Below are 57,671 nucleotides of genomic sequence, written 5' to 3' on the forward strand. Positions count from 1 at the left end.
AAAAAAGAAAAGTCACTAATCTGATGAACGAATGAAAAATTCAAGATCTGTTAAGCCAAGAAGTCATGAAAATGATCACTCCTGACTATTTAAACCGGGCCGAGCTTTGGCTGTTGATGACGATGTTGGCGTATTTTCTGGTAAATGGCGCGCAGTTGTTTGAGACAGCCGTACTGATTCCCAGGTGGAGTGCCAAACCGCCGGCCTCCCTGTCGGTTTTACAGGGACCCTATGCCCCGGATTTGAAAACGTTCTGGGTTGTTGCCCATTCGTTGCACGAGATGACGTTTCTGGTAGCCATCGGCTTATGCTGGCAGATTTCACCGGTGCGCAACGCCCTGCTTTTCATTTTCGCGGCTCACTTTCTAATCAGACTCTGGACGCTGGGCTATTTCGCCCCGAACATAATGAACTTTCAGCAGGCCAACATCGATGGGGTGTCAACGCAATTGCCCCTTGCTGTCGGTAAATGGCGCCGTCTGAATTACATCCGGGTGACCCTCTTCCTGCTGCTATCAGTTGCCGTTGCCGTGGTCCACTGGAAGCTAAAGACAGGTCAATTCAACACTGGTCGAACTACGTTACCCCATCAAATCATTGAGCCGTGAATAACGGTGATTACGCGTGGTGTCGAGGATCTGGCCACGCAGGGGGCATTCTACAAAACCAGGATGGGCTGGCCGATAACATAACCCTGAAAAGGGACGTGGACGAGCTAGACGAGACGCCCATCGTCGAACATTACGTTGTGTTTGCTGATGAGCAGGCCAACGTGTGGGAAGTCGCTTACATCCCCTCTATTCTCTGGGGTGAGCCGGGCAAGAGCATCACGCCTAAATACATTGATAACCCGTAAGCTTTGTCGGCAAGCCTGATGCCCGGGGGAAAGCGAATGCGGTATCCTCATCGGCGAAATATTGCTATTAAATAATCCTTTTAACCCGTTTGGCCTTGATAAGCAGATGAAAAACGAATTGACTTTTGAGACAACTCTCTTACAAACCGGGAATAACACAGGTATTCGCGTGCCGGATGCAATTATCGAGCAGCTCGGGATGGGCAAACGCCCTCCCCTTGAGGTTACGCTCAATGGCTTTACGTATGCTACGACGGTGGGCGTGATGGGTGGACACTGCCTGATTCCGGTGAGTGCGGCTGTTCGCGCGCAGGCGGGGGTGAAGGGGGGGGACCCCATCACGGTTCAGGTAAGCCCTCGTTCCGGGCCCAGTCCTATCACCCTATCCGCTGACTTCCAACAGACCCTGGAGGCTAACCAGGACGCTAAGGTCTTTTTTGACTCGCTTTCCCCCAGTGGTAAAAAGAAATACGTTTCCCTTCTGGAAAGTGCCAAAACGGATGAAACTCGCCAGAAACGTTTGCAAAAGATCATGGCGGATCTGGTAGCGGGCAGAAAGTAACCCAAGGCTCTCAAGGCTCTTCTTGGCGAGCGGTCGACTAAATCGCCATGGGGTAATGGGTGGACGCAGGCAGTCCTTAAGGGATTCTTGGCGGGGGCGCTAAGCTTGGCTTTTTTACCTGCCGAGCTAAGGCATAAATCGTTCCCGAATCCATTTACCGGACAACATTCGAGCGTTTAGTTCGCCGGAACATCCTCCTATCCGATACCGTACTGGTTTACTTAACCCTTTGCATTGAATTGATCGCTGCCAAACCCGCCCGCTTATTCCGCTAAACGATAGGACGGAGTTCTGTAGACAGGTTTACACCCTACTAACGTGGGATGAGTCTGAACTTATTTAGTGGGAACGAACCTCGTACTTTGCTACGCAGGCGACAACCAACCAAACCAATTAGGCAAATGAGAAAGTTAATTTATCACGTGGGCGTTACGTTAGACCATTTCATCGCTCAGGAAGATGGCTCAGCGGATGGCTTTCTGTATGAGGGTGAACATGTAACGGATTATGTTCAGAGCTTACAGGCTTATGATACCGTGCTGATGGGCAGGAAAACCTATGAATTTGGCTACCAACACGGTCTGCAAGCCGGACAACCGGCTTATCCGCACATGACGCATTATATCTTTTCCAAATCGCTGCACTTTGAGACACCCGCTCATGAGCAAGTGCACATTATTGACCAGCATGAGGTGGATTTTATTCAGCAGCTAAAGGCTGGGCAGGGCACCCCGTTGTACCTCTGCGGGGGCGGCCGTTTCGCCGGATTTTTGTTGGAACAGGAGTTAATCGATGAGCTAAAAGTCAAAGTGTATCCGGTTCTGTTCGGGACAGGCATTCCCCTTTTTCAGAGCAACAAAGCCGTGAAGCTGGCTTTGGGAGCCGCTAAAGTTTACAACACAGGTGTCGTTTTAATGACCTACCGGATTCAGTATTAGCTCCTTCTGGTGGCGGGTCCAGGAGGGATAAACCGAGGGGTGGCAAGCGCACAGGTATAGCCTACAAATTCAACGTATTTGTATACTTAGGATGAACTGCAGATCGAATGGATCTCTTGGTTGCCTGGTAGATTAACGAGTAACTCGTGAAAGCGATGCCATGAGGGCCTTGGTCAGCTCTCTAACCTGGTCGAAGCGTTCCTGTTTCTTGGCTGCAAGTCAGTTTATAGGGGCCCCACGGGGCTTGTGGACAACGGGACATTTGCGAGTTCCATTCCGGCTTCCTTAACCCATCAAATACCGGCCAAGGGTGGCACCTCACGAGTAAATCATTCTTAGTATAGTGCCAACCAAAGTCCATTGTTATTGGCCAATACCTATTTGTCTCGCTTAGGAGCGTTTTGTAAGACGTTGGTTTTTAATAAATGTCCAATGCCATCCGTCGCATAGGCCCCCGTTTTTAAAGGGCATTTTAGCCAATCTAACTCTGAAACCGGATCGGTTTGCTGTTGCAAACTATATCCTACCTTTCTCACTCAACATAATTGAGTGAGAAAGGTAGGATTGCGAATGGTTGAATCAGTTTCGTTACTTCGATGAGTTATTAGCACTTAAGATCGTCCATTGGTAAGTTATTTTGCCGTTTTTTATGCCGTAGGAGGTAAAGGTAATGGCGTCTTCTGGCTTAGTCTGATTACGGTTTTTTGTTGACAGCTTGGCCCATACGTGCCCATACTTATTGCCCGTCGAGTCGGTAATCACTTCATAAATAGGTTGATTTATGTTTACCGACTCGACTATAGGCCAATACTTTTTTATACCTGCTATAACCGTGTCAATAGGCATGTACTTTGCTGTGGTATCGGCTGCCCACTGATTGACGATGACGACAGCGCTGTCGCTATAGCAGGCTCGATAGGTGTCCCAATCCCCTTTCGCATAAGCTCCGGATACCTTTTTGAGTAGGTCGACGTCGGGGCCGGAATTAGTAAAAGACCCCTTTCCCGGAGCAGCTTCGGATGTTGAGGTCGATTGTTGACAGGCAGTGACCCCTGCAATGATCAGCGAGAAGGCAAAAGCAATACACAGCGATTTCATGTGTTTTTTGATTTAGGTTAAAGGATAAAAAAGTAAGCAGTTCTGAGCATTCATAATCGAGTTAACGGCCTTCCTGCTACCGTGCGTTACGGAAACAACTTTCAGCATTCCGTATGTGGCAAGAGAATTCGATCGGGCTGATTAGCCCCTAGCTCTTGATTGGCCTTTTAGGTTGAACTACAGTTTAAGGAAGCCTGTAAGGATAACCCATAAAAGGGGAATTAGACAATGAGTTGATTCAGTAGCCCTTGACTCGTAGAGTATCATGTCCTATTAACTAATCTATAACTGAATATTGGTGAGTGTACTTATACACAACTAATCGTTCCAATATTTATGTAGCAATTATAAGACAGCAGGTATAATAAAACAAGTACATAATTAAATATTATGTTACTATGAACTGTCTGTTTAAGGCAACTATTCAGAAATCTCTTTACGTTTTTTGAGCGAGTGTTTTTTGGGACAACAAATTTTGATAGCTGTCCAACGATATCCGTAACCTACGCGCTCTATTTCACCGTTTCAACGCTTCGGCGATGGCCTTTTCCACCAGCGGCTCCATTACTTTATAACCTGGTAAAGTAGGATGAACGCCGTCAAGCGTATAAGCTGCTTTCAGGCCTTTCCGGTCGTCCACCATAGGCGTATAATAGTCGACATATACAAGCTTATTCTTAGTAGCATAAGCCTTTAACAGCGTATTCAGCTTCACTACTTTCTCCGCGGGTTGTAATCCAGGACGCCAGGGAAAATCGTAAGCCGGAAGCACGGAAGCCAACACAACTTTAATCTGATTCGCCTTGGCAAGTTCGGCCATCGAAACGATGTTTCCCAATACACTCTCCAGTGAAATGGGTCCCGTGTTTTCAGCAATGTCATTGATACCGGCTAAGATGACCACTACTTTGGGGGTCAATGCAATGACATCTTCCCGGAAGCGGACGAGCATTTGCGGTGTTGTCTGACCGCTGATGCCCCGGTTGATATAGGGTTTTCCGTTAAAAAAACTACTGTCGGTTCTTAACCAGCCCTCCGTAATGGAATTCCCCATAAAAACGACTCGCTGTTCACCTGGCTTAAGGGGAGCAACCAGCGCATTGTCGCCGGCGTACCGTTTTCGGTTGGCCCAGTCCATCCGTTGTGCTTCCTCCTGATCCTGAAGATATTTTTTGTACATCCCGTAGGTGACGCCTTTCAAGAGGCCGGTAGGCTGCTCAGGCCACAGTAATCCGTTTGCCCCTAGCCATTCACCAAACTGATCGATCCAGCTATCCGACGGTTTATCCTGCTTTTTCATGCCAAATCCATGACCACCCGATTGGTAAATGTGAAGCGAAGCCAACTGCTTAGCCGTGATCCACTTGGTATAAATGTCAAGGCTGGTTGGCGTTAACTTTAACTCGTCGTCAGAAGCGACAGCGATAAAAGCGGGCATTTGATGGCTGGGAGCCTTACTTCCTACAATATTCTTGTCCCAGGCATAGATGGGAGCGATGAAATCAGGTCGACTTTCGGCATTGGCATTGTAAGCAACTGACATAGTAACTCCTCCACCCGCCGAGAATCCCATAAAGCCGATCCGATTCGGATTTATGTCATACATAGCCGCGTTTTTTCGGACATAGGCAACGGCCGACAAGCCATCGTTCATCGCTAACGGTATAATCGGCGAAACAAGCGAGTCGAATTTCGATGGGGAGGACGCTACCGTTGCCAAAGCCTTAATGGGGTCGATTGTATGGGCCACCCGATACTTTAACACGAAAGCAGTCACTCCTTTTTTACTTAACCATTGAGCCACTTCATTGCCTTCCGAGTTGATCGATAAAAAAGCCAGCGCCCCACCTGGTGCAATGATAACGGCAGTACCTGTATTGATGCCTTGGGCGGGAAACACCGTGAGTGTGGGCTCAACCACATTATAAGCAATTTTAGTGTTGACGATTTGGCTATCATCGGCTTGTTCAGTCCAATTCCAGGTTTCTGAACCGGGGGCCTGTTTATCGTATAGTCGGATTACTTTAGTTTGTCCGAAAGAAAAGTTAATTGTAAGAAGGAGTAACCAAACGATACGAAAGTTCATCAGTGTGAGAAGGGTTTTTAGAGGTAAAATTTTTAATAAGACAATTCATCTGGACTCAATCTGTCTAAGCAGGTATTTACTGAGTTTGACAAAACGACATCTTGCCTTAACCTTTGAGCCCTGAAATAGGTCGTGAGCAAACCGGATTTTAGGTGAAGGAATGGCATTAAACCGTCTCACAACGCCAAAAAGAACTGTTACCCGCAGGCAAACACAAACAGGATTTAAAGCGGCGTTAGCTGACAACTTGCTGAAGGCTTGACATCTAGTTGGGCACGTTCTGCCTAACAACAGAAGGCTTGTCTACCTGGAGCGGACAACGTGCACGGAGCCGCTTATACGTCAAAGAGCAACGCTGAACGAATCGCCAGTCTTCTTTTGTATAACTCGCTTTGTAGGCTCATTTTAGACCGGCCTCTTATAGGTCTGCTTATGTATAGCTGCTTCATTCTTTGCTTGCTAAGCCAATCGGCTATAAAGTTAAGAGACTAAGTATACGGCTATAAACAGTAACGTGAGCAGGTAGACCGCAATTCTAAAAAATTACGGTGATAAGACCAAGTATATCTGTGAGTATACTGTTTCTTTAAACGACCATTACTGAAGCAGATCCATGATAAGCATCGCGTCTCACTTAAGAGCGTTTTTAGAGACATACTTTGCCATTTAAAGTTGATCGAATCCCGCCCTTTAGATAACATAAGGGATCACTTTGTTATTATTCACTCCGAACGGTTGAGACAGTGCTCTGTTTCTTTCGTTGGTAGTAGCGCCGCGCTTTCTGATTGGTGCCGCAGGTTTGCATGTCGCACCATTTCCGACGATGGTTCTTTGTTTCATCCAGGAAAAACCACCCGCAGGCTCCGCATTGTTTAATCAGCTGTTGGTCTTGGGTCGTCAGCAGCTCATAAGCCGACAAACTGAAAACCCAAACCGCTTGCATCAGCTCCTTGGCAGGCCGTTCCCAGCTCAATTCCAGATTGGCACCCTGGGTAAAAAATCCTCGCTCACTGAGCGCTTCCTGAATATACTCATTGAATGAGATGATTACCTGTGCTCTAACCTGCTGCAACTGACCCCGGGCCAGGGCGGCAAATACAGTCAACATGACCTGCCTGATCTCACGGGCTTTCTGCAAAACACGCTCAGCCTGTTGTGGATTTTGTTCGACTAATTCCTTTAAGGCGGCTAGCGTACGGGTATCCAGCAGTGATAAGCGGTGGATGAGGGTAAGCAAATCGGTATAGCGATGAAGCCGTTCGACCGGCAACTCATCGTTGAGAGCCGTATTCACAAAATCCAAACAGGCCGCCCCACCGATCAGGTCCATTTCGGCAATCGTACTCACCTTTCCCATGAGCTAAACGCGAATAAATGGTATAACCGCTAAAACAAGTTTAGAAGGTTATAGTTTCTATATCAAAATTCATACCGGTAAAACTTGTTTTAAAGGTTATAGTATGAACAAAGCAAGCACTCCTCGTTTTTGGCTGGTTTTGGCTTTTATCGCCATCTATTTCGTCTGGGGAACCACCTATCTGGCCAATCTATTTGCCCTTAAAGCCATTCCGCCCTTTATCATATCCGCCCTACGCTATTTAATTGCGAGCCTATTACTGGCTGTTTTGGCCTCTAGCAAAAACCAGCGCTTTCCTCAGGGGAAGGAAATCCGGGATTTGTCCATCAGTGGTGTCTTGATGCTGGTCGGTGGCTCTGGTCTGGTTGTCGTCGCTGAGCAGTATATTACCTCAGGATCTGCCGCTGTGATCGTAGCGACCGAGCCGCTTTGGTTTGTTCTCCTGGACTATCCCCGCTGGAAGCTCTATTTTAGGGACAAAAAGATTATCGCTGGTTTGCTGATTGGCTTTGTGGGCATCGTCCTGTTCGCCAAATTTTCGCCAACGAGTACCGCTCAGGAAGGCCAATCGACGGATCAGCTTTTAGGGACAGCACTCGTTTTGGCAGGCGCGGTCTTGTGGGTGATTGGCACCTTATTTGCTTCGCGGCGAATCAAACCCGGGAGCTATAGCCTTTGGCATACTACGATTCAGTTAGTAGCGGCCGGCCTTTTTTCTGCGTTCATTGCCTTGGTCGACGGCGAGTGGACCGGATTTGACTGGCAAGCGGTGGGGCCGCAGGCCTGGGGTGGGCTTGCCTTTCTGATCCTCTTCGGTTCGCTGATTGCTTACCTGGCCTTTGCCTGGCTGGTCACCGTCCAGCCGCCCGCCATCGTCAGTACCCATACATACATAAATCCACTGATTGCGGTGCTGATTGGCTGGCTGGTGGCTGGTGAGCAGGTTGCTGGTCTTCAGCTTGTGGCACTCCTGGTCGTGCTAACAGGAGTGGTCCTAACCCAACTCAGCAAAACGCGTGTTGAGGGTTGACACGTGAGAGTGATAAGGTATCGAGTAGTCATTCTTATTCGTCTCACTGGGGAGCAATTTACGAGACGGTTTTTTTTACATCTGTCCAACACCTAACCTAGCATACGATCAGCCCATGACAAGCTCGGATAGTCAGGGTTTAATGTTGGACCAGTGCTGATAAAATGTTCCAATCGCTTAACTAACCCTGATCAATTTCATTGAATCGTTTCGTTTACCCGCTGCTAGGTAAGCGACTGTTTATAATCTGATTAACAATAAATTCGGCATCGTCCTTGATGCCCAGAATAATGGCCGATTGCCGTTTTCTTAACCAGGGGAGCCCGATGAAATAAAGGCCCTCCACGGTGCCAACTCCATTTCGATGCCTAGGGGAGTGCTCCTCATTGAGCACCGATAAGGGCAGGTAGGAAAAGTCAGCCTTAAACCCGGTCGTCCAAATGATGGAACTGATCGCCTCCGCCACTACATTCAGTTTCGTTAAATCAGATGCGCAGGCGGCTTCTTCATCCGGCAAATCATCCAGATCACTCTCGGCCAACGGGGCCAACACCTGATGGGTTTGAATGTACTCATCGATAAGTTCTTTCACATGCCGGGAAAATTCGTCCGCGTATCTGACGTTAGCGGACGCATTGGGCTGAAAAAAGATGGTATCGGCTTCAGCTCGTACCGCCCGGCCCAGTATGAGGGCGCCACTTCGGGCCAGCGACTGTAAGCTCGTGGTTTTCCCCCCTTGCCCGGCCCCTGACACCTGCGGATTTTTAACTTTAAACAGAGATGGGTCAGTGACCGCCTCCGTCAGCGTATCATAAAACCCAATCTTCACTAGCCAATCAAAAATATCTTTGCCCCGGTAGTGTCTTGGAATCCGGCCAACCCGGGCTGTCGAGAGAAAAACGTTTCTCCCCGAACCCAGCAGATCCTGGGCGATCTGGGTTCCGGATTGGCCACTGCCGACCACCAATACCTTACCAGCCGGGAGTTGATGGGCATTTTTGTATTGACTGGCATGTAATTGCACCACCGACTTATCCAGGTGATTGGCAAAGTCGGGGATCCAACTCTTATTTTGCCCCCCCGACGCGATCACTAGCCGTCGGCTGAGATAGGCTGTCTCTTGGCCCTGCTCTGAGACGGTAACCCGAAAAACGGCTCGCTCCTGATCAATATGTACGGCCACTACCGGACAGTATTCTTTGACCGGCAGATTTTCCAGGTGGGCGTAAGTTTCCAACGCCAGAGCAAATTCAGTTGCTCCGGAAAAGGCAGTAGGGTCATCAAAATAGGGGGCCTGGTGGGGCAGCAGATTTAATTGGTTGGCCGAGTTCATCTTAAAGGAGTTCCACCGCTGTGAACGCCAGGTTTCCCCGATTTGCCCCCGTTCGAAGACCAGATGGGTCAAAACGTGTTTGGCTAAATAATAGCTGACACAAATCCCGGCATGCCCCGCGCCTACCACAATGACGTCCAATACCGGCTTATTCATAGGCAAATCGAGTCAAGGCAAACAGGGCTGGCTACCAAACTGTTAGCTCTGTGAAGCAAGTAACTAAGATCATACTTTCTTTTGGGTTAAAAAAGTGACCCTCCAACTAAACGCCCTAATTATTGATACGCCAATCTCTCATCGTCTCAGGTGGGAGCTTTTTGAGACGAATTGCTCAAGTGGCTACTTTGAATTACACCCTAACCAAGGTAGCAAGCATCTTATAAGCCAAAAGAGGCAGCCTCGGACATACCATCGCCCACCTACGTTTTCATCGCCTTGCCGATCAGAATAACCATATGTCGACTACTCTGTCAGGCTGTTTCAGTAGGCTGCAGTTCAATCACAGCCAACCATACATATACTGTACCCATTTGTGGGTGATTTTTGCCGCATAGTTGGGCATAGTTTCCTCAATCTTGCGGACCTTAAACAGGTTCTCTAGTGAAAATATCTTTGTATATCAATTAGTTAGCTGCCATCTAGCCCTGCGGCACGTTGTTGGCTTACTATAATAGTAGGCAAAGCTGTTAGGGGCTAGAAATCTATTCCTGAAGTAGCCTTACCAATCCTTCACTCATCATTTATTACTATATAGACATTATGGAACTCTTAATCACACTGTTAGTTGGTGCCGTGGCTGGTTGGCTGGCCGACCTGGTCTTTAAGCGCTTTTCGCTCTCGTTGTTGGTCGAGATCATTTTGGGTATCGTGGGGGCCTTCGTTGGGGGCTGGCTTTTTGGTACTGCCTTGGGGGCCGATACTGGTATTCTAGGTCGTATTCTAACGGCCTTTGTGGGGGCCTGTATTGTGTTGGGAATTGCCGCCTTGATCAAGGGATCGAGGCGCACGGTTTAAGATAAGTAAGCAAGTAAAATCGTAGTGAGGGTCGCCCAAGAAATGGGCGACCCTCACTGTTATATAACTGCTGAGCAAATCCTACCAGTCTATGAAGGGTATTTTGTCTTAAAGAGGAGCCTTTACTGAGATGGTGTGTTTTCCGTATAGTTATTATTGAACTGCACAAAAATTAGCCAATCCGCTCAAAAAAATCTTCTCGGTAGCGTTCTCCAACTGGGGAATTCAGTTGTGGCAATCCCTGTACGTCTCGCCGGCTCCCAACTCAGTAGAGGAACGGAATCAGACGCCAAGTATGCTCACTATAAGCTGAGTAGCCAGGAAGTACTTGCCGTAAGAACTGTTCTTCCCGGCTTATTTTCACCGCATAGGTTCCACACAAGAGCAGTAAGCCCGTCAAGCTTGACAGGCTGGGTTGATACAGGGTCGTCCCGAACGCGGCCCAGAGGAAACCCGTATACATCGGATTGCGAACGTAACGATAGGGACCACTCGTCACTAAAGTCTGGTTTTCAACTTGCTGAATGGCACCACTCCAGTTATCAGCCAGCACTTGGCGGGCCCAGGCCCCCAACAGCATGCCCATCAGCATCAAACCCATTCCTACTTGGTGAACCCAGTGAGGCATAACGGAAAAAGGTTTAGTGAACGCCATTGGTAGTGGATTAAGCAACAGGATGAAGGACAGCACAACGAGTGCTACATGGATTAGCCGATACCAACTCGTTTTCGATTGCGGCTGCACCGGAACTCGACGGCGTGTTGTATACCCCCATATGGCCCAGCCAATCCAAAAAATGCCCCATGTAATTAGAGCAAAGTAAGTAGTGAACATAGTGACAGATTCATTGCGTACAGCTTATGTAACTGAGGTAGCTGTCAATTTGTATTATAAGCCAACTCCATTAATTCCGTCCGTTGGCGTGAAGCGGTAGGCTATACTAAAAAGCCCAAATTATAGATACGACCTCGTCTCATGGAGGAGCAATTGGGAGACAGTGATTTTTTACTATCTGTCCAACGCCATCAATAGCATACGCCAACAGTTCAGTCTGTATGCTATATAGCATTTACGGTGTAAGCGTTTTATTGTAGATCATAATCATTCTTAACTTTACGGGCTATGCAAAAAAGCGATATTCTGTTCGTAATCTTTTTCATCGCTTTGATCGACGGCAAGGCACAGGTTGTAGGCACCGATAAGTTGATTGTCGACAGGAAGTTAAGCTGGCAGGATTTTACCGGTCCCGTCGATCCAGAGTCAAAATACGCAGCTAAGACCCACTGGCGGGTTAATTATAAGTACACGGTAATTCTCGTTCGTGGTGATACGGTTCAACTTGATTTACAGGTTGCTACGTTATTAAAAAGCAATTCATGGGCAGTGCCATCTAAACAAACCGATGAACTGCTGGAACATGAACAAGGGCATTTCAATATTGCTCAGCTATGCGCTTTACGATTTAAAAAAGCAGTTAAGAATATGATTCTTTTTAAGCACAATTATGCACAAACCATAGATTCCCTGTTCAATGGTGCTATAGCTGAAGCCAATCAGCAAGATATACAGTACGATGAGGAAACGAATCATCATTTAAATAAAAGGCAACAAAAAAAATGGAATACTAAAATCAACGAAATGCTCTTAAATCCGTGAGGGCATCCGTCCACTTTCGGTTGACAATGTACAGTGAATAGACGCACTGGCTACAGATAGTCATTGACAGTTCTTAAAAATAAGTCCTCGCTTGAAATACCAGATTCCTGGACACCTTCCTTCGTCTCATTTGGGAGCGAATTGTGAGACAGTTATCTGTAATAACTGTCCAACCGCACCGCCGGGCGGCCCCGCAGAATGCCGGAACACGCCCTACCGGTCATCCGTCCCATACGCCCTTAATAGGGCTGAGGCAAATAGACACTGAAGGTGGAGCCCTGACCCGGTTGACTGCTTGCCACGATGGCACTCCCATGATGAACCGCTACCTGTTGACAAATCGCCAACCCAATCCCGGTGCCCTCGTATTGACTGCTACCATTCAAGCGGTGGAAGACCTGGAAAATCTGGTCCTTGTACTTCTCCTCAAAACCAATGCCGTTATCTGATACATCAATGCGGTAGTAGCTCTGGGCGGCTCCTGACAGCTCCACACTAGCCGGTAGATCCGAGGCAGGGATTTCTTGAGTGCTAAGCCTGATTCGGGGAGGCGTATTGGGTTGATGAAATTTTAAGGCATTACCCAATAGGTTTTGAAACAGCTGCCCTAACTGCCGGGCATCGCCCATCACGACCGGCAGTGGATCCAGCTGGATGTCAGCTTGCCTTTCTTCAATCATCAGGTCCAGATCGGTGAGTACCTGATTCACGACATCCAGCACCGATACGGGCTCTAAAGTGGTTCGTTGAGCAGAGAGACGGGACAGATTCAGCAAATCTTTGATCAGCACCGTCAGGCGCCCAGCGGCGGATTGCATGCGCTCCAGATAACTAACGCCCTCCCCCAACTGAACAGCATACTCATTTTTCAGTAAATCCCCGAAGGCCCGTATTTTGCGCAGCGGTTCCTGTAAATCATGGCTGGCTACATAGGCAAAAGCCTGTAAGCTTTCATTGGATTGCCGCAATCGTTGGTTAGCCTTGGCCAGCTCCTGATTAGCGGTTTCTAACTCGGCAGTACGCTCCTGAACCTGCTGGTCCAGGTTAGCCGAAAGCAGTCGGTAGGCTTCCTTACTTTCGATCAGGGCCTGTTCAGCCTGCCGTTGCTGGGTGACATTGGTATGAACCCCCACCCATTCCCGGATCGATCCGTCCGGTGCCAAAAGGGGGATTGCCCGAATGGAAAACAGCCCCCAGCTGCCGTCTGCCAGGCGTAGCCGGTGTTCAAAGGCAAACATGCGACGCTCAGCGACGGCTTTCTCCCAGGCATCAATGGTGGGTTGAGCATCATTTGGATGGACGGCTTTTGCCCACCCATACCCCCGGTACTCGTCTTCTCTTTGCCCGGTGAGCGTGGCCCAGCCTGGCTGAGGGCCAATCATTTGCCCGGTAGCATCATTGGTCCATAATATGCCCTGAACGGCCCTGATGGCCGCCTGGAACCGCTCTTCACTGTCCTTTAACGCCTGTGGCGATTGAGGATCACTTGCCATGTTCTAAAAATAGTCGTTTAGGCTCGCGACGGGAGTCGACTGACCATTAGGATAATCTATGGGCAAATAAATGACATATTTTCATTGTATGCCACTAACTAAGGTGGCCAACTACTAAAGATAACCGTCTTAAAAAACACTCTATTGGGCGAGAGCAGATTCATTTCACCTAAGAGGGTTTGAAGAGACGGGCTTACCTGCGTATTTAGTCAAAGAACAAAACTTCAGGCTGAATACTGTTGCTGGAAACGCTGGCCGGTGCACACCCTCAATTGATTACTTTTTAAACCATTCCTTAATCGTTTTAGGATGCGTTGTCTGGTAGCTATAAACTAGGCCCAATAGCCCATTGAGAACAAGGCCAATGAGCCAGCCGGCTAGCCGACCATGAGCATGAGTAGCAAATGTTCCCATAAAGATAGTCCACCCCCAAACAAGGACCATACTGAGGGTCAGCAGTAATTTAGTGAGTTTGGCCATCGACTTGGGGGAGGTTACTTCGACCGTTTTTAAAGGATATATTTCTAGCCTTCAAGGTGCCTGATAGAAGAAGACAGAATCAAATCTATATTACTGGTCTGGTTTATATTTCTACGAGCGGACGCCCAAATTCCGCGAGCTAAAAAAGGTTATAACAACCACGCCCCGCTGTAAACGTATTTATAGGCCCTTCTTATCAGGTGGGAGCCAATAGTGAGCCACCTAAGCTTATTAACCCCTGGCCGTCGCTCCCCCTCCCGTTTACCGAATGATGGTTGAATTTTGATAGATTAATACCCAAGACTCAGTAGTATATAAAAAATACTACTATATTTGGGCATGAATACCACGTCTCATCAGCTACTCAAGGGCAGCCTCAGTGCCATTATTCTTAAACTGCTGGCCGACACCGAGTGGATGTACGGCTATGAAATTTGCCAAAAAGTCAAGCAAATCACCGACGGCCAGCTCAAGATTACCGAAGGGGCCCTTTATCCCGCTTTGTACAAACTGGAAGCCGACGGTATGCTGATCACCAAATCTCAAATCGTGGAGGGCCGTACCCGTAAATACTATGCCATTGCCCAGGATCAACAAGGCAACGCTGTAGATCGTTTGGCACAAATTGACCAGTTTCTCCATCAATTACAACGCATACTTACTCCCGGTGATCTCCATCAGCTTCCTACTCCCTAATCAACTTTACCGCTATGACTCAGGCTCAACAGGCTCGCATCACTACCTTTCTGACACACCACTGTGAATTGATTGAAACCGTCTTTATCGACGAGATGAGGGACCATTTTGTGGCCTCCGTAGCAGCCCGGATGGCCGATTCGCTTTCGTTTGAGGAGGCACTTCAGCACACGATTGATGACTTTGGCGGGCCAACCAACATCCGGAAGATGGAATGGACCTATCGGAAGGTGTATTCGAAACGTCTGTTGCGGAACTGGTGGACCCTGGTAAAAAGCCAATTCGCTGCCCACAAACGAGTTCGGACGATACTGGTAGTGGGCTTTGTTACATTTGCAAGCTTATATTTTGGCTTGAATAATGATTTTATGGGTGTACTCGGTGAAACGATGCTATGGAACTCAGTTCAATGGACAAGTAGTATATGGGCTCTCATGCTGAGCTGGTTTTTGCTCCAAGGAGTGGCTCCCCGGTTGAAGAAAGTGGGAGTCGTACGCTTCCCCGCCTTGTTGATCCGGTTTCTGACGTATTTGGTGTGGGCTGTGTCAGTATGGCTTTATATAAGCCTTGGTGGTTTGGAGCTGTCTTGGCTGGTAAAAGGCTTAGGTTATACCGCTCTGTGGTCAGCGTCGGCACTATTTTATCTAAGTCTGGTGGATTTCTCCAAGCAAACAGACCCCAACTCATGGTACCAAACCAGGTAAGTACGAGATCCCCATTCTAATCACTGCCTTACTAATCGCCCGGATTAATGAACAGAAACATGAATACTTCTTCGTCTAAGACGGAAGCCTATTCATGAACGTTTCCTCGTCTCGCATAGGAGCGTTTTCGGAGATTGATTTAAATTATCACTTAAGGAGACGGAAGTTCAAAGAAAGATTAGGCGTGCCATAGCTAACTAATCAGCCAAGCCAAGAATCTAAGGGCTCACGTCTAACCACGTACAGGAGGATGAATCACACAACGTTTGGCCCAATCTGTCCGGTGTTTGGCTTAGATGAACGCTGAACTTCATTTACTTTTACAGCCTGATTCAGCTAGCATATGTCCCCGGCTCCCTCTACTCAACAAGTCATTTTTGTTGTACCCCCACAGGTCCACATACTGGATCTGACGGGACCCGTGCAGGTATTTTACGAAGCTGTCGAATACGGAGCACCCTTTCAGTTACGCTATTGCTCCTTTCAAAATCAGCTTATCAGTTCAGCGGGCCTGCTTATGGGGCCAGTACAGCATTTTACCCAGCTGCAATTGCAGCCAGGTGATTTACTTTTTATCCCAGGCATGGAAATGGAGTACATCCGGTCAACGGCCCTTAAAGCCGAGCACGGCTTCCTGACCTGGCTCCGCGAGCAACACCATCAGGGCGTCATCCTATGCTCGGTTTGCACGGGTGCCTTTTTAGTCGCTCAGGCCGGCCTGCTGGATGGCCGAAAATGTACCACCCACTGGAAGCGTATCGAGGAGCTGCAAACGACCTATCCACGAGTGGCCACCCAGCCCGATCGGTTATTTGTCCAAGATAGCGGGATATATACAAGCGCTGGCGTAACGGCGGGTATCGACATGGCACTGGCGATTCTGGAAGAGCGGCAGGGACCCTTATTCGTCTCGAAGATAGCCCGCGAATTGGTCGTCTACTTACGGCGTGGCCCGCTTCATTCGCAGAAAAGCGTTTACCTCGAGTATCGTAACCACATGAATGGGGCTGTCCACCAAGTGCAGGACTGGCTGATTGCTCATCTAAAAACCAGGACCAAATTAGAAGACTTAGCTGAAGTGGTTGGCATGAGTACCCGCAACCTGACCCGAATGTTTCGAAAGGAAACAGGCATTTCCATCCTTGACTACACCACACTAGTACGACTGGAGCGGGCGCGTACCCTACGGCAAAATCCAGGCATGACCATGGAGGCGATTGCCCAGCAGTGTGGCTTTCAGGATGCCCGTCAGTTGCGTCGAATCTGGCAGAAGGACGACGTCAAGAACAATACACAATCGCTTTCCTAAACTCACTCTACCGACCCATGAAACCCGAACTGATTAAGCAGAAAGTTTGCCCTAACGATCGTAGAAACCTGGGCTTTGGCCGTTGGTGTTGTGTTTGTTTGGTGGTCATAGGTGCGCTTCTTCCAATTGAAGCGGCTTTTTCCTGCACCATATTTGTCCTGACGAATGCGAAGCGGACCTTGTTTTTTAATAACGAAGATTACTCAAATCCAGCCACTCGCATCTGGTTTCAACCCGCCACCAGGAACTATTATGGCTGTGCCTATCTGGGTTTCAATGACGGCTGGGCACAGGGTGGCGTCAATCAGTACGGATTGGCTTTTGACTGGGTGGCTGGCGCAAAGGAAGCGTATACGCCAGCATCAACCTTGAAAAGTCTTCAGGGTAACGCGGCCGAGCGAATGCTTGAGTCCTGCAAAACAATAAACGACGCCATTCTCTTTTACCGCCGTTACGCAGAACCCGGCTTTGCTTCCGCCAGCATGTTGATTGCTGATAAGACGGGGGCTTCGGTAATTATTAGCGCCCAACAGGGACAACTTCATTTTAACCAGTCTCATCAATCCAGAGGCTTTGGATATGGTAACGAGTCGCTCAAAAAAATGCTTACCCCAGCGCTCAGTCCATCGATCCAAAACGGTTTACCCATTCTAAAAGCCTGTCGGCAGGACGGGATCTATGCCACTAAATATTCCAGTGTTTATGACTTAACCAAGGGCGATATCTCGCTGGTCTCGCTGACTGATCAGGGAGAAAGCGTAACCTTGAATTTACCCTCAGAGCTAAAAAAAGGCGGCCATTATTATGATATTCCGGCGATCGGGCATCAGCGCTCACAGCCGCTGATGCCCCTGGCGGCGGGCATGAATCGATATTTGTGGGAAGGCTACGAACCTTTCCCGGCGGATGAGCCCGTCACGACCAACTTAGTGCAGGAGGTGATTCGGAAAACTCAGGCGGCTACGCTTCGCCCGGACGATTTTACGCCGGAGTTCTGGAAAGTACTGGCTCCGATTCAGCAGGCTATACAGTCCGAGTTACAAAGGTTGGGTACTTTGTTATCCGTGAGACTTCTGGAACGAAAGCAGTCATCGCGCTTATATCTGATGGATTACCAGAACGCCACGGTCCTTCAGCGCTTTGAGCTTGATTCACTGAACCGTATTGCTATGATTAAGTCGGAAGCGGTGGAACTGAAGGTGAGCGTCGTACGGGAGAAATAGGGAAGTCTGATTCGAAAAAACTTTAGTTGATTTACGGGGTATGTTTCAGCTATCTAAGAGAGACTTTATAGCAGGCTCCAGAAAGTTACTTCCCTACCCTTAAGCCAAAATCATAGCGCTTGTCAACTACCCGTTTAATGAGACCAAGCTGGCCACAGTGATACATGGTGTGCTTGATATTCCAATCGATGGCCTCCCGTTTTGTGGTAGCGATGGGATGAGGCGTAGCGGTGGGTTCCAGCAAATTGTCCAGTTCTGAATCTTCCAGAGTCGCCAGAATAGCCAACGACTTTTGTTGCATGAATTGTAAATCAGCCAGCAATTTAACTGACTCTACTTTACCTACTGACAGGGAAGGGCTTGATACGGTAAACCACTCACTATAGTCTCGGATGGGAAGCTGCTGGAGGATATCCATCTGGTGCCCCCGAATGACCATAATCGAATGGAAATACTGACTGATAATCAAATGCCCAAGCTGCCAATCAATGCTGGATTCTACGACGGGGGGAATGATACGCCACTTGTCCAGCGGTACGGGATCAACCAGCTTATTCGTCCATTGATACGCATTGGCGGTTTGATTGATTAATAGCTCTGTCTCAGTCATTACAATTAATTCATTTTGGTAGAAGTGAATCCCTGATAAGCATCATTGGCGCTAAAGGTAGTATACCGATACTAAAAAGTGAGTTAGTGCCGGCCAAATGACCTGCCCGCTCAACCTATCCAATTTGCCGTCAGGGTAATCTTGCGATGTTACCATGGAGGGATTGGTGATTTAGACTCTTACGTTTTTGGGAGCCTTAGTCAAACAGATTTTTAGACAATAAACGGGGTAGAATTTTTGATGAATACTTTTTAAACCCCTATTTGCTTCATGAAAGCCTCTTTGTAATACTCACCAATGGGGATAGGCGTTGACTTGATATAGACCCTATTACCTTCGATGTAATCTATTTTCGAGGCATTGATCAGAAAAGAGCGATGGATGCGCACTAATCCGGCGCTGGTGAGCTTAAGGGCTAAAACACTAAGGGGGATAGTAACCTGCCATATCCCCGTCTCGGACACAATCTTTACCTGCTTACCGATCGCTTCGGCATAGAGAAATCCGGACTTTACCATCCGAAATAGTTTGCCGTCGGATTTTAAAAATAGATACTCGTCCGAATTGGTAACGTAGCTCGTTGCAGGTTTATCGTTATGATTCCCCGCAGCCATACTCAGCGCAGTAATAGCTTTGTCCACCGCGACTATGAAGCGAGGCAACGGAATCGGCTTTAACAGGTAATCGCAAGCCGCTAAATCAAACGCATCCACCGCAAACTCCCGGTAAGCCGTCATAAAAATTACCTGTGGTTTCTGGGGTAGAGTTCGCAGAAAAGATAAGCCATTGAGTTCGGGCATGTTAATATCCAGGAATAGCAGGTCAACTGGCGTTTCGGTCAGCATCGACTTGGCTTCAAAGGCGTTTTCGCATTGGCCAATAATACGAAGTGCTGGTATATGGGCGCAGAAGGCAGCAATAATTCCTCTTGCTATGGGTTCATCATCGACGATGAGGCAAGTAAGCGTGTTCATGTCAGCTGGTTAGAATTCTCAATCGGACCATGAAATAATCATTATCCTTTTCGATCGTCAAGTCATGTTTCCTGGGGTAGAGGAGCGCCAATCGTTTCTGGACATTTTGAAGCCCCATACCGCCTGACTTATCCGCCTCATCGTTTTTGGATGCGGGGCTATATGAGTTTTTAACCAACAGATTTAGGGCGCTGCCGCTGCTTGTTAATTGAATGTCAATTCTGATTGGCTGGCCGGTCGCATGCTTGGAATGCTTAAACGCATTTTCGATAAAAGGTACAAATAGCATTGGGGCTACTAGCAATTCGGTGTTAATCGTGTCGACCGAAACCAGCAACTGTAGCTTTTCGCCAATTCGAATAGACTCAAAATCAATGTAATTCAGTAGGTAGTCGACCTCTTGCCCCAAAGGCACGAGTTGCTTATTGGACATGTACACCGAATAGCTAAGGAGCGTCGAGAGTTTCACCAAGTAGTCCGGCACTTGCTGATCACCCTGGATGGCCAGTCCATATATATTATTGAGCGTGTTAAATAAAAAATGGGGGCTTAACTGGGAAATTAACAGGTTAAGTTCGCTCTCTTTATGGAGCCGTAGCAAATTTGCTTCGGTTAGTTGCTGCTTGATGACGGCTCTGGCTATTTTGGCTCCAGCTCCCAACGCCATAAATAGGGCCGTAAACAACGGGATGGTCACGAAGAAATTCTCCGATTGGTAGTGGGAAAGATAGATCCAACTGGCAATACCAGCTGCCGAGAAAATGACAAAAAGTGTGGCACTGACAACTACGACAGCGAGTAGCGCCTGCTTAACCAGCCAAATCCTCACTAGCTCCCTGCCCGCATAAACACTAGCCAGAATGAAGCAATAGATAAACACTCCTTTTGGCAGTAAGTCGCTATAGTACCGGCTTGACAAAACAATCAGGCTAAGAACAACCAGCAATGCGAAGGTAAAGAAGACATGGACGTTAGCCCGCTTTTCGAACTGCTGTATAATCCAAGTTTCTGATCGGTTCACCCTCAAAATTGTCTACATCTTTCCGAAAATAAAAGTGGGTCCAATCGTATACGCAGTGGGATGGATGTTTAGGTGTCCAAAATACGTTTCTGTACCTAATTAAAAGGCGTCTGTGCCTAAAATTTTGAGGCACAAGACCTTCCGCTCAACTTTGATGGTATGAAAAAGCTCCTCCTACTGGTTCTAACCTTGTTCTTTAGACAGGTATGGGCCCAGCCAGTCAAACCGATCAACTCCATTAAGGAACTGGTCGATTCAATTACCACGATTGTCCAGCAAAAGAAGATCCCCGGGCTATTACTCGGGATCACCACCCGAGACTCGGTTCTATTTTCCGGGGGACTCGGTTATGCTGATTTGGCAGCTGGTCGCCCGGTCAGCAATCGGACGTTGTTCCGAATGGGTTCTATTACCAAAAGCATTGTGTCGCTGGCCATTCTGAAATTGGCCGAAGAAGGGAAAATCAACCTAAACGATGAGTTGAGAAAGATCGCCCCTGAAGTGCCTTTCGTTAATCCGTGGGAACAGACCAATCCGGTCAGGGTGATCAATTTACTGGAACATACCACTGGATTTGATGATTTTAAATTCAACCATATGTACGCGCTCGAACGCAAGGATTACGGGGCAAAGGAGATGATGCTGCTTCAGAAAGAGTCCATGCGGTGTCGCTGGAAACCGTCAGAACGGTTCAGCTACAACAATGTAAATTATGCGATTCTGGGTTATTTGATTTCAAAAATCACCGGGACCCGCTATGATCAATACCTGATCAGGAATGTGATGCAACCTCTCGGTATGACGCATTCGAATTTTAACTTATATAGTAAATACCCCTTGAGAGAGGCCAAGGAATACAGTCCGTCCGATGGAAAGCTACAGGCTGTACCCTCTGTTAGTTTTTTGATCGGTCCCGCCGGGGCTTTGTGGTCTGATGCCGAGGATATGGTCAAGCTGGTTCAGTTCTTTCTGGGTGACGGCCAGCCCGTCATACGACCGTCCAGCCTAAAAAAAATGGAGACGCCACAAAGTTCATTAGCTGCTCGGGCCGGCGTCCTGACGGGTTATAGTGCAGGCAATGAAGACTTTGACGGATTCAGGGGACACCGCGGGATATTGGGAACATATAGGTCGAGTTACCGATACAATAGGAAATTAGGTATCGGTTTTGTCGTTTGTTCCAGTGGCAACGGGTTGGCAACGGTCGAAAATTTGATCACCGATTATCTAGTGCAAACGAAGTCGCCCATCAAAGCGAAAACGACCCGGATGGATACCAAAGCAATGACGCCCTACCTGGGGTACTATCAGATAGAGAACCCACGATTCGAACTCTTGGGATTTCTAGACCGCCTGCTATTAGTTAACGTGGAGGAAGCGAAGGATACACTCTGGTTTAGCATCTTCGGAAAGAAAATTCGAGCCCTTCCAACGGGCTCCCTCACCTTCACCAACCGCTCATCAAACGCGTCAAACATTGTTTTTTTGCAAAGTTACGGCAAGAAAATCTTGGTCGTGAACGACTATTATTGCGAAAAGGTATCAGGCGTCTGGGCACTAACCAGCCGTTTCATTCTCTTCCTTTCATGTTTGGTAGCTGTGTTTGGGATCATTCCTGCGATCATCTCCTTGGTCCAGCGTATCCGAAGAAAATATACCGGTCAACTATGGCTACTCATGAGCTTACCCACTATCGCAGTCATCTGTTTATTGGCAGCCATCCTGAACTTTGAGGCCATTTATACTGATTCATATCGTTTGTATACACTTGCTACTGTGAACATGACTTCGGTCATTATATTTGCGGGCACCCTGCTTTTTGGTCTGCTATCTGCTGGCAATCTAATTTATCTGGTCATGCGTTTTAAAGCTATCCAAACCCGTTTGATGGGCTTGTATTTACTGATTACGGCGGCTTCGCTGCTGATTATTACCGCGTTTCTTCTGACCAATGGCTGGATAGGGTTGAGAACATGGGCCATGTAACCTAGAGTACTGCCACTCGACTGGCAACGGCGATGGCTTACCAGGATGGATAGGAATAGGGGATCATCGGCGGATTCTCCTATCCAGCTCAATGTATGGCCACCTGGCATGGTATCAATCTAGCTGGCGAGTACGATTTCTCTGATGAAACGATGCCCCCGGTGGTTTTTGACTGGAAAGCGTTACTTAATTTTCCGCTAACACGCCCTGGCTTTAGCGAACGAATCCCCAAGTGACGGTTTTTACGGTCGGCCGCGCGGCATGAAACGGCAAAACTACCCTATAACACGTTTCGACCAAACAGTTCACTGAACGGGCTGACGCCCGATGAAATGGGAAAGGGCAGTAAAGAGAGAACAAATGACCGTCCGATCCTCAATCTGTAGGCGGCCCGGAAATTGGGGGACCTCACTCAAATTCACATCGTATAAAAACAGTTAGGAGACACTTCTTCATTGCAAGTAATACCGCATTATTCTAAAGTAAACGAACGTCGATGGCCGAATGCTGTAGTGCAGTCACATGGATTCTTGTGGGAAGTTGGCTGCTATTGAAGTATCAATAAACGCCCGAAATAGATACTCAAACTGCTCTTAGTCTCACAGGGGAGCGTTTTAAGATAATATGTAATCCAAGAATACAAACCATGCCACTCTTGTAACCCATCAAACCAAACAAAAAGTATGGACCTGCTCGGGACCATATTAATAGTGTACGCTTACCCGAACCAAACAATCTTTAGGCTGCTATAAACTAAACTATTTCGCTTGACGATCCATAATCGAACGCGAGGTTTTGCGCCTTCATTCTACCGCCTTGTTGAACGTTGGATGACTGACCCGCTCCCCCTTGGCAACCCCAGACACCGATACGGGTAGAGTTGCCGAAGACGATTTGATAATCGTTTTTACCTCCGCCATATTCACCACTGGCAAGAACTTGGAGAACAGCAAGAATAGGGTGAAAAACAGACCAAACGAGAAGATAAAGTCGCTAATGTCAAATAAGGTGGGGTGAAACATGACCCAACTGGAGGGTAAATAGTCCCGGTGCAGGGAGGTAACCATAATCACAAACCGCTCGAACCACATCCCAATATTGACCACCACTGATAAAACAAACGTCCAGACCACACTCCGACGAACGGAGCGGAACCAGAACAGCTGGGGGGTAATCACGTTACACGTCATCATCGCCCAGTACGCCCACCAATAAGGACCTGTGGCCCGGTTGATGAACACATAGCTTTCAAACTCGACCCCTGAATACCAGGCAATGAAAAACTCGGTTAAGTAAGCTACCCCAACAATCGAGCCGGTCAGGGTAATCACTTTGTTCATTGACTCAATGTGCTCTAAGGTAATGTAGTCTTCCAGTTTATAGACCACCCGGATGATTAATACCAAATTCTGCACCATGGCAAAGCCCGAGAAAATCGCTCCTGCTACGAAGTAAGGCGGGAAGATGGTCGTATGCCAGCCTGGAATCACCGAGGTTGCAAAATCCATGCTGACAATCGTATGCACCGATAACACCAGGGGCGTGGAAAGACCCGCCAGAATTAGACTCATATACTCATACCGGGCCCACGTCTTAGCCGACCCATTCCAGCCTAAAGAGAAGGCCCCATAGATGTAGCGGGAGACCTTGCTGCGGGCCCGGTCCCGAATCGTGGCCAGATCGGGTAAAAGACCCATGTACCAGAAGACCAGCGAGACGGTAAAGTAGGTACTGATGGCGAAGACGTCCCAGACCAGGGCCGATTTGAAGTTGACCCATAGTGAGCCAAAGGTATTGGGCAGAGGTAGTGCCCAGTAGGCCAACCAGGGCCGACCCATGTGCATCAGGATAAACATAGCGGCACACATAACGGCGAAAATCGTCATCGCTTCGGCGGCCCGGTTGACGGCCGTCCGCCATTTTTGGCGGAACAATAGCAAGATAGCGGAAATCAGCGTACCGGCGTGGCCGATACCGACCCACCAGACAAAGTTGGTGATATCCCAGGCCCAGCCCACGGTTTTGTTCAAGCCCCATACCCCCAGGCCTTCCCACCAGGTCCAAAACACACAGGCGGTCCCGTAGAGCAGCACGATCAGGGCGACTGTAAAGGCGATCTTCCACTCCCGGGTGGGGCGTCCTTCCACCTGTTTGCTGATATCTTCGGTCACATCGGCATAGGTCTTGCCCCCGGTGACGAGAGGTGGTCTTACGGATGAAATTACATGGGACATAGGTTATTTTGACGCTTTTGACCGATCTACCTGAAAAGCCACTGATACGCAGGTAGATCAGCTGAGGTTAATGAATTAACTTATGAATAAGAATAGGGTATACTATGCCCCTTTAGGGTTGATTGATCAGGCTGGATAACCCCTAGCACCTACCTGCATTAGGCAGCTAACTAGCCAGATCGAGCGTTTCTAAAAATTGTAAGATTCGCTGTTTTTGCTCATTGGTCAGCGCGTAAAAGCCCAGTACATGAGCGGCCAAGATGGAATCGGCCACCAAAAATAGGATCAACTGAGCCGGTGAACAGTCCTTAGGATCGGGCAGTACGTTTTCCTGATACCACTGGCTGAACATCGCCCGATAATGCTCTTGATTCAGCGCTGCTTGCATCATTACTTTTAGCGATCGCTTTTGTTGGGGGCTCGGATTTTCGTTGATGACTGTTCTTAAAAACGCTAGTACGGGGGTGCTGCTAATAGCCAGTTGTTGTTGAAAAGCTTGGTTAAACTGTTGCAAGCGGTCACTAAACAAGGAGTCTATTAACATTTGTTTTTTGGGAAAATGGTGTACCAGTCCCCCCTTGGTAAGACGGGCTTTTTTGGCCACAGCCTCTAAGCTCATATTGTCGATACCTTTCTGACTGGCAATCTCCAGGGCCGCATCCAGAATGAGTTGCCGGTTTTGGAGGGGCTCTTTTTTGCGTTTATAGTTATTTATAGTTTTCACGACGTGAAGATACCATACGGTCGGTTTCTTTACAAATTCTGAGCAGTTAATTTTTAATTGCTCAGAACGCCCCATTTTTAGTGACCATTTCCAAACTTCAGCCAGTTACGTCAATACTGTCTAGGCTTAGTCTCAAACTGCCATCTCGCAAATCAACGTATCATTTTCAACCAAAGCATGAGTTAGTGATACATCGTAGACCGCAAAGTGACGGATGAGTATTTAAACTGTAATAACTCGCGTCTGAGCGCTGATCTTACTTACATTGTCCGGATGTGCAGGAAGTATTTAGATCACCTTCCGTAAGGCCCCAGGAACGCTTAGGCGATCATCAATTAGTGCGGTTATATCTTATTTACCGACTGATCTGATTTTCTTATAGCTTCCACTTATGATGTAACACTTGTTTCCTACTGATAGTACGGATTCCATCCCTCATAAAAGCCACCAACTTTGATTGTTTAGTAAGGGTGCTTGCGGTAATACATTCGATAACATGAAGGTAGTTTGGTTTCCAAAGTTGGTGTTATTTCTATCGCTGCCAGGGCACATATGTCCCCGACCAAGTTTATTACTTACAGTTTTTCTGAGGTTAGGTTGTTATAACGGAATGGAATATTGAGAATGTTTACTCAAATATCTACCTTTCAATCGATCAGGAGGCAATAATAAAAGGGCTATGACTGCTTGAAGAGATTTAAGAGATTGATGTAACAAATTGGCAACTATTCTGATAACGCCCTAATCCTAAAGTCTAAGTGTATTCCAGCTACAACTGCTACAAATCAATTAGTTACCTTGATTGATGTGGACAAAAAACTAGTGTGTGTCCACGTAATTATCAATCAAGTATTTTGGCTTATCAGCAGGGTAAGCCAATAAGCCTGTCGATAAGCCACTTATAGGATTTACGATTGAGTTGAAAATTTGACTGATTGTTTATATATAATCTCATAAGTTTCTATAAGTCAGATACTTAGACTGTTGATGTGGACAAAAAACTAGTGGCGGCTGTACCGTCATATTGTGTGACCTTGTTTTTTTCCATTTCCTTCTTTGTTTTATCTAACTTTTGGACCAATTTTAGCTTTACAGCTTTCTAAAACCGTACCTTCAAATAACTTGTGAATCAATATATATTTTATTCTTTGATATTTACAGGTGTTTATAACTCCTTTATTATCAATCAGTTGAAGGGTGTTTTTGTGACTTCATGTGGACACAAAACTCGTTATTTGTGGACAGAAAACTCGTGAACTGTGGACAGAAGTTATTCACATTTGACCTGTAAAGTGGACATATTATTCGTAAAGTATTTTTATGCGTGGACAAAATACTAGTTCTTTGTGGACGTGACCACATTTGTATATATTTGTGGATAACCTAAGCAGGACCGCTATGAAGAAACAGATGCCTAGTAATCAACTTTCGTTACTTAAGCTCGACGCTAAAACAGAGATTCTGTTTCAGGCTAATGCGCTCACTAACGCGTATTACGATATGAGCGCGTTGCAAAAGAACATTCTGTATATGGTTCAGTCGCAAATTAAAAAGGATGATCCAGATGACCAACGGTATGTTGTACGAGTTAAGGAAATTATGACAATTACCGATACCGTTAACCCATATAAAAGTTTACAGCTGGCTACAGAGGGTATGATGCAGAAGATTATGAATATCCCAGTAGGGGGTAAGCTACTCCAGGTTGCACCCTTTTCATCGGTACTTTATGACTATGGAAAAGGAACCATGAGCTTTAAGATAGATCCCGATTTGCGTCCTTTTCTGTTCAATCTGGAGAAAGGACGGTTCACCACGTTTGGTAAGGAGCCTGCCATGAATCTACCGGGTAAATACTCTAAACGTATCTATGAAATGCTCTCGTCCTGGAAAAAGGCGGGGATTATGAAAATCAGCATTTTGGAATTGAAAACCCGGCTTCGACTTTATGATCCGGTGACCGAAATCGAGCAGTATGAAGACTGGCGCGATTTCAACAAACGAGTGTTGGTACCGGCTGTTAAGGACATTAATCAGGAGTCCGATCTATTTGTTGAATTTTTTCCGCAACGAGAGGGTAAACGAATTGCCCAGTTACGTTGGCTCATCAAAGTAAAAACTACAGTTCCTATTGAGATAAGTCCGACAGTGTCGGAACTACATGAGAAATTATTGACTCATTTTAAACTGCGGACTGATCAAATTGAGTACATACTGAGTAATTATGAGCCTGAGCTAATTAATAGAAAGCTCTACGAGATCCAGGTTCAGAATGCCAGTAAGAAGATTTCAAATATAGGGGGCTATACCGCAAAAGTGTTTGGCGTATTATGAATAGGGGATTTGTTGCCAAAAATTTTGGACATCCTTTTGCCAGGTTGCAATGCAAAACTAGTCGACCAAGTGCGTGGCTATGGCCTAAAGGCTATTTTTCATGATAGCACCGGTAAAATCAGTCAATAAACTAAGGGATGAGTTGGTAAACGTAGCATTAGTCAGATCGGCATAGGCAAATGAAGCATCTTTGAGCTGGGCTCCCCTAAAATCAGCACCTACTAGTGAACTTTGCGAAAAGTTTGCCCGGTTAAACTGAGCGCCGGCAGCCAGCAGGCTATCCAAATTTTGTCCCTGAAAGTCAGCATCTGATAGATCGATGTTGTTATCAATGGCCTGCTGAACAGCCATGGTCAGGGAATTCTCGGCTATATGTACTTCAGCGATTAGGTCGCCATCACAGGTTTGAAGGTAAAAGGTGTGCATTGATTCTTACGGTTTACTGCAGATTATAGTTGAACGTCCAATTCACTTACACGCTAAGCCTTTCTCGCTGGAGATAGTACTGACTGTCGGGTAGGGAGAGCCCTTGCTTTGTTCGCGTTAGTCCAACGTAGAGCATATTGATTTCTTCCAGGATACTCCCCGGATTTACCGGCTGACGATTGGGTTGTCCGCCCGCTTCGGCCTTTTGCTGCTGATTCAATAGGTCGATATAATCAGCTAATTTACTCTGATCAATGAAATCGTCGCATAAAGTGACCTGGTCATATTCCAGGCCTTTGCTGCGGTGCACCGTTGAAAAGATCAAATCCGCGTGCGGCCGAAAATGCTGGGCCAGGTGGGCCGTCCGGATCTGTTCAATGAAATGGGGTAAGTCATCGCCATACGTGAGCACGAGTTCCAGGGCCGTTTTCATCTGGCCATCACCCGTTTGATCGATGTAATCACCCAGCTCTTCCAGGGAACCCATGGAGCGTAGGAGTGGATTTTTTATTTCACGCTGCCGGTCTTGCTGTAATAAGACCATATCCAACAATCCCGCTCCGTTATCCATAAAGGTATATGTATCGAAGTTACCTTCGAAATAAACGCTTCCGATCACTTCCTGAATGCATAAGAGGTCAATAGCTGCGCTGACCAGCTGCAGATTGGTTCGCCCGATCAAGGCCTGTAGGCAGGTGGGTTCTGCTAAAATTGTCGCATCGTCGACGCTCATGCCCTCAATGGCCTGAGGGGTATAGGTTTCACCCAGAAAGGGATGAATAGGCTCTTTCAAGGATAAAGCGCGCCGGGCCTGGCAAGCAATACCGGGAGGAAATCGGAAGCTCTGCGTTAAACCATAGGCGTCAAAATCTACCTGATTCAGGCTGTTGACAGCGTGGCGGAACCCGTAAATTTGTTGATGGCTATCCCCTACAATGACCCGGCGCGCGTGCTGCTGCCGGCTGAAGACATCCAGCATCGTTGGAGAGGCATCCTGCCCTTCATCGAAAAGAATATAGTCGTAGCGCAACTGAGGCGCTAACAACTGAAATTTCTTCAAGTAATAATCATGGGTTACTTTCAGGCTTCGCTCGTCCATTTGATTCCAGAGCCAGATGGCACCGGCTTGGATAACCGCCCCAAAATAATCAGCGAACCGGCGGGATATCAGGGGATCGTAGCGGAGGAGGTGATTGTAGTTGAGGTCCTCGATCCGGGCAACGGGTTCATTACAGTACCACGCTAGCAGCCGTAAGCTGTGAGCGGCTACAGCTGTCCAGGGTGCTTTGCGACGTGTTGGGGGCATGCAACGGACAACGAGCGATTCGGTTTGCATTCGATTGGCCAGATCAAAAGCCGAATAGCTGCCACTGGCCAGCAATTCGCTGTTTTGTTTGATAACTCGCCCATAGGCTAGGGAATGCGCCGTGTGGATGGTAATGCCCCGTACGCCTTTTCGCGCGAAAGCTTGTTGAGCCTGCTCGCGCACGGTTCGGTTGAAGGCTAGATAAAGGCCGCGGCTACCCGTTTTTTGACGCCTGGCATACTCAATCAATGTGGTTGTCTTTCCCGATCCAGCCACGGCGTTTATCTTCATATCGGTTTGACAGTCGACAATCGCTTTCTGTTCCTGCGTTAGGGCATACCCATTTGCCTGAGACTTCAGCGCTAACCGAGGGGTAGGGGGGCGGTTAACCGACCCGAAGCTTACGCCAGCAAAACGGTCGAGTAGGGACCAGTTCCAAGTATCCATGTTCTTATCGTTTTAAAAGTATCCGGGTCACGGCAGACCGGGTCACCGCACCGGCGGAACGGCCAGACCGGGTCGCATCAGGCCGGTCGTTTGATTATTTTTCGTAATTGACTCCTTAGCGCTTGACATTTTGAAAAAGAATATACATTCACGCCAATTTTCAAATCGTATTACTGGGTTTAAACACCCTTAGCTTTATTTACCTATGCTCAACGTCCTAATTACTAAAGTCAAACCCCATATCTCTCCTCTGCTGGTGTTACTGCTGATCGGTCAATTTACAGCCTGCAAAAAGGGAGGGGTTTCCCCAGACGGCGATCCTGACGCGCTGACGCTGAAAGCCCAGCAAACAGAATTGCTCAATGATGCCAGTTTGCCCGTCGCGGTATCGGGTACTTACCAGGCAGTCGTCATCCGCTGGGAGCGATTCAACAATTCGGACTACAAGAATGAAGGATTCTTGACCTACGATACTCCAGCCATCGAAAGCAAATATTACCTGCAGGTAGATCCTACCATCGGCAAAGATTCCATTCAGCTTACGTTTTGGGGGAACGGGTACGGCGGTGAGATTCCTAAGCGAAATTTGGGTCGTTTTAAAGTTACCCAGGTTTTTAACCGTACCAAGTCGGGAGATGAGGTCACCGGGTATACCCTGGATAGCTGGCAGTTTGGCAGTGCCCTCGATTTGAATCAGATTCATGTTGCCCGCATGGGATATGCCACTAAAACCGAGTTGAGTTACGGCATGACCTTGTGCCGGATACTGGATAAGTCCAGGGCCGACTATGGTCAGATCGCGGTGAATATTACGGGGCAATCGGACCCCACGTCGAATCCCCGTAACCTCAACCCGTGGGGCCATTTTACCTTCACGCGCCGATCGCCGGGGACGCTGTTGAACCGCTAAATGAGTCGCGCTGGTCATTCTATGATCGTTGTATCTGATAGTAAAATACGCATAAAGCAGGGACTTTTTGAAAGGTTTCTGCTTTTTTTTTGGTCGCATAAAGAAATGCTTTAACTTTCTTTTCCCTGTTATAAAATATTAATGAATTGGTGAGGTTAACGTAATTGTGGGTCAGCAGCAAGTTTGGGATAAAAGCGCCATCAAAACACAATAAAAGCCTGATTCTAAATGAATTACCAGCTTCATATACTTATAGCGTCTTGTATTATTCTAAATCTTCCCTGCTGGGTCTGAGCTTTGCTCTTCGGATGACGGACGAACGTACACGTGATGCAAGTACATATCGGTGCGAATAGGAAAGCCCTCCAGGTAGCGATGAATTACTTTGTTTTGATACGGATCAGGCTGGACGATGGATTCCAGATCGATGAAAACGATATTGTAGCGAATCTGCGCTACGGCCTGGGTCCGGCCTTTACTACGATCTTTTTCGTACTGATTTTTTAGTAAATGAACCGTTTCGTTAGCCATTCGGTAGCCATCCGTTGGGTCCTCTACTAAATACTTATAGTTCAACGTGTTGTAAATATAATCTTTATGATAGTTTGACAGGGCTATGTCATAGCGATCCGGATGCTGGGCAATTTGTTTCCACTCATTAAGTTCATCCTGCACGACTCTGTGCTGATCGGTGGGTACATCGAACAACGTTTGTGTATCGAGTTTGTCCAGATCCTGCTGCAATTTCTGAATCACCTCCTGAATCGTGTCGAGTTTGGTTTGACGGGTAATTTTTTCGGCTTTTTTGAGAAAATACCGATGTGTTCGAAAGAAGGTGAGCCGACAGGCAGGTTTTCGCAGATTGATTAATTTAATGGTCCGGCAATCAAACTCTTCCCAAGGGTAAAAAAGGGGTGCATGTTCACGGCTTATGTAGCGAAGCTCGCAATCATCGGGTTCTGGCCCCTCAAGATTCCAGCCTTCGGGCCGCAGGCGTGGTACTTGCTGAATGCATTTTAGCAGTTCAGCACTCATATACAAATAATGATCGCTTTCATAGACTTTTCGTTTTGGTCTCCGCTTTGGCTTTTGTTCCTCATTTTCCATGATTGCTTGATACCCACCTGGTTTTAGTATGTTGCGCAATATTACACTTGAAGGTAAATATTACAATTGATTGCTAATCATTTTCTGACAATTTTATCTAATTTCCTCCAACCAGTTGAGTCATAGCCTTACCTATCCACCGATCTTTTAGTTTTTTTTCTAAGCCACCTGTCTTTTTATAATTTAAACTTACTTTTTACTACTTTTTACTGATTGAATAGATAATACGGCTAAAAAAACTTCTTGCTAACTAATTGATTTTGAATAACATATGATAACTAAATTTATAGTTCAGTGACTAATTCGCTAAGATTTACCGCCTTTGTAAGACAGATCCGCTAACCTCAAGCGACAGTTTCGCTAGCGTCAAACGACAGATTCGCTAATCTGTCGCGACAAATTCGCTCATTTCACGCGACAGATTCGCTAGAAACTGAACGAATACTATGACAAATCCGCTAAGCAAATTCCGGTTTATCCACATGTTTGCTTGACTGTTAGAGCCCTAGTTTACCGCGATAAAACCACACATGCTGATTCCGAACGCATGGGGCACATCAACCAACTCCAAGAAATGCAGCCGAAAAAAAAATTATACTAGCTTTGCAACTATAGATCTTTGAAATATTTATTGGTGACAAATGTTTCAGTTTGTCATTTGCGAACCGAAAAAAAATTATATTTGACCATATATTTAGGGGTAACAGAAATATTTTCTTGTTCGTATGTCATCAACATCAGATATCACATCCCAGCCCTTGCCGCTGAAACAGATCCTGTCTAAATCCCAGAAGCGTCCCGTTAAGCAAAAACGAAGCAATCCCCCGGTGGTGGTTTCCTCAGCGGTTCAGCTGAATCTGTTCGAATTTTTCGAGCAGGGGTATACGCCAAATAACACCAAAGCGAATTACTCAGTCGAGTTAAATCAGGCCTTTCGTCAGCAGATGTTTCGGGAACCCATGCGCTTACTCCAGGCGCTGCCCAAGCTCAATGTGCTGGAACGACGGTTATACTGGCTTGTACTGGGGGCGCTAAAAAATTATCAATATCTCCAGCAGGCAACCCCCCAGAGTGAACCCCTACTTGAACAACGATTGTCTTTTCAGTTTCACCGATCCCGCCTGCGGCCTTGTAAGGATGAAACCGCAACGGTGAATATTAGCGTAACCGATGTAAAAAAGACGCTGGGTTCTTTGTCTGAGAAACGAATCAAATGGGTCAATCCCAAAGGCGATCAGGTGTCGGTTCACATCTTTGATACGCAGTACCTGATGGGTGAAGGGATGATGGTTTTGGAATTGAATCCGAAACTGACGGAGGCCTTTTTGAAGCTGGGTAATGATTTTGCTCAGTTTAATCTCCAGAAAGCACTCTTACTTAAAAAAGAGTATTCGCAGCTTTTGTATAGCTACTTCTCCCGACATCAGTGGCGCGGAAAGTGGACGATCGCCATTGAGGATTTCCGGAAATTAATGGACGTACCCAATCAAAACGACAGAAAAAGTGACTACAAAGGGAGTTACGATCGATTTGCGAACATTAAACGACGGATGATTGAACCGGCCATAGCTGAAATACTACCGCTGGGAGATATGAAGATAACCTACCAAGTACAATCAGTCAATCGCCAGGTAACGCACATTCAGTTCACCATCTGCTCAACAGCGGCTAAGCAGGTCAATGATAAAGATCCGGCGGCAAAAGCCCGGTTGGAAAAGCTTCTTGGCGTCATTGATATGATGAGTTATGCGGATAAACTGAGCTTCACAGCCAAGACACTCCACGAATATTACCCTAAGCTCCAGCCGTGGCAAAAAGATCGTATCCTGGCGGAGCGGAAATTACTGGACTTATTCCTGAGGGCAGACGCGTACGTAGAAGCAGGTTACGTGCAACAGGAAAAGCATGAGGCTTACGTTGCAACCAGTGTATTTAACCGTTCGGCCAACGGAAGCACCTCCTCGACCAGGCATATGGCCCTGTAGGTTTTGTCAATGGGTGTCCCACAGCCTACACGCTATTTCGTCTAAACCTCCTGCGCTCCCCCTTTTCAAAACATTACCTAGTCACGGCTATGGACATAACACCCACCCAGCGCGGCATTATGCTTCTGGTTTTTACTGGCCTGATCGGTTGGCTCATCTATTACTGGTGGATGTTAGCCGGTGGCCGGCAGCCGTCAAAACGGCAGCCTACTTCCTATAATTTGGATAACCAATCTAACAGCCGCTTAAACCAGGCACTGCTTTCCCTGCAAGAGTTTCAGCAGCAACCTATTCTGGAATTGGCCCGGTTAAATTTTCTGCGTCAACTGGATGCAACGGTTTTACACGACCTGATTCTGCTGGCCCTCTCGGCGGTAAATTACGTCGTTCGCATGGATGAACCGGCTCTGCGCTACGAGCTGCCTCCCCTGAAGGAGACTGAACCTAACCGTGATTTTGTGATACTCGACAACACGGAGGCGCTGAGCAAACCGTCCTATAAAGGGCGGTTAAGCCGACCCATGAAAGAGGTCATGATGAATCTTGAACCATGTATTGAGTCGGGTAATGTATTTACAGCAGACGGCCGACCGGTGCTGGTATCCATTCAAACAGAGGGGAATACCTATTCCCGGTATGGATTTAGTCGGCTAAATAAAGCGTGTGAGCTGGAAAACCTGATGGGACTTTTAATCTACCTGGGTACCTCACCCTTGACATCCGCACCCGTGTCACCAGTTGTCATTTTGACAGGAGGTGAACTGTTAGCCATCCTTGATGGACTTGAGCCGTAGAGTAACTACCACTAAAACAAATAAACAACATGGTCGCTCAGCACAAAATAACTGTCAGCGTAGATGACCGAAAAAAAACGCGTTCCCTGCCCGCAGGGCGGTCAGCCGATTACACCTGGACATGGCTAATTGCTGGATTCATTTTTCTGGCATTCCTATGGCATTGGTTTAGACCAATGATTGATGCGGCCTGGCTAATGGTTGACAAATGGCGGGTATTCCTCCATTACCATTGATCAAAATGTCTTAGTTAAACAGCAAAACTATGAAAGCCGAGACAATTAAACTTCCCATTGACCTGTACCGTCAGTACTTAACGTTGACGGATGAACAGCTGAACCAGGCTGTCCTTGTTATTGAAACGTGTCGTCAGCGTGGAATTTTCTCTTCCCTAACGCGGCCAGTTGACTCCTTTAAGCCTGGATTATTTGATTCTGCCTATTCCCGCTCTTGGCACGATCAGTTCAGTGAACATTCTGCTCGTCACACCTATTTTGTCGAATCTAATATTCGCTATTTCACGGCCTTGCTGTTAACCAATCTCATGGATAACTGGGGCCTGCACCCTGATGAAATTAATGAGGAATTCTATCATCTCCTTTTAGAAACAAAACCCGTATTCGACGCTCAATATAAGAAGCAAATTAATGGCTTGAGGGCCCCTATCTTCGAGGCAGAAATGGATTTGGCGCTGCTCCGCTTTGTTGACTCTACCATTTGCTGTCAGTTAATACCCCGTAAAAAAATGTCGGCAGATGAAGAAGTTGAATGCTTCAATGAGGGGAATGCCGAACTGGAGCCTACCCTGAGTATATCGGATTATATTGCCGAAGAAACACTAGAATCGCTGCTAGTATCTAGTAGTCAGGTTACGGCCAACAAATTTCTAAAAAAAATCAGCCCGAATTTACTTGGCTCATACGATCCACTGGATTTCAGTGCTCCCCTGTCGCCTCCTGAAGAAGATACGGCCATCAAACAGGGCAGCTTAGCCAATCTTAACCGATTAAACACGGAGGAGTTAATAAATCGATTAGCTGAATCTGACATCGATTTATTAAGTAGTATACCCTGGCATTCCATTCAGGCTTGCCCCAACTGTTTTAGTCGAGCGTTAGCTGAACGGAAAAAAGAAACGGATGAAGGCACTCATTACTGCTCAGCGTGTCGCAAACGCGTGAGGCCAGCTTATGTGCCTTTTTATACTGAAAACTACACGGCCGATCCCCATATTGCCGTTACCAAACACCGACGTCACCTTACTAAGCTAATAACGGATAAAATAGCCGGTCTTAAACGACTGGAATCATTAAAAGTATCTGGCTGGAAAAGGCGCTGCTATTTTATTAGTTTAGATCATATTGACGAAAAAGCATATAAGGACCTTGCATTATTGTACGAAGCGTTTTACGACGATTATACCGCTGACACACCAGATGCCAAACTGCAAATTCAGCTCTGCTCTAACGGAGGTAACGTCTTTCAGGCCAAACGAATTAGTGCGCTTATCAATGCTAATCAACACATAACGCATGTTCAAGGCAATGTGCTGAACAGTGCGGCTTTCGATATTTTCTTTACGGTAACCTGCAGCCGTGAGTTAACTCCGTACGCACAGGGAATGTATCACTTGGCCCGATCGGCGCACTTCGTGTTGGAAAATGGGTTAGTTCCAAGCTGGCAACAAACAATCAACGGGGAAGAGTCGCTGGCGTTATGTGAACAGGTTGGCATGACTGAAGGGGAAGTTGGTCGCATAAAATCAGGTGAGGACGTTTACTTTACCTATGCACGGTTGAACGATTTTCTCGAACAGTCAACTGCTCACAAACCAATTTCAAGAGATATTTCAAACGCTCATTCATACGCGGCTGACATAACAGCTATTGCTAAGCGGTTCACAGGTAGTAATTAAGATTAATGGTCTTATACACTTTAAGGCTTATTATAACTCGCCTCCCACCCATAAGTGCTAGGTTTATTAGTCAAAATGGGGAAGAGTCCGCTGGTCCGGAGGAGTATCAGGCTACTGTAAACAGTAATCAAGTCTACTTATTTTATCTACTATGAAACCTTTTGATGGTACTCTCATTTTCACTCGGCTGGCTCCGCTGCTCAACTTGATTATCCCGGACATTCCGCTCCGGCCGTTCTTTTCCCGCCTGATTATTGCTTTTCTGACCACTCAAACGATTGGAGCATTAGTCACACTGGGGCAGTCAATGCTGGGCAGTCCCAGTGATGACACCTGGCAATATTACCTGTTTCTGGCGCTGGAAATGATCCAATACGGTTGTTGGTTCTGGAATGTCTGGTACGGAATTCGGCTACTATTTACCTGGGTTATACCACTCGATGCCAAAGGTATCCTGACGGCGGACTCTGTTGGGTTAGCCATATCGCTTGGTTTTCTATTGTTTATGGTTAATGCGGTTTCTTCACTGCAAGATCAAACGTACTCCTTCACGATCCGATTAGTATTAATCGCTGCCTTCACGATTAGCATCGCCCTGCCAATGATTTGGAAAAAAGCTACCTAGTAAACTAGTGCTCTTTAGAACAATAAATGGGATACTGATGTGTCAGTATCCCATTTATTGTTCTAAAGAGCACTAGTTGATTTTTGGTTAGTCCATACTAGCAGTAAGCGTAGCTGTGGTAAATAAGCTTTTTTTGTGCGTACGACCTAACAATGGTTTTTCAATTAGGAACCAGGATAACGTGGCTGTACTGATTAGTAGCACTGAGTAAAATATAATTTCGGTGAATCCATTAACTGAACGAATGTGCAGGATGTCAGCCGTTCTCAACCAGGCCTGGCGACCATAGCTTTGCTGCGGGGCATGAATAGTAAAGATTAGATTATGGTATAGATACAACCCGTAGCTGATCCGGCCAATGTATTGACAAACGGGATTCAACAGAAGCAGCCGACCCAGCACGCCAAGGGGTTGATGACAATAGCCAACCAAATATCCCCCGTAAAGCGATACCGTAAAGCGTAAGCCAGCGGCCATACCTGGCGAATAGAATAATCCCCGACCGGTAAGCTGCCAGAGCAGGCCAGCCAAAATAACCGACGGCCAGGCGATGAATAAACTGTTTAACAGGATCGATGAGCTGAAAAATGATTGGCACTGTTCAGGTCTGTATAACCAGTACCAGGCAACGAGTAAGCCTATGCCATACCCATCCAAACAGCCTGGTAGTAGGCAGTAGCTGGCTGGCCACCAAATCGCTGCGGGAAAAAGAAGGTAACTGCTGCTCCGGAAAAATAAACTGATGATGATCAGGATCAATCCAAGCTTGGGCAGCTGCTGGCTGGGCGTCAGCCATATCAAGAAGGGCATTAGAATGTATAACTGTTCCTCAACCGACAAAGACCACAGGTGATCCAGATGAGGAACCGGATGAGTAACCAGAAAAAAATTGGCGGTATAGGTAAAGAAAGGTATACCCTGATGCCGGATCACGGAATCACCCGCCACCAGTAAGACTGACAAAGCAAGAAAATAAATTGGGAAAATACGCCAGGCTCGGCGCCTTAGAAAGGGGGTCAAAAACCGTCGAAAAGAAAACCGTTCATCACCTCTATCAACCCGCTGTTTTTCAATTAATAAAATACGACTGATTAAAAAGCCGCTTAAGACAAAGAATAGCGAAACCCCTGCGTTTCCTACCATACCGTAATCGTGCATTCCGTCAACCCAATGATCAAGTATCACAAGACCAACGGCCCAGGCCCTCAAACCTGTCAAAGCAGGAAAGTATCGTATCGTGGTTGTTGGCATAACATTGAGTATTTTTATAGACTGTAAATTATTCTATAACCTTGCATATGGGTAGTAATATTAGTTTTTTTTCGGTCAACATTGGTGAATATTTTAAACTATTATCAAAAGTAAACTACTTGGGAAAGTGTAAATGCCAAAATCCACAATCAAGAAAAACGCCTGATTCCTTATCAATTAGCTGAACTGGGCTAATAGTTTACCTTCAAGGTGGGTCACTGGCGCGAGTACTTTACCATAAGATCCTCAGACTTATACATTGCCATACGTAACTTAATAGCAAAATTACTTGATCGCTTAAACGGTAGTCGAAACACAAATGGGGGCAAAATCATGAAAGCACGACTAATAAAGGTGGTAAAGCCCCCCGGTTAATATTAAAAATAGCTTTATGCTTACCTCAGCTTGTATAGCCTCACGACCGTAGTTATACGTTAAGCGGCATAAAGGTTGGCCACAATCAGTTGACAGATGTTAAGATAGTTCATGAAAACAACCGCAGGCATAATCAGATTTCACTTTACCAGTGTAGGCGACCGGGCTTCTTACTTCACTATGTTGCGTACATATCGTCAGCAGCTCCTGTATTATCACGGTTCTGTATTTCCTGACTTTAATACGGATGGCAGTTTGCTTCTAACCAAAAAAGCCCGTTTCCGCTATGAGAACGAGTATTTTCTCAAACATGCTGAACGCCTTCCAGTAGACCCAATTTTATTATACAATGCCTTCATGCCCTGTCTGAGCTGGCAACATCTTGTGGATACCCGCATAACCCATGATGGAACAAATTGGGAATTAACTCTTCAATTGAATGATGCATGTCGCTCCTTCGGTCATGATACAAACACCGGTGAGTTTGACGAATGGGTTAGCCACCTGGAACTTATCATTCATAGACCGCTGGTGGCCAGTGGCGTTTACTACTAATATAACTACCAACGACTTGTTAATTAAACCAGTACGAAGCGCTCTGGCTATTAACATGCTTACGATTAAGTAGATAGGACATTAAAAACCATCAATAATACGACCTGCCAGGCAATTTGAATAACTAAACGTTACCGAAAATGAAAGACGACACAGTTAGTTTGCAATTTTTTATCGGAGGGTATCATGGGGTAAATACCGAAATACACATTGCTCAGAACAAAGGGTTGTATTACCGATCTTCATTCCCTTTCCAGTCCACAAGGTTTAAGGAACTGGCGGAACCTGTTAATGTAGATAGCTCCGCGCTACTTGAGCTGGTAAAGCCCTGTTTGATTTGGCAGAGTAATTATGAAAGCCCACTCATGGACGGTATTCAATGGAGTTTATCAATCCTCATCCAAACAACGAGGCTAAAATGCATTGGTTCAAACGCATACCCTGAGGATTTCAACAACTTTGTGCTCGGCCTGGAACAAGTGATTGGAAAACCTATTCGTTAAGGGTTGATTCTTCAATTAATATCTTGTCCGAAAACTAGCCGGAGGTTTTTGTGGACGATTTCTGAGATGACTCGTCCTGAAATCATCCGATTGTGCAAGCACCATTGAATGCCCATGACAACTTGAGATGGGCAGCTTGTGCCATCCATTTGCCTATCTTGTCAGAACTTCAGCCATAAGCTCATCAATATAAATGGTACTAAGCAGTCCTTCCTGAAATCTGGGCTGGAATGTAGAATGCCTCCCCAAGAGGTACTTGTTGAATTCACTGGTGATCTCCCCACGAGAATCCCGTATAGAAAAATCTTTAGACCCTGCTACATTCCCTGAAGTCTTTGCATACCTGTAATCAGTTATCAAGATGGAAAAGCAAACCGTTTCATTACCCATTGTTAATCCGAAAGCCGCTGGCATTGATATCGGCTCCCGTGAGCATTGGGTAGCCGTTGACCAAAACAAAGAAAACGTACGCTCTTTTGGCGTTTACACTCAGGATCATCAGCAAATCATCGATCATCTGCGGAAGCATGGCATTACTTCCGTGGCCATGGAGAGTACAGGCTCTTATTGGCAAACACTTTTTAATACTTTACAGAGAGCAGGCTTCGCCGTGCTATTAGTAGGCGGTAGCCAGACTAAAAATGTACAGGGGCGCAAAACCGATGTCATTGATTGTCTGTGGATTCAGAAGCTCCACTCATTGGGCTTGTTATCGGGTAGTTTTTTGTTGAGTGATACGCTGCAAGAACTTCGCACCTACTATTATCATCGCCAGCATCTGATCGAACAGTTGGCGACCTATACCCACAAAATGCAGAAAGCGCTTCGGTTGATGAACCTGCGCTTAGACGTAGCCATTCGGGACATCACCAGTAAGTCAGGCCTGGCCATTATTAACGCCATTTTAGGCGGTCAGCGGGACCCTCATGAGTTGGCCTTGTTAGTAGATATCCGGATGAAACGATCCAAGGAGGAGATCGCTCAATCGCTGCACGGGAATTGGCGGCAGGAATATCTTTTCGAGTTGAAAGCAAGCCTGAGCTTTTACTGTCAATACCAGCAGGCTTTACTCGACTGTGACCAAGTGATTGAACAGGCGCTGCGACGGAGTATACCGGCCGAGTTAGTCCTCCAACCGGTCCCAAAAACTCCCGAAACAGCGAAGAAGAAGAGCAGCAAGAATGCGCCTGCCTTCGCCATCTCGGAACTGGCCTATCACTATTTTAAAACTGACCTGTTTGCCATATCGGGTGTGAGTCATAACACGGTGCTTTGCCTGTTAACGACCTTGGGCAAGGATATTGATAAATTTGCCTCAGCCAAAAGCTTTGCCAGTTGGCTCCGGTTGGTGCCCAACAATAAAATTAGTGGTGGGCGCATCATCAGTCATCGAACGCCCTCAGGTAAGTCCTATATCGCTTCTGCCTTGCGTCAAGCTGCGAACTCGATTGGCAATCAAAAAGATCATGAGCTAAGTCCTTTTTTCAAACGCATTGCCTACAAGAAAGGGCGCGTGGCCGCCATCACAGCCACCGCTCGCAAGCTGGCGGTGATTATCTGGAGCATGCTAACTAAAGAAGAATCGTATAAGAAAGCTCAAGTTAAAGCCACCGGTCAAAAGACCAGAGAAGCGGGTTTGCGCCAAGTGCAACGGCGTTTAGCAGCCCTAGACTTAAGTCAGGATGAGTTAAGGAGCTTGTTTGCAAAAGCCTCTTTGTCAACAGGATAGCTACTAGTTGTATAGAAAAGTATTGACCGTTTGGTGGTTATCCATCTTTTTATTGACCAGTAATTTAACCCCTATTTTTATCATCCGCCATAGTGACCACCTGCTTTTGGGGATAATAATTTTTCCATCTCCGCTTGAGCTTTTTTTCCCCGTTGTACGCCTGGTCCGGGACCAGCATATCACAGCTCATGTGGGGCCGTTTGTAGTTATAAAGAAAGACGGACTGCTCTAAAACCAGCTCAGCATGGACTAACGAGTACACCGCTCGATGAGCCAGATACTCATTCTTTAATATGCCATTGACTCGCTCGGCAATAGGGTTCTCCAGCGGGTCACCCGTCTCCGTCATACTAATCTGAACATGATAGGTATCTAACAACCCAATATAAATAGCGCTGCAGTACTGAAGGCCCCGATCAGAATGATGAATCAAGGCTTTAGCCGTTCGCTTCTTTATTTTCTTAAGAGCCATTTCTAGAGCTGCTTTGCAATGAACAGCACCCAGAGTTGGGGCTACATTGTAGCCCATGATTCGTTTGGAATAGGCATCAGTTACCAGCGAAATATAAAAGCATCCACCCTGAGTAAACCAATACGTGATGTCCGATACCCACACCTGGTTAGGTCTTTCTACGACTAAATCCTTGATCAGGTTTGGATATTTACGAAACGGATGGCCTGAAAAGGTAGTCTTTATTTTTCGTCGACGCCTTCGGATCAGCATCTTATGCCTGGCCAATAGCTCGAAAAAAGCATCCCGACCCAGTTTTATTCCCCTTTCCAAGAATTCATCCTGCAACAAATAGTAGAGTTTTCGCCCACCAATCCTGGGATGTTGGCGACGAATGGGCCTAACCAGACGCAACACATTTAAGTCGTCGTCTACCTGCTCATTCTGGCGTTGCCAGTATTGGTAGTAACCCTGCCGGGTAAACCCAAGCACATCCTCTAGCCGCCGAATCGAAATGTTGGGATGATTCGTCAGCATGAACCGGATGGCTTGGTAACGGACCGGGCCACGGCGGCTTTTTTTCGATATCCACCCCTAACTCATGCTTGGCTATTCGCACTAAAGTGGAATAGTAAAGTGCCTTGAAATTAGCCTCCTCTAATTGCTCTTCTAAGGCTAAGACCTTAGCGCGTAATTTATCTTCCTGGGATTTTGTCTTTGACTTCGGGAGGCTGGTTGGTTTTGGTGGAGGGGGCGGCTGCTCGAAATCAATTGGGGCCGTATGCTTGTTGGCCTCGGCTTCCTCTTCAATTTTCCTTATCCAGTGCATGACCGTCTTACGATTAACTTTTAGACGTTCCGCAGCTTGGTCGATGTTCAGTTGACCGAGCAGAATTTGGGCGACAATCTGGCGCATGACACCTTCTGGTTGTTTCATGCGTAGTTTAACAAGCCTGTCCATAAATTGGCTATTTATGGTCAATGTTTTCCAGGACAAGTCACAATATTTAATAACAATATAAGTAGCTAACTTTCAAAACAATAAGCTTGAAATTGATAAATTAAATGACCGTTTAGCTGGACGATTTTTGAGTAGGAGCAGAGTATCGTTTGGCTAGATCCGTTTTTAATAACTGCCAACTATGACCCGTAGCGTAGGTAGCCTTAATCTTGATGCCTTTTAACAAATCTCTTCTTCTTAACCTGCTTATAGCGGGATATAACTATAGGAGAAGAGCCGTTTAGCTGCGCTACTCCCTCCAATGTACCCGGAATTTTCTCCAAACGAGATTGAAATATCCAGTATTCTTGGATCACTAACTTATTTCTAAAATAGGACAGTGGCCAACAGTCTTCTCTGAAAGGGCCTCAACAGTCTTTCATCCCGCATTTTAACGATTACTCTTCCAGACATCATCTTCGGCACAGGGTTTGGCGCATCTCTATCGAAAAAGAGAAACTACCAGGGTGGGTTCAAGGCAATCTCGTAGTTAAGCTTTTGAAACTAATCATCACAATCACTATCTGTTTAAGATACATGGAAACTATACCATTGATTCCTGCGAATAGCCTCATTACGGCTACCCCGGAAGAAGGTCGCCAGTTAGCTATCAAAATGGCCCGGTTGATCATTAAAACGACTCAACCTGATGCTCAGATTCGGGAAAACCTGCGGGCTGTTTACGCCAATGATGCAATGATGTTACTAGCGGTTGGGCAAACCGTAGCTATTGAGTTTTCTACCATAGCGGCCGCTAATGAGTACTGGCGTGTCACCCGTTAAAGAGAGGCCTATTAATGGCGAACTCCCAATCGAAATTCAATTTTATTTTTAATTGGCAAAAACAATGGAAAAGCGCTTAAAAATTGGCCACATCGACCCTGAGTTCTATAAAATGCTTTCGGCTATAGATACGCACATCGCGAGTTCTGGCCCAACGGTATCCCAACTGGATCTGCTCAAAATCCGGGCTTCACAAGTTAATGGGTGCGCCTATTGTATTCAATCGCATACCAAAGACGCCCGGGCTCATGGCGAAACTGAAAAGCGCATCTACGCGCTGGATGCCTGGGAGGAAAGCCCTTATTTTTCGGATGAAGAGCGGGCGTTGCTGGCGCTAACGGAAGAAGTGACGATGATCCACGAAAAACGGGTATCGGACAGGACTTATCAGCAGGCCATTGCTCTGTTTGGTGAAACACTAACGGCGCAACTCATCATGGCGATCATCAGCATAAACGCCTGGAATCGGATTGGTATAGCTACCCGTATGACGCCTGCCTGATTGAAGTAAATAAGATGAATAATAAACGCGTAACACTAGGATGCTTTTCCTACCCAATTATTTCTAGATTTTTATAAGAAGTGATATACGATTGAAACAGCCGCAGGCATCGTTCGGAGCATTCCGGCTGATGCCTGCGGCTGTTTTGGACCAACATAACAGCTGTATTCAGAAGGTATGTGCCCGACTAATCAATGTATTCCTTATAGGTAGGTTTAAAACCCGCCAGATAAGCCACTGGCGTGAGGAGTATGAAAACAAGCTTTTGACACACAAAGGGCCAACGGGTTAATCTGAATATGTTCGAAAAACAATTCGCTGTCAGGACAGTCTGGAGCATTCGGGGAATAGGCTGACGGCTTATCGTTTTGACACCTGCTAATGCGGCAACTGTTTCCAGCAGATGCTCCATATTTAGGGCAGGGCGTACCCGACAGTTTATGGTCGTCGGTTGAGTGGATCGGTTCCAAAGTGCATGTGCCTGATTTGCTTCAATAAACAGTTTCTCCCCTGCTTTTAACTGCCTATACTGGCCATTGAGCAAAACGGTAAGCTCGCCCGATAATACGTCCAGATCCAGCGTCTGTTGAGGCAGGTAATACCGTAGTTGGGGTTGACTCTGTGGCTGAAACGTAGCGATCATACCTAGGAACTGCCCCTTCGTATCTTTAGCTGTGTGCAGAAATGTAATTTCCTGACCTGTTTTTGGATTTCGAATCACTTTGTTCCGGTAGGCCATATCCGTATGTTTTTTAGGGTTGATCGCCATCGAATAACAAGCCACGTGCCAGAACCTGCCCTAATAACCCACCTGAACAGGGCGCTATCCATTGTCTTCTACCAAAGCTCAATCTATTGTTTAGATTCGCCATAACCCCCATATTAAATGAGTTGAGTTCATATTCTTTCAGGAGAATTCACCTCATAGATCCTGCACTTTAGCAGGTGTGAGTTCTTTAAAACAAGTACCGCTTGAAAGCCTCCTCCAGTTGCGTCGTACTTCATTACGGATTTGTCTAACTACTCCAGATTTATTGGATTGAGTAAGCTAACCATAGGCTACAATCAAATTCGTCTGACGGTTAAAAAGACCGTTTCTGGCCTTTAAAAGGGGCATATTGGGTGTAGTTGGTTATTAGCGGCCTTCGGCACAGGGTTTGGTATAGGGTTGCTGAACCATTACTAATCAACTATATGCAACCCATCTCATTTACTCCGAACAAGCTAACTGGCGAACGCCAAAGCATTAAAAGCAACCTTTTCAGAGTGGCACTGTTGCTGATTGGCCTGGTGCCCGACCCTGGAAACCAAGTCGTGGCTCAGGATGGAAACGCCGGTATCAAATCGACTACGAAGGCCACGCCTATTCAGGTCGTTGATATGTTTCACACGGCTTTTGGTAAACATGACGGGCGGGCCGTTCATGCGAAGGGTTTCATTCTGGAAGGTAGTTTTACCCCGGCACCCGAAGCTCGCAATTTGACGAAGGCAGCTCACTTACAGGGTAAGTCTTTTCCTATTCTTGTTCGCTTCTCTGACTTCACCGGAATTCCTGACATTCCCGATACGGTAGGGGCCTCACACCCACGGGGCATGGCGATCAAGTTTCAGATGCCCGAAAATCAATCGACCGATATCATCTTTCATAGTTTCAACGGCTTCCCTGTGTCCACAACGGATCAGTTTAAAGTCATGCTGGAAGCCATTGGGGCCAATCGAGAAGGAAATCCAGCCCCGCTGAACCAGTTTCTGGCGACGCATCCTGTCGCGAAAACTTTTTTGACGACGCAAAAACCCTTCACCCCAAGCTGGGGAACGCTGGCCTACTTTGGCGTAAATTCATTTAAGTTTACCAACAAGGCTGGCCAATCGCAGTATGTTCGTTATCAGATCATTCCTGAAGCTGGTGAGCAGTTCCTGACGGCTCAGCAGGTTGCCGCTTTAGGCCCAAATTACCTACAGGAAGAAATTAAGGAGCGAGTGACTAAGAAACCGGTTGTGTTTAAGCTGTATGCCCAGATTGCCCAGAAAGGCGATAAGATCGAAGATCCTTCAATTGCCTGGCCCGATAGCCGGAAGCGTGTTCTGCTCGGAACGGTGACAATCACTAAAGTGGCTGCGAATACGGTTGCGGAGGATAAAACGCTGTTTTTCAATCCCAACAACGTACCCGAAGGGATTAATATCGCCGACCCAATGCTGCTGGACCGGGCACGCGCGTATCCTATTTCGGTAGGTGGACGTCAGGGGGCGTTTGAAGTGCATTAACTGTCACCCCGTCAATCATTCTGTTGCCAGACGACTTAGAAAAGTCCGAATTCACAGTAAACTCTTTATGGATATGCGAACCGTATTGATTACCGGAGCAACCTCAGGTATTGGGTTGAGTATTGCCAACAAACTTCATGAAAACGGCTTTACCGTGTTTGGCACCAGTCGTTTTCCGGAACGGCATCAACACAAGGTTGCCTTTATGCTATTACCCTTGGACATAACGTCCGAAGAGTCGATAAAAAACTGTTTAGCTGCCTTATCAGCTAAAACGGTAGTGATCGACGTGTTGATAAATAACGCGGGAAATGACCTGAATGGCAGTGCCGAGGAAACCAGCTCGACATTAGCCCGCAAGCAGTTTGAGGTTAACTTTTGGGGAACGGTCAACATGACAAAAGCCGTCTTGCCTTTGATGAGAGCCCAAAAAAGTGGTCAGATTATCACTATTGGCTCCCTGGCCGGACTGGTTGGAATCCCGTTTCAAAGCTTTTATGTGGCCTCGAAACATGCGCTGGAAGGTTTTTTTAAGTCGTTAAGATTCGAGGTGAAACCGTTCAATATCCGTATTTCAGTGGTTGAACCTGCTTTTTTTAAGACCAACCTGGTACAGGGATTTGAGTACGCTGAACCAACAATTGCCGCCTATACGAAAGACCGGGATAATGCATTATCGGTCTATTCGAGTTCGATAAAAAACGGCCCCTCGCCAGAGCCGGTAGCTGATGTTGTATTAAAAGTACTTCAAACTAACAGGCCACAGTTCAGCTATCCGGTTGGTAGCGATGCTAAAACACTCCCATTTATACAATTTCTGTCGTATCCCTTATATGAATGGGGGGCGGCAAGAAGATTCAACATCTAAACCCCACAAGACGTATGAAAACCTTACTTATCTCCCTCCTCTTGGCCAGTGCCATGCTGGTTACGCTTACCGCCTGTAAAAATGACGATGACCCATCACCGGCACACACATTTGTACTCGTACACGGTGCCTGGCAGGCTCCTTATGCCTGGCAGTATGTCAAGAGCCAACTGGAGCAAAAAGGCCAGAAGGTTGTCGTTGTCGAATTACCGGGCCACGGTACTGACAAAACACCCCCGGCTACGGTAACAATGGATGCCTATCGGGACAAAGTTATTGCAGCCATCAATAATCAATCCGGGAATGTCATATTGGTCGGTCACAGTATGGGTGGGGTGGTGGTGACCGCAACGGCCGAGAAGATCCCGGCCCGAATTGATAAGCTGGTCTACATTGGTGCGTTTCTTCCAGCCAGCGGACAGTCGCTGCTGGCGTTGGCCCTGACAGACAGCACGTCGCTGCTTGGCCCTGCCTTGGTCCCGTCGGCCGACAACCTGACGCTGGGTATCAAGTCGGAGAACCTGGTTCCGATCTTTATTCAGGATGGATCGGACGCGGTAAAAAAACTGGTTGTCGATAACTACCAGCCCGAACCCGCTATTCCCTTCACCAATCCCGTGACACTGACTGCTGCCAATTTTGGAAAAGTAGATAAGTACTACGTGCATACGGCGCTGGATCATGCCGTAGGCCTGCCGCTGCAAAAGCGCATGGTGACAGCGGCAGGTATAAAAAATACATACACCCTCAATAGTAGTCACTGTCCGTTTCTTTCGATGCCTGACCAGGTGACAACTGTACTCATGGACATTGCCAAATAGGCGTCAAAAATGACTGTAGACAATAGCGTATATAGTATACCGTCAGCAGTCGATGGACTACTAAATCTTTCACTAAACACATTTCTACGAACATGGAAGCAAGCAAAAATCGACCAATTCTATTTATTACGGGTGCCTTTGTCGGCAATAACTGTTGGGACGAATGGATCTCGTTCTTCTGCGCAAAAGGATATGCCTGTAGTGCACCGCCCTGGCCCTATAAGGATGCTTCGCCGGCTGAGCTCCGAAGCCGTCAGCCCGACCCGGATATTGCCTCCATCCGGCTGGCTCAGTTGACCGATCATTACGCCGAAATTGCCAATCGCTATACCGAAAAGCCCATCCTGATTGGCCACTCGATTGGCGGCCTGATGGTCCAGCTTTTACTACAACGAGATTTGGGGACCGCAGGCGTAGCCATTCATCCTGTTGCTCCACAAGGTCTCTTAACGTTTGAGCTATCGTTTTACAAATCGACCTGGCACCCTTTGGGCTTGTTTACCGATTCGGACGAAAGCTATTTAATGTCGTTTGAGGATTGGCAGTACATATTTACCAACGGGATGCCTTATGAGGCTCAGCGCGAAGCGTATGACAAATTTGTGGTGCCGGAATCAAAGAAAGTATCGAGGGATGGCCTAACCGAAGCGGCTCATATTGATTTCTCCAAATACCACCCACCGCTATTGATTACCTCCGGGAGCACCGACCACATCATTCCTGCTTCACTGAACCATACCAATTACATGAAGTACAAAGACAGCCGCTCCATTACCGATTACAAAGAATTTGAGGGGCGCAATCACTTTGTATTGGGCCAGCCAACGTGGCGTGAAGATGCCGAATACATCCTGAATTGGCTAGAGAGCACAACTGTTTAGTTCGGCGGGTTTGGTAGTCAGGCTACCAACAAAAGGCCTTTAACAAATAAAATCATGATGTCCTATACAACGTTAAACAAACAATTCATCAACGGCCAGTGGACAGATGGCTGTGCTAAAGAAACGATCGATAACCTCAATCCGTTTACGGAGGAGGTTATCCATTCGTTGCCGTCAGCCGCCACCAGTGATGTAGACACCGCTTTTCAGGTTGCCAAAAACGCGTCGGCTGCCTGGGCGTCCAGTAACCCCCTGTATCGCAGGGATTTGCTGCTCAAAGCCGCCCGGCTTATTTCCGAACGGCAGGATGAGTTCATCGACTGGCTAACCAAAGAAGCGGGAAGTACCTATATCAAAGGTGTTATTGAGGTACAACAGGCGCATGATATTCTGGTAGAAGCGGCCTCGTTTCCCACCCGGATGCACGGCCGGACAATGGCGTCGACCATTGATGGTAAAGAATCGTACGTGTACCGAAAGCCATTGGGTGTGGTAAGCCTGATAAGTCCCTGGAATTTTCCATTATACCTCTCCATGCGCACCATTGCACCTGCGCTGGCGGTTGGCAACACGATGGTCGTAAAGCCCTCGGTGGAGTCGTTGGTGACGGGTGGAACGATCATTGCCAAATTATTAGAAGAAGCGGGGTTCCCGGCCGGGGTGTTCAACGTAGTGGTAGGGAAATCAAATTTGATCGGCGACTATTTCACAGGTCATACGGTGTCTAAATTTGTTTCGTTTACGGGCTCAACGCCGGTAGGGAAAAGTATTGGTCGAATTGCCGGCGAATCGGTTAAGAAGTCGGCACTCGAACTGGGTGGTAACAATGCGTTCATTGTGCTTAACGATGCCGATGTTGGTCAGGCTGTTGTGGGTGCCATCTTTGGGAAGTTTCTGCATCAGGGGCAGGTGTGCATGGCCACGAACCGAATTCTGGTTCATGAATCTATCTACGAAGAGTTCAAGACCAAATTTGTAGCCCATACCCGAACGTTACCTTATGGCGATCCGGCCGACAAACAGACGGTTATCGGACCAGTGATCGACAGAAAAGCGGTCAAGCGCATTCTGGGAATGATTGACGAGTCGGTTAAAATGGGGGCTGTCGTCGAAACAGGAAATCAGGTGGCAGGCAATGTCATACAACCCACGGTACTGTCGAACGTAACGGTTGATATGCCCATTTTCCGGGATGAAATCTTCGGTCCTGCGGTAAGTATAATGCCGTTCAAAACCGATGAAGAAGCCATTGCACTGGCGAATGCCACAGAATATGGCCTAAGTGGTGCTGTACATACGCGGGACATATACCGGGGTATGAAGCTGGCCCGACAAGTCGAAACGGGTATGATCCACATCAACGACCAGTCAGACAATGACGAAGTACATGCGCCTTTTGGTGGCGAAAAGTCATCGGGTACAGGGCGCTTTGGCGGAGACTTCATGCTGGAAGAAATGACCACCGTTCAGTGGGTCAGTGTAGTGCACGAACCCCGGCAGTATCCCTTTTAACATTCACTGGAATGGCTTTATAACTAAATAGCTCATTATACAGAATGAATCCTTCCTCGGTCTATTCTATCAGCTGTAAATTGTAAGCTTATCTGAACACCGTCGCTTTGATCGATTTGAAGGGTGCCCCGTAACTGTTTACTAAGTCCCCTGATCAAGCTCATGCCCAGCGTTCGACTTCGGTTCGGGTTGAGATCGGCAGGTAAGCCAATGCCATTATCCCTGATCGTAAGCCGGTAGGTTTTGCTATCAGGTTTTAGTAACGTAATGGCGATAAAACCGTTCTGTCCTGAGGGGAAAGCGTGTTTTAATGAGTTGGTGACCGCTTCGTTTATAATCAGACCCAGCGGAACGGCCAGCGTTATGTCTAACCCAATAGGGGCTACTTCAATCTGCTTTAGGATAGTATCCTGACGGTCAAAGCTTGTGATCAGGTAGTCTACAATTTCTTCTATATACTCTGAGAGTTCAACGTTGGCGAGGTGATCGGATTGATACAACTTCTGGTGAATCAGGGCCATGGCATGCACCCGGTTCTGGCTTTCCCGGATGGCCGACTGGGCCGAATGGTCGGTCAGATACACGCCCTGAGAGTGAAGCAAGCTGCTGATGATCTGTAGGTTATTCTTAACCCGGTGGTGGATCTCTTTTAACATCCACTCTTTCTCCGCCAAAAGGCGATCCTTTTCGGTGAGTACTTGCTGGAGAGAATCGTTTTTCAGGTTGATTTCCTGCTTTTGAGACTCAAGTAGCTGATGACTACGTTGTTTGAGTCGGTACCGATTGTAGCTAACGCCGAGCAGACTCACTAAAAGAATAGCACCAGCGATAAAGCCGTAACGGGTTGTTTGTGCCCGCTTCAATTCGCTTTGCTGGCGCTGTTCTTTTTCGGTCAATAACTGAATTTGCTGCTCTTTTTTTTGGGTTTCATACTGAATCTCCATTTCGTTGATCTGCCTGCTTTTAACAGCATTGAAAATGGAGTCATTTAACGCTTTGTACTGCTGATACTGAGCAATAGCGGCAACATAACGACCGGCCGCAGAATCCACTTTAAACGCCATTAAATGCACTTCCATGAGGATATTGGCGGGCACCTGACCCTGGGGAGCCGACAATAGTTTCCGGAGAAAGGGACTGGCTTTGGAAAACTGCTTCGTTGCCACATAAAATCGCCCGATGCCCATATTGGCAACCAGGGCTACCCAGGACGCGGTTTTTTTGCTCCACTCAATGCTTTCTAAATAATAGGCTTCTGCCCGTTTGTATTCCTTGAGGGCGGCATAACACTCCCCAAAACTTTCGGCCATTGTCATTTTGTCATCAACGACAAGGGGCAGATTTTTTCGGTCAATAGCTGTCAAAAATTGCAGTGCTTCCTGTGCTTTCCCCTGTTTGAGCAAAGCTCTGGCTAACTTTTTCGCCATAGCTGCATCGACAATCACCTGGCCTTTTTGCCTGCTGATGGCCAGCGACTTTCTATACGTCTCGATACTTTTATCAATCTGCCCTAACTCAAAATAAACATTCCCCAACCTGAAATAAGCCTCATCGAGCTGGCTCTTATTCCCGTTTGCCTCCAGGTTGCTGACCATTTTCAGGGCGTAAAAGAGCGCGGAGTGTAAATCTCCCCGATAAAAACCAATATTCGATAGCGCAAAGAACGTTTTGTAAATGCTTTTGTCGCCGATCTCTTTTTGAATCGTCAGGGTGCGCAGGTACCCCTGTTCGGACTCCTTTAACTTACCCTGTATACCATGCAACTCACCTATGGCCGACCTTATGATAACTTCCTGTTGCCGGTCGCCGACCTGGTTCGTCAGGGCCAGTGCATGCCCATAGGCCGTTAAAATCTCCGTGTAATTCTCTTCTGTCTTTACTAAACCAGCACCCAGTCTGAACCAGGCCTTGCCTTCCTGACCTTTATTGCCAGTCTGCTGATAGACCTTGATCACCTGAGTGAAATAAGCTTTTCCTTGTGCCAGCTCGTTCTTTCTGAAGTAGTAGGTACCTAACAGATATAGACTTTCCTCTTTCCATTTTTGATCGCCAAGCCGATTGCTGAGGGTTAACGCCTGCTCAAAAAGCAGAAGGGTGCTGTCCAGATTGGCTTTGGTCTGAGTGGGCAGACCAAGCGTGTACTTACCTAATTCCAATAACAGTTTTACCTGGGTTGTGTCGCTCCGGTTGCGGTTTAGCTGATGGCGCACACTATCGAGTTGTGGAGCAGACAACTGAGCCTGAGCCGGTAGCGTAAACAGGCACCAGATACTCAGAATAAGAAGCTGCTTCCTCGTTATCATCAACGAATCTAGGATTGAGTGTGAATTATTGGTTGAAAAGAAACGTATGCCCGAAAACGGCTAATCGCTGCCGACCATTTCTTTCACTATTTTTTCTTCCGTAAACGTCAGGCTTATCTGTACACCGTCGCTCTGATTGATTTGTAAACGACCACCTAGTTGCTTACTCAACCCCCGAATCAGACTCATGCCTAACGTCCTGCTGCGGTTTGGGTTGATATCGGCGGGCAGGCCAATACCATTATCGCTAACCGTAAGCTGGTACGTTTGGCTGTCCAGTCTTTTCAGGTCAACACCAACAATACCCGTCTGATTGAATGGAAAGGCATGTTTCAGAGAATTGGTAACCACCTCGTTAATAATCAACCCGAGGGGTACAGCCAGCGTCACATCCAGATCAACGGGAGTCAGAGAAATTTGCTTACGAACGGTATCTTCCCGGTTGAACGATTGGATCAGGTAATCGACGATTTCCGTCACATAACCTACCATGGGAATAGCGGTCAATTGGTCGGACTGATACAACTTCTGATGAATCAGAGCCATCGCATGAACCCGGTTCTGGCTTTCCCGGATGGCCGACTGGGCCGCCTGGTCGGTCAAATATACACCCTGAGAATGGAGCAGGCTGGTGATGATCTGTAGGTTATTCTTCACCCGATGATGAATCTCTTTGAGCATCCATTCTTTCTCGGTCAGCAGTTGTTTCTGGTTGGCGAGGAGCGTTTCCAGCGTCTGGTTCTTCTGGTTAATTTCGTGTTGTTTCGTTTCGAGAAGCTGGTTGCTCTTCTGCTTGATCCGGTACCGGTTATAACTCAAACCCAGCAAACAAAGCAACAGAATCGAACAGATCAGGATCGTATTTCGGATGGTTCGGGCCTGGTCTAATTCGTTGGCCTGTAAGTGGCTTTGTTTCCTGAGCAGGCTAATGTTCTGTTGGTTTTCTTTCGTCTCATACTGGATTTCCAACTGGGCAATCTGCTTCGCCTTGGTTTCACTGAAGAGCGAATCATTCAACGCTTTATGAAGCCGGAAATGATGAATGGCGGACAGATACTTCCCCTGAGCTGAATCGACTTTAAAGAGCATGTAGTGGATGTCTTTCACCGTCGACAAGGCATGTTTCTGGGGAATAAAAGCCAGTGCTTTTTCCAGGAAGAGCCCCGCCTTTTTAATATCCTGCTGCTCCAGATAAAACTGGCCGACTTCTGCCTGAACTTTCTGCGACATCTCCGTATTCTGATGTGACTTTTCGTACCAGTCGATAGCTTCCAGATAGTATCGCTCGGCTAATGCAGACTGAAGCAGGGATTGGTAGCAATTGGCCAGACTTTGGGCGATACAGCCTTTTTGAACTTTGTTGATCGGTGGTATTTCCCGGACAATATTTTTTAGCAGGCTAATGGCTTCCAATGCTTTATGATGGGCTGTCATATCTCGGGCAATAATGCTGGCTACATTATACATGGGCAGGTCGGCCTGTTTTTCCTGCCGCCATTTCTGGAGCGCTTTCTTGTACCAACTGATGGCCTGTTCCTGCTTCCCCAACTCCCAGTAGATCTGGGCCACATCACCATAAAACGTGGCCGCAAGCAAGGTGTCCCGAGTTCGGTTCATGCTCTCCAGACACTGAAACGAATAGCCCAGGGCTTTGCCGTAATTGCCCTTTAATCGGTTGATGTAAGATAGCCAGCTGTAGGTATAATGGAGCTTGGGATAGCCAATAGCTTTATACCGATTTAACACATTGACGAACTCGCTATTGCCCAAATCCAACTTTCCCTGATTGGTATGAAACGCGGCAATTTCACGAAGGATCAAAATTTCGGACTCGTAGTTCCCGAGTGCCCTATAGATTGAAGCCGCCTGCGTATAGCAAGCCACGACAACCGGAAAATTCTTGGTGGTAAACACGGAACAGGCACCAAATCGGGTCAGCGCTTCGGCCTGCCCATTCCTGTCATTTGTTTGGATACAGTCGTTGATAAGTTCATTAAAAAGCAATTTGCCCACCGTTGTATCCCTTAATTCCATGTGGGCAACCACCAGCATTGTCTCGGCCGCGTGTCGTTTGGCAGGCAAATGAAGCCTGGCACTTAAAGCTTTAGCCTGATCCAGATACCCTTTTGCGCTGTCTAAATCCAGTTTAACTTCACCGTACTTTAGCACATGAAACTTTCCTAACGCAATCAGAGCGTTAATGCGGTTGGTATCGTTTGGGTTACTGGCTAGCTGCTTCAGATATTGATTGACCATTTGTCGATTTATGTTCTGTCCCTGGCCCGACAGACTGGTCAACAGTAAGCCAACCGCTAACACATAGCTCCGAAAGCGACTCCGGAAAAAAAACAGAAGTGTAGCTCTATCAGACGAGACAACTTCAGGGAGCCTCATTGACAATTGCCGGCGATTGAACGTAACGACTGGTTTCATGAACAATGACTATATAGAATAGTCTTTTACGTCTTCCTTTGCAATTTCAATCAAATCAGCCAGATTGTTACACATATAATGTGCTGATTATAGTGCGGTTAGCTGCTCTCTATCAACAATTTCCTCCGAGAACTCAAGTCGTACGTCAACCCCTTTACCGTCATGCTGACGGATTTCCAGACGTCCTCCAATCTGCTTACTCAACCCACGCATCAGACTCATACCCAGCGTTCGGCTTTTCTGCGGGTTAAAGTCAGCCGGAAGGCCCGTACCATCGTCGCTTATCACCAGCAGGTAGTGACTATCCTGTGCGGTCAGCTCTACGCAGATGATCCCCCGATTACCAGCCACAAAGGCGTATTTGAGGGAGTTCGTCACCGCTTCATTCAAAATCAGGCCCAGTGGAACCGCTAGCGTAACGTCCAGTTCGAGAGGCATTACGTTGATTCGTTTGCTAATGGTATTCTCACGATCGAAGGACTTAATTAGATAGTCGACGATCTCAGCTACGTAACCAGTCATCGGAATAGCCGCCAGCCGATCCGACTGGTACAGTTTCTGGTGAATCAGGGCCATGGCATGCACCCGGTTCTGGCTTTCCCGAATGGCCGACTGGGCCGCTTCGTCTTTAAGAAAGACTCCCTGAGAATGAAGCAGACTGGTAATGATCTGGAGGTTATTTTTAACTCTATGGTGGATTTCTTTGAGCATCCATTCTTTCTCGGTCAGTAATTGTTGTTGTTCGGATAGCAGGGTCTCCAATGTGTGATTTTTTTGGTTTATCTCACGCTGTTTGATTTCCAGAAGCTGATTGCTTCGCTGTTTGAGCCGATACCGATTATAGCTTAGCGCTAACAGGCAAAGTAAGAGGGCTGACCCGCCCAGAATACCATTCCGAACGATTCGGGCCTGTTTTAGCTCCCCATCCTGCACTATTTTCTGTTTCTTCAGGAGTACTATATTTTGTTTGTTCTTTTGCGTCTCATACTGGACTTCTAACTGATTGAATTGATTGTTTTTCGTTTCGTTGAAGATGGAATCGTTCAGCGATTTGTGCAGCCGAAAATGAGAAATGGCCGATTTGTAATCGCCTGTTGCCGAGTCGATTTTGAACAGTATAAAGTGAATGTCCTTGAGCAGTGAAAGTGAATTCTTCTTTGTCGAATCAACCAATAAAGGCCTCACATAAAAATTGGCCTTTTTAAACTGGTTACGTTCCAGGTAAAACCGGCCAACTTCCATCTGGGCCTTTCGCGACATTTCAAAATCATGATTGGCCTCTATATACCACCGCATGGCCTCCAGGTAGTATTTTTCGGCTAACTTATCATCCTTCAATGCATCGTAGCTATAGGCGAAACTTTGTGCTACCGACCCTTTCTGGATGAAATTTATCGTTGGAATCTGAGTGACCAGATCGTTGATCAGTTTGAGCGCTTCCTTTGGCTTGTGCTGTTCAATTAAATCCCGGACAATAATGTTGGCCGCACTGTACATGCCGTAATTTGGTAACCCTTCCTGCCGCCATTTAACCAGCGTTTTCCGGTACCATTCGTTGCTCTGCCGATACCTGCCCAACTCAAAATACATCTGAGCCAGATTGCCGTAAAAACTGGCTGCCGATACCGTATCGCCTGTCCGGTTCATGCTCTCAATACATTGCAGCGAGTAAAAAAGGCTTTTATTGAAATCACCTTTCAGGCGGCTAATGGTCGATAACCAGTTGTAGGTGTAATGAAGTTTTGGATAGCCGATGGCTTTGTAGCGTTTCAGGATCGTCTGAAACTCCCGCTCAGCCAAATCCAACTGGCCCAGATTCGTATGCAAGCCCGCAATTTCGTGCAGGACCAGCAGTTCCTGTTTCTGGTTATGGAGCGACCGGTAAATGACGATGGCTTGGTCATAATTATCAAAAATCTCGGGATACTTCTTCGTCGTAAATGAAATACAGTAGCCCAGGCGAAAACGGGCGTTGGCTTCGGATGCCCGATCGCCCGTTCGTCGGCAATCAGCGATCAACCGGTCAAATAGCGCATATGCTTGTTGGCTGTTGGCTGCCTCCAGATAATTAGCCACTCGTACCGCGTCTATTTCATGCTGCCACGTCAACTGGTGCAACGAATCGCTTAGGTGCTTGGCTCGGTTCAGGTAGGACAGACTGCTGTCCAGATCCGCAGGCACATTGCCGGGTTTAAAAAGCTG

The 57,671-nt window shown here is 46.9% G+C and carries 52 protein-coding genes and 1 pseudogene (1 of these 53 running past the window's edge); 30 read left to right on the forward strand and 23 right to left on the reverse strand.

Going from position 1 to position 57,671, the window contains the following annotated elements; translation table 11 throughout:
- The first annotated feature begins 65 nt into the window (after positions 1 to 65).
- The 4 genes from ACYVEA_RS28450 (at position 66) to ACYVEA_RS28465 (ending at position 2,356) form a co-directional block, all read left to right on the forward strand.
- Positions 66 to 608 carry a transposase gene (locus ACYVEA_RS28450; protein ID WP_461073673.1) on the forward strand — a complete coding sequence of 181 codons (543 nt, stop codon included), beginning with the start codon at positions 66 to 68 and terminating at the stop codon, positions 606 to 608.
- A complete protein-coding gene (locus tag ACYVEA_RS28455; RefSeq protein WP_461073674.1) occupies positions 605 to 856 on the forward strand; it encodes a hypothetical protein in 252 nt (83 codons plus the stop codon). Before ACYVEA_RS28450 ends, ACYVEA_RS28455 begins: the two co-directional genes overlap by 4 nt.
- Before the next feature lie 106 nt (positions 857 to 962).
- Positions 963 to 1,418, forward strand: coding sequence for a YdeI/OmpD-associated family protein (locus ACYVEA_RS28460; RefSeq protein WP_461073675.1), 456 nt, complete (start codon positions 963 to 965; stop codon positions 1,416 to 1,418).
- A gap of 401 nt (positions 1,419 to 1,819) precedes the next feature.
- Positions 1,820 to 2,356, forward strand: a complete 537-nt coding sequence (locus tag ACYVEA_RS28465; protein WP_461073676.1) for a dihydrofolate reductase family protein — start codon at positions 1,820 to 1,822, stop codon at positions 2,354 to 2,356.
- Between the two features lie 588 nt (positions 2,357 to 2,944).
- Here the strand turns inward: ACYVEA_RS28465 and ACYVEA_RS28470 are convergent.
- From ACYVEA_RS28470 to ACYVEA_RS28480, 3 genes are all read right to left on the reverse strand, one after another.
- A complete protein-coding gene (locus tag ACYVEA_RS28470; protein ID WP_461116816.1) occupies positions 2,945 to 3,454 on the reverse strand; it encodes a hypothetical protein in 510 nt (169 codons plus the stop codon).
- Positions 3,455 to 3,971: 517 nt separating this feature from the next.
- Complete coding sequence (locus tag ACYVEA_RS28475; protein WP_461116817.1) at positions 3,972 to 5,540, reverse strand: GDSL-type esterase/lipase family protein; 1,569 nt, start codon at positions 5,538 to 5,540, stop codon at positions 3,972 to 3,974.
- Between the two features lie 718 nt (positions 5,541 to 6,258).
- The gene (locus tag ACYVEA_RS28480) at positions 6,259 to 6,897 is read right to left on the reverse strand and encodes a CGNR zinc finger domain-containing protein (protein WP_461116818.1); all 639 of its coding nucleotides are present in this window, start codon (positions 6,895 to 6,897) and stop codon (positions 6,259 to 6,261) included.
- A 103-nt stretch (positions 6,898 to 7,000) separates the two neighbouring features.
- Here ACYVEA_RS28480 and ACYVEA_RS28485 point away from each other — a divergent pair, with 103 nt between their 5' ends.
- On the forward strand, positions 7,001 to 7,927 hold the full coding sequence (locus ACYVEA_RS28485; RefSeq protein WP_461116819.1) for an EamA family transporter: 927 nt from the start codon (positions 7,001 to 7,003) through the stop codon (positions 7,925 to 7,927).
- 214 nt (positions 7,928 to 8,141) lie between these two features.
- On the opposite strand, the gene ACYVEA_RS28490 is transcribed toward ACYVEA_RS28485, so the two are convergent.
- Positions 8,142 to 9,416, reverse strand: coding sequence for a flavin-containing monooxygenase (locus tag ACYVEA_RS28490; protein WP_461116820.1), 1,275 nt, complete (start codon positions 9,414 to 9,416; stop codon positions 8,142 to 8,144).
- Between the two features lie 603 nt (positions 9,417 to 10,019).
- Between ACYVEA_RS28490 and ACYVEA_RS28495 the strand changes: the two genes are divergently transcribed.
- The gene (locus ACYVEA_RS28495; protein WP_460972265.1) at positions 10,020 to 10,274 is read left to right on the forward strand and encodes a GlsB/YeaQ/YmgE family stress response membrane protein; all 255 of its coding nucleotides are present in this window, start codon (positions 10,020 to 10,022) and stop codon (positions 10,272 to 10,274) included.
- A 265-nt stretch (positions 10,275 to 10,539) separates the two neighbouring features.
- On the opposite strand, the gene ACYVEA_RS28500 is transcribed toward ACYVEA_RS28495, so the two are convergent.
- Entirely contained in the window at positions 10,540 to 11,109 is a 570-nt protein-coding gene (locus tag ACYVEA_RS28500) for a methyltransferase family protein (protein ID WP_461116821.1), read from the reverse strand.
- 288 nt (positions 11,110 to 11,397) lie between these two features.
- On the opposite strand from ACYVEA_RS28500, the gene ACYVEA_RS28505 reads away from it, so the two are divergent.
- Entirely contained in the window at positions 11,398 to 11,931 is a 534-nt protein-coding gene (locus ACYVEA_RS28505; RefSeq protein ID WP_461116822.1) for a DUF922 domain-containing protein, read from the forward strand.
- Positions 11,932 to 12,170: 239 nt separating this feature from the next.
- Here the strand turns inward: ACYVEA_RS28505 and ACYVEA_RS28510 are convergent, their stop codons facing one another.
- Positions 12,171 to 13,424: a PAS domain-containing sensor histidine kinase gene (locus ACYVEA_RS28510; RefSeq protein ID WP_461116823.1), complete on the reverse strand. Its 1,254-nt coding sequence runs from the start codon at positions 13,422 to 13,424 to the stop codon at positions 12,171 to 12,173.
- A 276-nt stretch (positions 13,425 to 13,700) separates the two neighbouring features.
- A complete protein-coding gene (locus ACYVEA_RS28515; protein WP_461116824.1) occupies positions 13,701 to 13,904 on the reverse strand; it encodes a hypothetical protein in 204 nt (67 codons plus the stop codon).
- A 339-nt stretch (positions 13,905 to 14,243) separates the two neighbouring features.
- Here ACYVEA_RS28515 and ACYVEA_RS28520 point away from each other — a divergent pair, with 339 nt between their 5' ends.
- From ACYVEA_RS28520 to ACYVEA_RS28535, 4 genes are all read left to right on the forward strand, one after another.
- The gene (locus ACYVEA_RS28520; RefSeq protein WP_461116825.1) at positions 14,244 to 14,600 is read left to right on the forward strand and encodes a PadR family transcriptional regulator; all 357 of its coding nucleotides are present in this window, start codon (positions 14,244 to 14,246) and stop codon (positions 14,598 to 14,600) included.
- A gap of 14 nt (positions 14,601 to 14,614) precedes the next feature.
- On the forward strand, positions 14,615 to 15,304 hold the full coding sequence (locus ACYVEA_RS28525) for a hypothetical protein (protein ID WP_461116826.1): 690 nt from the start codon (positions 14,615 to 14,617) through the stop codon (positions 15,302 to 15,304).
- A gap of 343 nt (positions 15,305 to 15,647) precedes the next feature.
- Positions 15,648 to 16,613, forward strand: coding sequence for a GlxA family transcriptional regulator (locus tag ACYVEA_RS28530; protein ID WP_461116827.1), 966 nt, complete (start codon positions 15,648 to 15,650; stop codon positions 16,611 to 16,613).
- 17 nt (positions 16,614 to 16,630) lie between these two features.
- The gene (locus ACYVEA_RS28535) at positions 16,631 to 17,836 is read left to right on the forward strand and encodes a carcinine hydrolase/isopenicillin-N N-acyltransferase family protein (RefSeq protein ID WP_461116828.1); all 1,206 of its coding nucleotides are present in this window, start codon (positions 16,631 to 16,633) and stop codon (positions 17,834 to 17,836) included.
- An 85-nt stretch (positions 17,837 to 17,921) separates the two neighbouring features.
- Here ACYVEA_RS28535 and ACYVEA_RS28540 read toward each other — a convergent pair whose 3' ends face one another.
- From ACYVEA_RS28540 to ACYVEA_RS28550, 3 genes are all read right to left on the reverse strand, one after another.
- Positions 17,922 to 18,446 carry a DinB family protein gene (locus ACYVEA_RS28540; RefSeq protein ID WP_461116829.1) on the reverse strand — a complete coding sequence of 175 codons (525 nt, stop codon included), beginning with the start codon at positions 18,444 to 18,446 and terminating at the stop codon, positions 17,922 to 17,924.
- Between the two features lie 251 nt (positions 18,447 to 18,697).
- Positions 18,698 to 19,420, reverse strand: coding sequence for a LytR/AlgR family response regulator transcription factor (locus ACYVEA_RS28545; protein ID WP_461116830.1), 723 nt, complete (start codon positions 19,418 to 19,420; stop codon positions 18,698 to 18,700).
- 1 nt (position 19,421) lies between these two features.
- The gene (locus ACYVEA_RS28550; protein WP_461116831.1) at positions 19,422 to 20,441 is read right to left on the reverse strand and encodes a sensor histidine kinase; all 1,020 of its coding nucleotides are present in this window, start codon (positions 20,439 to 20,441) and stop codon (positions 19,422 to 19,424) included.
- A 159-nt stretch (positions 20,442 to 20,600) separates the two neighbouring features.
- On the opposite strand from ACYVEA_RS28550, the gene ACYVEA_RS28555 reads away from it, so the two are divergent.
- Entirely contained in the window at positions 20,601 to 22,427 is a 1,827-nt protein-coding gene (locus ACYVEA_RS28555; protein WP_461116832.1) for a serine hydrolase domain-containing protein, read from the forward strand.
- A gap of 95 nt (positions 22,428 to 22,522) precedes the next feature.
- On the forward strand, positions 22,523 to 22,663 hold the full coding sequence (locus ACYVEA_RS28560) for a hypothetical protein (RefSeq protein WP_461116833.1): 141 nt from the start codon (positions 22,523 to 22,525) through the stop codon (positions 22,661 to 22,663).
- Positions 22,664 to 23,230: 567 nt separating this feature from the next.
- On the opposite strand, the gene nrfD is transcribed toward ACYVEA_RS28560, so the two are convergent.
- From nrfD to ACYVEA_RS28575, 3 genes and pseudogenes are all read right to left on the reverse strand, one after another.
- Positions 23,231 to 24,661, reverse strand: a complete 1,431-nt coding sequence (nrfD, locus tag ACYVEA_RS28565) for an NrfD/PsrC family molybdoenzyme membrane anchor subunit (protein WP_248475548.1) — start codon at positions 24,659 to 24,661, stop codon at positions 23,231 to 23,233.
- A 166-nt stretch (positions 24,662 to 24,827) separates the two neighbouring features.
- Entirely contained in the window at positions 24,828 to 25,385 is a 558-nt protein-coding gene (locus tag ACYVEA_RS28570) for a TetR/AcrR family transcriptional regulator (RefSeq protein ID WP_248475541.1), read from the reverse strand.
- 435 nt (positions 25,386 to 25,820) lie between these two features.
- Positions 25,821 to 25,946 (reverse strand): annotated as a pseudogene (locus ACYVEA_RS28575) (DNA/RNA non-specific endonuclease); the annotation flags it as partial.
- Between the two features lie 837 nt (positions 25,947 to 26,783).
- On the opposite strand from ACYVEA_RS28575, the gene ACYVEA_RS28580 reads away from it, so the two are divergent.
- Complete coding sequence (locus tag ACYVEA_RS28580; RefSeq protein ID WP_461116834.1) at positions 26,784 to 27,719, forward strand: replication initiation protein; 936 nt, start codon at positions 26,784 to 26,786, stop codon at positions 27,717 to 27,719.
- Between the two features lie 84 nt (positions 27,720 to 27,803).
- Here ACYVEA_RS28580 and ACYVEA_RS28585 read toward each other — a convergent pair whose 3' ends face one another.
- Positions 27,804 to 28,145, reverse strand: a complete 342-nt coding sequence (locus ACYVEA_RS28585; RefSeq protein ID WP_461073699.1) for a pentapeptide repeat-containing protein — start codon at positions 28,143 to 28,145, stop codon at positions 27,804 to 27,806.
- A gap of 46 nt (positions 28,146 to 28,191) precedes the next feature.
- Positions 28,192 to 29,898, reverse strand: coding sequence for a UvrD-helicase domain-containing protein (locus ACYVEA_RS28590; RefSeq protein ID WP_461116835.1), 1,707 nt, complete (start codon positions 29,896 to 29,898; stop codon positions 28,192 to 28,194).
- A 205-nt stretch (positions 29,899 to 30,103) separates the two neighbouring features.
- On the opposite strand from ACYVEA_RS28590, the gene ACYVEA_RS28595 reads away from it, so the two are divergent.
- On the forward strand, positions 30,104 to 30,808 hold the full coding sequence (locus tag ACYVEA_RS28595; protein ID WP_461116836.1) for a hypothetical protein: 705 nt from the start codon (positions 30,104 to 30,106) through the stop codon (positions 30,806 to 30,808).
- Positions 30,809 to 31,078: 270 nt separating this feature from the next.
- Here ACYVEA_RS28595 and ACYVEA_RS28600 read toward each other — a convergent pair whose 3' ends face one another.
- Positions 31,079 to 31,915, reverse strand: a complete 837-nt coding sequence (locus tag ACYVEA_RS28600) for a hypothetical protein (RefSeq protein ID WP_461116837.1) — start codon at positions 31,913 to 31,915, stop codon at positions 31,079 to 31,081.
- A gap of 725 nt (positions 31,916 to 32,640) precedes the next feature.
- Between ACYVEA_RS28600 and ACYVEA_RS28605 the strand changes: the two genes are divergently transcribed.
- The 5 genes from ACYVEA_RS28605 to ACYVEA_RS28625 all read left to right on the forward strand — a co-directional run bounded on the left by ACYVEA_RS28605 (position 32,641) and on the right by ACYVEA_RS28625 (position 37,234).
- Positions 32,641 to 33,900 (forward strand): RepB family plasmid replication initiator protein, encoded by a 1,260-nt coding sequence (locus tag ACYVEA_RS28605; RefSeq protein WP_461116838.1) that lies wholly within the window; start codon positions 32,641 to 32,643, stop codon positions 33,898 to 33,900.
- 89 nt (positions 33,901 to 33,989) lie between these two features.
- Positions 33,990 to 34,694 carry a hypothetical protein gene (locus ACYVEA_RS28610; protein ID WP_461116839.1) on the forward strand — a complete coding sequence of 235 codons (705 nt, stop codon included), beginning with the start codon at positions 33,990 to 33,992 and terminating at the stop codon, positions 34,692 to 34,694.
- Between the two features lie 29 nt (positions 34,695 to 34,723).
- A complete protein-coding gene (locus tag ACYVEA_RS28615; RefSeq protein ID WP_461116840.1) occupies positions 34,724 to 34,930 on the forward strand; it encodes a hypothetical protein in 207 nt (68 codons plus the stop codon).
- A 29-nt stretch (positions 34,931 to 34,959) separates the two neighbouring features.
- Positions 34,960 to 36,609 (forward strand): hypothetical protein, encoded by a 1,650-nt coding sequence (locus ACYVEA_RS28620; RefSeq protein ID WP_461116841.1) that lies wholly within the window; start codon positions 34,960 to 34,962, stop codon positions 36,607 to 36,609.
- Positions 36,610 to 36,760: 151 nt separating this feature from the next.
- Positions 36,761 to 37,234 carry a hypothetical protein gene (locus ACYVEA_RS28625; RefSeq protein ID WP_461116842.1) on the forward strand — a complete coding sequence of 158 codons (474 nt, stop codon included), beginning with the start codon at positions 36,761 to 36,763 and terminating at the stop codon, positions 37,232 to 37,234.
- An 87-nt stretch (positions 37,235 to 37,321) separates the two neighbouring features.
- Here ACYVEA_RS28625 and ACYVEA_RS28630 read toward each other — a convergent pair whose 3' ends face one another.
- Positions 37,322 to 38,485: an acyltransferase family protein gene (locus ACYVEA_RS28630; protein WP_461116843.1), complete on the reverse strand. Its 1,164-nt coding sequence runs from the start codon at positions 38,483 to 38,485 to the stop codon at positions 37,322 to 37,324.
- Positions 38,486 to 38,971: 486 nt separating this feature from the next.
- Between ACYVEA_RS28630 and ACYVEA_RS28635 the strand changes: the two genes are divergently transcribed.
- The 3 genes from ACYVEA_RS28635 to ACYVEA_RS28645 all read left to right on the forward strand — a co-directional run bounded on the left by ACYVEA_RS28635 (position 38,972) and on the right by ACYVEA_RS28645 (position 41,647).
- Entirely contained in the window at positions 38,972 to 39,415 is a 444-nt protein-coding gene (locus ACYVEA_RS28635) for a hypothetical protein (RefSeq protein WP_461116844.1), read from the forward strand.
- 140 nt (positions 39,416 to 39,555) lie between these two features.
- Positions 39,556 to 39,918: a hypothetical protein gene (locus ACYVEA_RS28640; RefSeq protein ID WP_461116845.1), complete on the forward strand. Its 363-nt coding sequence runs from the start codon at positions 39,556 to 39,558 to the stop codon at positions 39,916 to 39,918.
- A 361-nt stretch (positions 39,919 to 40,279) separates the two neighbouring features.
- Complete coding sequence (locus tag ACYVEA_RS28645; RefSeq protein ID WP_461116846.1) at positions 40,280 to 41,647, forward strand: IS110 family RNA-guided transposase; 1,368 nt, start codon at positions 40,280 to 40,282, stop codon at positions 41,645 to 41,647.
- 64 nt (positions 41,648 to 41,711) lie between these two features.
- On the opposite strand, the gene ACYVEA_RS28650 is transcribed toward ACYVEA_RS28645, so the two are convergent.
- Together ACYVEA_RS28650 and ACYVEA_RS28655 are read right to left on the reverse strand one after the other, a co-directional pair.
- Positions 41,712 to 42,635 carry an IS3 family transposase gene (locus tag ACYVEA_RS28650; protein ID WP_461116847.1) on the reverse strand — a complete coding sequence of 308 codons (924 nt, stop codon included), beginning with the start codon at positions 42,633 to 42,635 and terminating at the stop codon, positions 41,712 to 41,714.
- Entirely contained in the window at positions 42,538 to 43,035 is a 498-nt protein-coding gene (locus ACYVEA_RS28655; protein ID WP_461116848.1) for a hypothetical protein, read from the reverse strand. The genes ACYVEA_RS28650 and ACYVEA_RS28655 overlap by 98 nt, the downstream gene beginning before the upstream one ends.
- 600 nt (positions 43,036 to 43,635) lie before the next feature.
- Between ACYVEA_RS28655 and ACYVEA_RS28660 the strand changes: the two genes are divergently transcribed.
- Positions 43,636 to 43,881, forward strand: a complete 246-nt coding sequence (locus ACYVEA_RS28660) for a hexameric tyrosine-coordinated heme protein (protein WP_461116849.1) — start codon at positions 43,636 to 43,638, stop codon at positions 43,879 to 43,881.
- 64 nt (positions 43,882 to 43,945) lie between these two features.
- Complete coding sequence (locus tag ACYVEA_RS28665) at positions 43,946 to 44,383, forward strand: carboxymuconolactone decarboxylase family protein (protein ID WP_461116850.1); 438 nt, start codon at positions 43,946 to 43,948, stop codon at positions 44,381 to 44,383.
- 187 nt (positions 44,384 to 44,570) lie between these two features.
- Here the strand turns inward: ACYVEA_RS28665 and ACYVEA_RS28670 are convergent, their stop codons facing one another.
- Positions 44,571 to 45,122, reverse strand: a complete 552-nt coding sequence (locus ACYVEA_RS28670; RefSeq protein ID WP_461116851.1) for a cupin domain-containing protein — start codon at positions 45,120 to 45,122, stop codon at positions 44,571 to 44,573.
- 455 nt (positions 45,123 to 45,577) lie between these two features.
- Here ACYVEA_RS28670 and ACYVEA_RS28675 point away from each other — a divergent pair, with 455 nt between their 5' ends.
- The 5 genes from ACYVEA_RS28675 to ACYVEA_RS28695 all read left to right on the forward strand — a co-directional run bounded on the left by ACYVEA_RS28675 (position 45,578) and on the right by ACYVEA_RS28695 (position 50,733).
- Positions 45,578 to 46,651: a catalase family peroxidase gene (locus ACYVEA_RS28675; protein WP_461116852.1), complete on the forward strand. Its 1,074-nt coding sequence runs from the start codon at positions 45,578 to 45,580 to the stop codon at positions 46,649 to 46,651.
- A gap of 73 nt (positions 46,652 to 46,724) precedes the next feature.
- A complete protein-coding gene (locus tag ACYVEA_RS28680; RefSeq protein WP_461116853.1) occupies positions 46,725 to 47,519 on the forward strand; it encodes an SDR family oxidoreductase in 795 nt (264 codons plus the stop codon).
- A gap of 14 nt (positions 47,520 to 47,533) precedes the next feature.
- Positions 47,534 to 48,340: an alpha/beta fold hydrolase gene (locus tag ACYVEA_RS28685; protein WP_461116854.1), complete on the forward strand. Its 807-nt coding sequence runs from the start codon at positions 47,534 to 47,536 to the stop codon at positions 48,338 to 48,340.
- Positions 48,341 to 48,432: 92 nt separating this feature from the next.
- On the forward strand, positions 48,433 to 49,221 hold the full coding sequence (locus ACYVEA_RS28690) for an alpha/beta hydrolase (protein ID WP_338877397.1): 789 nt from the start codon (positions 48,433 to 48,435) through the stop codon (positions 49,219 to 49,221).
- A 54-nt stretch (positions 49,222 to 49,275) separates the two neighbouring features.
- The gene (locus ACYVEA_RS28695; protein WP_461116855.1) at positions 49,276 to 50,733 is read left to right on the forward strand and encodes an aldehyde dehydrogenase family protein; all 1,458 of its coding nucleotides are present in this window, start codon (positions 49,276 to 49,278) and stop codon (positions 50,731 to 50,733) included.
- 35 nt (positions 50,734 to 50,768) lie between these two features.
- Here ACYVEA_RS28695 and ACYVEA_RS28700 read toward each other — a convergent pair whose 3' ends face one another.
- The 3 genes from ACYVEA_RS28700 to ACYVEA_RS28710 all read right to left on the reverse strand — a co-directional run.
- Entirely contained in the window at positions 50,769 to 53,036 is a 2,268-nt protein-coding gene (locus ACYVEA_RS28700; protein ID WP_461116856.1) for a histidine kinase dimerization/phosphoacceptor domain -containing protein, read from the reverse strand.
- 60 nt (positions 53,037 to 53,096) lie between these two features.
- Positions 53,097 to 55,469 carry a tetratricopeptide repeat-containing sensor histidine kinase gene (locus ACYVEA_RS28705; RefSeq protein ID WP_461116857.1) on the reverse strand — a complete coding sequence of 791 codons (2,373 nt, stop codon included), beginning with the start codon at positions 55,467 to 55,469 and terminating at the stop codon, positions 53,097 to 53,099.
- A gap of 87 nt (positions 55,470 to 55,556) precedes the next feature.
- Positions 55,557 to 57,671 carry the 3' portion of a tetratricopeptide repeat-containing sensor histidine kinase gene (locus tag ACYVEA_RS28710; RefSeq protein WP_461116858.1) on the reverse strand. 84 nt of this gene lie beyond the right edge of the window, so the window shows 2,115 of its 2,199 coding nt (coding positions 85-2,199); the start codon falls outside the window, past its right edge; it ends in the stop codon at positions 55,557 to 55,559.

Source organism: Spirosoma jeollabukense (assembly GCF_054777855.1).

Bases quoted from the DNA above. Each gene is read 5' to 3' on its own strand.
- ACYVEA_RS28450 (WP_461073673.1), top strand. From the start codon at position 66: ATGAAAATGATCACTCCTGACTATTTAAACCGGGCCGAGCTTTGGCTG.
- ACYVEA_RS28460 (WP_461073675.1), top strand. From the start codon at position 963: ATGAAAAACGAATTGACTTTTGAGACAACTCTCTTACAAACCGGGAAT.
- ACYVEA_RS28465 (WP_461073676.1), top strand. From the start codon at position 1,820: ATGAGAAAGTTAATTTATCACGTGGGCGTTACGTTAGACCATTTCATC.
- ACYVEA_RS28470 (WP_461116816.1), bottom strand. From the start codon at position 3,454: ATGAAATCGCTGTGTATTGCTTTTGCCTTCTCGCTGATCATTGCAGGG.
- ACYVEA_RS28475 (WP_461116817.1), bottom strand. From the start codon at position 5,540: ATGAACTTTCGTATCGTTTGGTTACTCCTTCTTACAATTAACTTTTCT.
- ACYVEA_RS28480 (WP_461116818.1), bottom strand. From the start codon at position 6,897: ATGGGAAAGGTGAGTACGATTGCCGAAATGGACCTGATCGGTGGGGCG.
- ACYVEA_RS28485 (WP_461116819.1), top strand. From the start codon at position 7,001: ATGAACAAAGCAAGCACTCCTCGTTTTTGGCTGGTTTTGGCTTTTATC.
- ACYVEA_RS28490 (WP_461116820.1), bottom strand. From the start codon at position 9,416: ATGAATAAGCCGGTATTGGACGTCATTGTGGTAGGCGCGGGGCATGCC.
- ACYVEA_RS28495 (WP_460972265.1), top strand. From the start codon at position 10,020: ATGGAACTCTTAATCACACTGTTAGTTGGTGCCGTGGCTGGTTGGCTG.
- ACYVEA_RS28500 (WP_461116821.1), bottom strand. From the start codon at position 11,109: ATGTTCACTACTTACTTTGCTCTAATTACATGGGGCATTTTTTGGATT.
- ACYVEA_RS28505 (WP_461116822.1), top strand. From the start codon at position 11,398: ATGCAAAAAAGCGATATTCTGTTCGTAATCTTTTTCATCGCTTTGATC.
- ACYVEA_RS28510 (WP_461116823.1), bottom strand. From the start codon at position 13,424: ATGGCAAGTGATCCTCAATCGCCACAGGCGTTAAAGGACAGTGAAGAG.
- ACYVEA_RS28515 (WP_461116824.1), bottom strand. From the start codon at position 13,904: ATGGCCAAACTCACTAAATTACTGCTGACCCTCAGTATGGTCCTTGTT.
- ACYVEA_RS28520 (WP_461116825.1), top strand. From the start codon at position 14,244: ATGAATACCACGTCTCATCAGCTACTCAAGGGCAGCCTCAGTGCCATT.
- ACYVEA_RS28525 (WP_461116826.1), top strand. From the start codon at position 14,615: ATGACTCAGGCTCAACAGGCTCGCATCACTACCTTTCTGACACACCAC.
- ACYVEA_RS28530 (WP_461116827.1), top strand. From the start codon at position 15,648: ATGTCCCCGGCTCCCTCTACTCAACAAGTCATTTTTGTTGTACCCCCA.
- ACYVEA_RS28535 (WP_461116828.1), top strand. From the start codon at position 16,631: ATGAAACCCGAACTGATTAAGCAGAAAGTTTGCCCTAACGATCGTAGA.
- ACYVEA_RS28540 (WP_461116829.1), bottom strand. From the start codon at position 18,446: ATGACTGAGACAGAGCTATTAATCAATCAAACCGCCAATGCGTATCAA.
- ACYVEA_RS28545 (WP_461116830.1), bottom strand. From the start codon at position 19,420: ATGAACACGCTTACTTGCCTCATCGTCGATGATGAACCCATAGCAAGA.
- ACYVEA_RS28555 (WP_461116832.1), top strand. From the start codon at position 20,601: ATGAAAAAGCTCCTCCTACTGGTTCTAACCTTGTTCTTTAGACAGGTA.
- ACYVEA_RS28560 (WP_461116833.1), top strand. From the start codon at position 22,523: ATGGCCACCTGGCATGGTATCAATCTAGCTGGCGAGTACGATTTCTCT.
- nrfD (WP_248475548.1), bottom strand. From the start codon at position 24,661: ATGTCCCATGTAATTTCATCCGTAAGACCACCTCTCGTCACCGGGGGC.
- ACYVEA_RS28580 (WP_461116834.1), top strand. From the start codon at position 26,784: ATGAAGAAACAGATGCCTAGTAATCAACTTTCGTTACTTAAGCTCGAC.
- ACYVEA_RS28585 (WP_461073699.1), bottom strand. From the start codon at position 28,145: ATGCACACCTTTTACCTTCAAACCTGTGATGGCGACCTAATCGCTGAA.
- ACYVEA_RS28590 (WP_461116835.1), bottom strand. From the start codon at position 29,898: ATGGATACTTGGAACTGGTCCCTACTCGACCGTTTTGCTGGCGTAAGC.
- ACYVEA_RS28595 (WP_461116836.1), top strand. From the start codon at position 30,104: ATGCTCAACGTCCTAATTACTAAAGTCAAACCCCATATCTCTCCTCTG.
- ACYVEA_RS28600 (WP_461116837.1), bottom strand. From the start codon at position 31,915: ATGGAAAATGAGGAACAAAAGCCAAAGCGGAGACCAAAACGAAAAGTC.
- ACYVEA_RS28605 (WP_461116838.1), top strand. From the start codon at position 32,641: ATGTCATCAACATCAGATATCACATCCCAGCCCTTGCCGCTGAAACAG.
- ACYVEA_RS28610 (WP_461116839.1), top strand. From the start codon at position 33,990: ATGGACATAACACCCACCCAGCGCGGCATTATGCTTCTGGTTTTTACT.
- ACYVEA_RS28615 (WP_461116840.1), top strand. From the start codon at position 34,724: ATGGTCGCTCAGCACAAAATAACTGTCAGCGTAGATGACCGAAAAAAA.
- ACYVEA_RS28620 (WP_461116841.1), top strand. From the start codon at position 34,960: ATGAAAGCCGAGACAATTAAACTTCCCATTGACCTGTACCGTCAGTAC.
- ACYVEA_RS28625 (WP_461116842.1), top strand. From the start codon at position 36,761: ATGAAACCTTTTGATGGTACTCTCATTTTCACTCGGCTGGCTCCGCTG.
- ACYVEA_RS28630 (WP_461116843.1), bottom strand. From the start codon at position 38,485: ATGCCAACAACCACGATACGATACTTTCCTGCTTTGACAGGTTTGAGG.
- ACYVEA_RS28635 (WP_461116844.1), top strand. From the start codon at position 38,972: ATGAAAACAACCGCAGGCATAATCAGATTTCACTTTACCAGTGTAGGC.
- ACYVEA_RS28640 (WP_461116845.1), top strand. From the start codon at position 39,556: ATGAAAGACGACACAGTTAGTTTGCAATTTTTTATCGGAGGGTATCAT.
- ACYVEA_RS28645 (WP_461116846.1), top strand. From the start codon at position 40,280: ATGGAAAAGCAAACCGTTTCATTACCCATTGTTAATCCGAAAGCCGCT.
- ACYVEA_RS28650 (WP_461116847.1), bottom strand. From the start codon at position 42,635: ATGCTGACGAATCATCCCAACATTTCGATTCGGCGGCTAGAGGATGTG.
- ACYVEA_RS28655 (WP_461116848.1), bottom strand. From the start codon at position 43,035: ATGAAACAACCAGAAGGTGTCATGCGCCAGATTGTCGCCCAAATTCTG.
- ACYVEA_RS28660 (WP_461116849.1), top strand. From the start codon at position 43,636: ATGGAAACTATACCATTGATTCCTGCGAATAGCCTCATTACGGCTACC.
- ACYVEA_RS28665 (WP_461116850.1), top strand. From the start codon at position 43,946: ATGGAAAAGCGCTTAAAAATTGGCCACATCGACCCTGAGTTCTATAAA.
- ACYVEA_RS28670 (WP_461116851.1), bottom strand. From the start codon at position 45,122: ATGGCCTACCGGAACAAAGTGATTCGAAATCCAAAAACAGGTCAGGAA.
- ACYVEA_RS28675 (WP_461116852.1), top strand. From the start codon at position 45,578: ATGCAACCCATCTCATTTACTCCGAACAAGCTAACTGGCGAACGCCAA.
- ACYVEA_RS28680 (WP_461116853.1), top strand. From the start codon at position 46,725: ATGCGAACCGTATTGATTACCGGAGCAACCTCAGGTATTGGGTTGAGT.
- ACYVEA_RS28685 (WP_461116854.1), top strand. From the start codon at position 47,534: ATGAAAACCTTACTTATCTCCCTCCTCTTGGCCAGTGCCATGCTGGTT.
- ACYVEA_RS28690 (WP_338877397.1), top strand. From the start codon at position 48,433: ATGGAAGCAAGCAAAAATCGACCAATTCTATTTATTACGGGTGCCTTT.
- ACYVEA_RS28695 (WP_461116855.1), top strand. From the start codon at position 49,276: ATGATGTCCTATACAACGTTAAACAAACAATTCATCAACGGCCAGTGG.
- ACYVEA_RS28700 (WP_461116856.1), bottom strand. From the start codon at position 53,036: ATGATAACGAGGAAGCAGCTTCTTATTCTGAGTATCTGGTGCCTGTTT.
- ACYVEA_RS28705 (WP_461116857.1), bottom strand. From the start codon at position 55,469: ATGAAACCAGTCGTTACGTTCAATCGCCGGCAATTGTCAATGAGGCTC.